The organism is Sphingomonas sp. Leaf412, assembly GCF_001425405.1.
Lineage (GTDB): Bacteria > Pseudomonadota > Alphaproteobacteria > Sphingomonadales > Sphingomonadaceae > Sphingomonas.
In genome coordinates this window covers 901,085-946,067 of record NZ_LMQP01000001.1, presented here as the reverse complement: position 1 = coordinate 946,067, position 44,983 = coordinate 901,085, and the positions used below count along the sequence as shown (strand labels likewise).

Sequence of the window (44,983 nt, the reverse complement as noted above, 5' to 3'; positions counted from 1 at the left end):
CGGTGCTGCCCGCGCGCGTACTGGCGGGGCAGGCGATGCCCGCCCCGCCCGCCCCGATAACCCGCGCGGAGCGTATGACCCGCCTCGCGCGGTTGCAGGCACAGCTCGGGCGCCGCAACCAGGCGGCGCTGCTCGTCGAGGCGGGATCGAGCCTTACCTATTTCACCGGCGTCGACTGGTGGCGCAGCGAGCGTACCACCGCCGCGGTGATCCCCGCCGACGGCCCGGTGCTGATCGTCACGCCGTTCTTCGAGGAACCCTCGATCCGCGAGATGCTCGACGTGCCCGGCGAGGTCCGCGTGTGGCAGGAGGACGACAGTCCCTTCGCGCTGATCGCGGACTGGATGAAGGCACGCCGCCTCGACACCGGCATGCTGGCGGTGGAGGAAACGGCGCGTTTCTTCATCCTCGACGGCGTCCGTCACCTGCTGCCCGAGCTTCGGGTCACGTCGGGCGCGGCGGCGGTGAACGCGCTGCGCACGATCAAGAGTCCGGCGGAGGTTGCGCTGATGCAACATGCCAATGACATCATGATCGCCGCATACCGCGCCACCCACGCGCAGGTACGGGCGGGCATGACCGGCGACGACATCAACGCGATCATGACGCGCGAGATCGCCCGCCACGGCGGCCAGCGCGGATCGAGCAGCGCCCAGATCGGGCCGGGCAGCGCGTTGCCGCACGGATCGAAGGAGCGGCTGAAGCTCACGGCGGGAACCGTGGTGCTGATGGACTGCACCTGCACCGTGAACGGCTATGTCGCCGATATCTCCCGCACCTTCGTCTGGGGCGAGCCGACCGCGGAGCAGCGCCGCGTGTTCGGCCAGATGCGCCAGGGCATGGCGGTGGCGATGGACGCGGCGAAGATCGGTGCGTCCGCCGGCAGCGTGGACGATGCGGTGCGCGGCTATTACGAAACCCTCGGCTACGGCCCGCGCTACGCGCTGCCCGGCCTGTCGCACCGTACGGGACACGGCATCGGCCTCGACGTGCACGAGCCGGTGAACCTCGTCCATGGCGAGTCGACGCTGCTCGCGCCGGGCATGTGCTTCTCGAACGAGCCGGGGCTGTACCTGCCGGGCAGGTTCGGCATCCGCATCGAGGATTGCTTCTACATGACCGAGCGTGGTCCGCGTTTCTTCACGCAGCCGCCGTCGTCGCTCGACACGCCGTTCGGATAAAAGGGGAAGATCATGTCACTGCCCAACAGCCTGCGCCACGGCGTCGCGATCGCCGCCCTGCTGGTCGGCGCGCAACCGGCGGCAGCGCAGGAGGAACGGTCGATGTCCCCCGCGCTTCCCAAGATCATGACGGTGCGCGACCAGGCGAGCCTGCGCGATGCGTGGCTGGAACGCCGTTTCCAGACGGTGCTGCCGCAACTGATGCGGGAGAATGGCATCGACATGTGGGTGCTGATCGCGCGCGAGTATCTCGAGGATCCGGTCGTCTCGACGATGCTCAACGCGACCAACCTGCGCGCGCGTCGCCGCACGATCATCATCTTCTTCGATCCGGGCGACGGCAAGCCGATCGAGCGGCTCGTCGTCAGCAAGCATGGGATGGGCACGCTCTACCAACCGGTGTGGGACATGGCGACGCAGCCCGATCAGTTCGCGCGCGTCCGCGAACTGATCGCGGCGCGAAACCCGAAGAAGATCGCGCTGAACATCTCCTCGCTCACCGCCTTCGCCGACGGACTGACGCACAGCCAGTACACCGATCTCACCGCCGCGCTGACGCCGGAGATGCGCGCGCGCATCGTGCCCGGCTATCCGCTCGCGATCGGCTGGCTGGAAACGCGCACGCCCGAGGAAATGAAGGTCTATCCCGACATCGTGCGCATCGCGCACGCCATCATCGGCGAGGGCTTTTCCGCCGCGGTGGTGAAGCCCGGCGTCACGACCAACGAGGATCTCGTCTGGTGGTATCGCCAGCGCGTCGCCGACCTCGGCCTTGCCACGTGGTTCCATCCCTCGGTCGAGGTCACGCGCAGGGGCGTGCCCGGCGTGCTGCGCGAACAGGCGAGCGTGATCGAAAAGGGGGACATGCTGCGCGTCGATTTCGGCATCCAGTATCTCGGCTTCAGCACCGATACGCAGCACGTCGCCTACGTGCTGCGCGATGGCGAGAAGGACGCGCCAGCCGGGATGAAGGCGGGCCTTCTCGACAGCAACCGCGTACAGGATGCCGTGACGAGCGAGTTCCGCGTCGGCGCGACCGGGAACGAGGTGCTGAACCGCGCGCGCGCCAAGGCGATCGCCGCCGGGCTGAAGCCGACGATCTATTCGCACCCGATCGGCTACAACGGCCATGGTGCGGGTAGCTCGATCGGACTGTCGGAAGAACAGACGTTCGTGCCCACCGGCGAGTATAAACTGCGCCCGAACATCGCCTGGTCGATCGAGCTGATGGCGACCCGCGCGGTGCCGGAATGGGGCGGCCAGATCGTCGATTTCAAGAGCGAGGAGGATGCGTTCTTCGACGGGAAGAGCGTGCGCTACATCGACGGGCGGCAGACCAAGTTCCACCTGATCGGCGCGCGATAGGGGTTACGATCGGTCGAAAGCAAGCGCCGAGTGTGTCCAAGGGCTGCCTTCCATCGTGCCGCACATTCTGCCGCACGAATGGATACAGGCCCTGACAGGCTCGGCGCGAACGTCGTTTCGGGTTATCCGCGCGGGATCAGGATGAAGCGTTCCTGCCCGCCATCGAGGAACCGGAACGTCCCGTCCGCCCCGAGAAATCCGTTTTCCTCGTGCATGAAGCGCACCTTCTGCCCGCCCCATTCGGGAACGTTGTACTGCGCGTTCAGCTCGATCGACCAGGCGGTGTTCGGATCGACGCGATACTCGCCGCGATGCGGTGCCGGGGCCTGGCTTTCCCACGCACCGATCGGTGCGCCGGCGGCGTGGCCGTGGAACCCGATCGGGTGCGAATAGATCGTGCCGTCGATCTTCTCCGCCTCCACCTGCCGGCGCGCGGCGGCGAGCACCTCGTTGCCCGTGCGCCCCGGCTTCAGCGCCGTGATCGTCGCCGCCCGCACCCGGTTCATGACCGCCATGCCGTCACGCAGGCCCTTCGGCGCATCGGTCTCACCCGGTTTGAGCACATAGGCGAGCCGCTGGATATCGGTGTTGAGGCCCAGGTACGTGATGCCGAAATCGACATGCAGCATGTCACCCGGCATGATGATCGTGTCGCCGCGGTGCCCCATCTCCTGCACGCTGAACTTGCCGCCGTCCGCGCGCTGGATCGCGACGCTCGGCTGGAACCAGGTGTCGAGCCCCAGCTGGTTGATCCGGTTGCGATACCACCAGACGACATCGTCGGACGTCGTCACCCCCGGCGTGATGACGCGTTCGGAGAAGCCCTCCTCGATGATCGCGTGCGAGATGCGCGAAATCGTCGGATACGTCGCCATCTCCTCCGGAATGCGCGTTTCCAGCCAGCCGAGCGCGAGCCGCTCGGGGCTGACGATGCGCTTGGCGAAGGCGGGGCCGATCGCGCGAACGATCGCCGCGTAATGCGTGGCGCTGAGCCCATCGGCGAGCGGGAAATCCTCCGAGCGGTTGAGCGCGATCGTCGATGGATTGCGCGCGGCGATGATCCTGGCCAGTTCGGCCCATTGATCGGGCTGCGCATCGGGGTTCCACGACGGCTGGAAATCGCCGACCGGATAGCGCGCGAGGGCCAGCTTCTCGATCGGCTTGCCCGCGCCGGGATCGAAGAACACCAGGATCGTGCGACGCCGCGCGTGCAGCCACGTCGCGGGCAGCATCGTCTCGATCACGGGATCCTCGTTATACTCGCCCGCGACGATCACCCACATCTGGACCTTGTCGCGGCGCATCAGCGTCGGCAGCACGTTCTCCAGCCGCAGCCTGAGCCAGCGGTCCTCGGTTTCCGCGCGTCGTTCGAGCGGGAGGATCGCCGGCATGGCATGCGACGCGATATCGCCGCCGCCCGCGGACGGTGATGCGCTCAGCGCCATTGCCAGACCTAACGACAGCATATCGACCCTCATGTTCACATTGCGAACTTATGTTCGGTAATTTTGCTATCGATTTTTCCGGACGTTGGAAAGGGTACGGCCTGTGATCGCGCGGCTTTGGTCCCCAGGGCATAGGCGGAGCTGATGCACGGGCCCAGGAAGCCCCATCGGCGGGCGCGGGGCCATGCTCCGTTCCCGCAAACCAGCCGCCGCAAGAACGCGTCGCCGAACTGCGTTTCGGGGGCAGGATCGACCCGACGGCGGACGATATGATGATAGACCGCGAATCGGGACGAGCCGATCGCTTCCAGCATCACGTCGCGCTGGCGCTGGCGATAGCTGAGTTCGTCCGTGTCGGCGGTCTCGAACAGTAAGCCGCGCAGGTGTAGGACCTTCAGCAGCAACCCGTCACGAGTTTCAATCGTGCGATCGTCGACGTGACGGGCGTACCGAGGTGTCGCCCCTCCTGCCGATCGCCCGAATCCCGTCGCGATCCCACCGACGATCTACGATCCATATGCGGGGGTATCGGTGCCCACCGGCTGATCTGGCAAGCTCGGCCGAGCGTTAGACAGACTTGGTCGACGCCGGTCGCGCAGCGGGAATGTCCGCGGACGGACGGGCCGCCTATATTTCGCTCGCCCGCCCGTCCGCCGGAACATTGTACCGTCCGCGTTCGCTGAGTATTTGAAAAAGGGGCGAAAAGTGGCGGTTACGGCGGTGTCGGGCAGGCGCATCGTGTTGTTCCGGCGCGGACGGGGGATGAGCAGCACCACGGTTGGAGGCTCGTGACCGGGCGTCGCGACGATATATGGCGCCGCGCGAACCACCACGACCCCAGCGATATCGGAAATACACAATGGCTGGTTTTCTCGGCGATGGCGGCCACACGGGGGCCGCCGCCCGCGCGCTCGACTGGGGCCGTACCCCGCTGGGGGCGCCGACGACATGGCCGACCCCGCTGAAGACGCTGGCGGGCATCGTGCTTGGCTCCAACCAGCCGATGTTCGTCGCCTGGGGCGAGGCGCAGACGCTGTTCTACAACGATGGCTACGCCGCCATCCTGGCGGACAAGCATCCCGATGCGCTCGGCCGGCCGCTGATGGAGGTCTGGGCGGAAATCGCGGACGACCTCACCCCGATCGTCGCACAGGCCTATGCCGGCGTCCCCGTCCACATGGACGACATCACGTTGATGATGCGGCGCCGCGGTTATGTCGAGGAGACGCATTTCGCCTTTTCCTACACCCCCGTCCGCGGGGAGGCGGGGACGGTGGAGGGGTTGTTCTGCGCCTGCACCGAGATCACCGATCAGGTGCTGGCGGAACGCCGCCGCGCCGCGGACACGCAACGCCAGCGGCGGTTGTTCGAACAGGCGCCGGGGTTCATCACCATCCTGCACGGGCCGGACCACGTGTACGAATTCGCCAACGCCACCTACCGCCGGCTGTTCGGCGATCGCGCCTTCGTCGGGCGGGCGGTGCGCGATGTCTTCCCCGAACTGGCGGGCCAGGGATTCAACGAACTTCTGGACCGCGTCTACCGGACCGGGGAACGATTCGTCGCCGATCACGTGCACGTGTGGCTGGACGGGGAGAACGGGGAACGGGTCGAGCGGATCCTGGACTTCATCTACGAACCGATCACGGACGAGGCGGGCGCCGTCACCGGCATTTTCGTCGAGGGGCAGGACGCGACCGAAGCGCATCGCGCACAGGCGGAACTGCGCGAAAGCGAGGAGCGCAGCCGTCGCATCGTGGAGGGAGTGAAGGATCATTCCATCTTCACCGTCGACGTGCACAATCGCGTCGTCGACTGGACCCCCGGCGCCGAAACCGTCTTCGGCTGGCCCGCGGCGCAGATCCGGGGCCGGAACGTCGACATCCTATTCACGCCGCAGGACCGCGCCGCCGGGGTGCCGGAACAGGAACTGGTCACCGCGCGCGAAACCGGTTGCGCCAACGACGAACGGTGGCACGTCCGCCGCGATGGCAGCCTGTTCTTCGCCAACGGATCGGTCCGGCCGCTGCACGACGCTCAGGGGGCGATCACCGGTTTCATCAAGATCGCGCGGGACGAAACGCGGCGGCGCGCGGCCGAGGCGGCGTTGCGCGAGACCGAATTGCGCTATCGACTGGCGGCGAAGGCGACCAGCGACGCGATCTGGGACTGGGACCTGATCACCGGCGGCGTGGAATGGAACGACGCGGTGTGCGTGCTGTTCGGCTACGCCCGCGACGCGATCGCCCCGACCGGCGACTGGTGGATCGGCAACATCCATCCCGACGACCGCGAGCGGGTACGCGCCGACATCCATGCGATCATCGACGGCGCGAGCGACCATTGGGCGTCCGAATATCGCTTCCGTCGTGCCGACGGCACCCATGCCGACGTGTTCGATCGCGGGCATGTTTCCCGCGACGAGGACGGCGTCGCCGTCCGGATGATCGGCGCGATGCTGGACTTGACCGAGCGCAAGCGCACCGAAAGCGCGCTGCGCGAGTTGAACGAGACGCTGGAAACCCGCGTCCTGGAACGCACCGCCGATCTGGTCGCGGCGCAGGACGCGCTGCGGCAGGCGCAGAAGATGGAGGCCGTGGGACAGCTGACCGGCGGCCTGGCGCATGATTTCAACAACCTGCTGACCGGCATTTCGGGCAGCCTGGAAATGATGCAGATCCGCATCGCGCAGGGGCGGATCGCGGACGTCGAACGCTATGTCGGCGCGGCGCAGGGGGCCGCCAACCGCGCGGCCGCGCTGACCCACCGCCTGCTCGCCTTCTCGCGGCGGCAGACGCTCGCGCCCGCGCCCACCGACGTGAACGAACTGGTCAGCGGCATGGAGGACCTGATCCGCCGCACCGTCGGTCCCGCGATCGCGCTGGAGACGGTGAATGCGGCAGGGCTGTGGCCCAGCCTGATCGATCCCAGCCAGCTGGAGAACGCCATCCTGAACCTGTGCCTGAACGCACGCGACGCGATGCCGGACGGCGGGACGATCACGATCGAAACCTGCAACCGCTGGATGGACCATCGCATCGCCACGGAACGCGGGGTCGATCCCGGCCAGTACATCTCGCTATGCGTGTCCGATCAGGGCACGGGCATGTCGCCCGACGTGGTCGCGCGTGCGTTCGACCCATTCTTCACGACCAAGCCGATCGGCGAGGGCACCGGTCTGGGCCTGTCCATGATCTACGGCTTCGCCAAACAGTCGGGCGGATCGGTCGCGATCTATTCGGAAGTGGGCGAGGGCACGATGGTCTGCGTCTACCTTCCCCGCCATCACGGCGATGCGGCACGGGCCGACCCCGCGGCGCAGGATCGCGCACCACCGCACGCGGAGGCGGGGGAGACCGTGCTGGTCGTCGATGACGAACCGACCGTACGGATGCTCGTCGCGGAGGTGCTGACCGACCTTGGCTATACCGCGATCGAGGCGGGGGACGGTGCCGCGGGCCTGACGATCATCCATTCCGACGCGCGCATCGACCTTCTGGTCACCGACGTTGGCCTGCCCGGCGGGCTGAACGGCCGGCAGGTCGCGGACGCGGCGCGCCTCGCCAGGCCCGGGCTGAAGGTATTGTTCATCACCGGATATGCGGAGAACGCGGTCCTGAGCCACGGGCACCTCGACGCCGGAATGCACGTCCTGACGAAGCCGTTCGGGATGGACGTCCTGGCGACCCGGATACGGAAGCTGATCGAGGGCTGAGGACCGGGCGGCCGTTCCGCGGACGGCCGCAACCCCGGGCCGCCCGCCCCGCGGGTTTCGTGGGCGCAGGAGGATCGACAGTCGGCACCACCGTCATCCACCGGCGTCTTATCCGACCAGCTCGATGCCGACGTAGCCCCGTGCCGCCACGTCGTCGCAGATATCGCGGTACGTCGAAACGCCGCCGATGAATGGCATGAACACGCGTGGTTTGCCGGGGACATTGGCGCCGAGGTACCAGGAATTGCCCTTCATGTACAAGGTACGGGCCGCCACGGCGTTGACGCGCGCGACCCATTCATCCTCGCTTTGCCCTGCCGCGTCGGCGACGGTTTGCCCACGGTCGCGCATGGCGGTCAGCAGATCGGCGATCCATTCCACATGCTGTTCGATCGACAGCACCATGTTGCTGAGCACCGACGGACTTCCGGGGCCGGCGATGAAGAACAGGTTGGGAAAGCCGCTGGTCAGGAGGCCGAGGTACGTGCGCGGTCCTTCCGCCCACTTCCGGCGAAGCGTCAGGCCCGCGCCGTTGTCGATATCGATGCGAAGGAAGGAGCCGGTCATCGCGTCGAACCCGGTCGCCAGCACGATCGTGTCGAGTCCGGTCAGCCCATCGGTCGTGCGGATGCCGTCCGGCTCCACCCGCTCCAGCGGCGTCTTCCGCAAGTCCTTCAGCGTGACGTTCGGTCGGTTGAAGGTCGCATAATAATCGGTATCGACCGCCAGCCGTTTCGATCCGATCGGAAAGCCCGTGGGGACCAGGCTTTCCGCCACCTGCGGATCGACGACCGTCGCGCGGATCTTCTCGCGGACGAAATCGGCGAGCGTGGCATTGGCGGCCTCGTCCACGATCGCATCCGTGACGGTGGCGGCAAGGCCCGGGCCGCCGCGCTGCCACCCGCGCTCGTAATGGTCGCGGCGTTCCTCGTCGCCGAGGTCGAGAGCGGCCTTTCCGCTCGATTCCCACAGCACGCCGGGCACGGTGCGCCGCACCGCCAGGCGGTGCGCGCGATAGCCGGCCTTGCGCGCCGCGACTTCCTCCGCCGCCAGCGGCCGGTTGCGCGCCGGGACCGTGAAGGCGGGCGTGCGCTGGAACACGGTCAGGTGCGCCGCATCCTGCGCGATCAGGGGAATCGCCTGGATCGCGGACGATCCGGTGCCGATCACGCCGACGCGCCTGCCCGACAGGTCCGCCCCCTCGACGGGCCAGTCGGCGGTGTGCAGCACCTGGCCCGCGAACGTGTCCAGCCCCGCGATATCGGGCGCCTTGGCGGCGGAAAGGCTGCCCGTGGCCAGGATCAGGAAGCGCGCGTCGACGCGCTCGCCCGCATCCGTCGTCACCCGCCACCGCGCCGCGTCCGCATCCCACACCGCGCGGTCGACGCGCGTGTCGAACCGGATCAACGGGCGCAGGTCGAACCGGTCCGCGACATGACGCAGGTAGCGCAGGATCTCGGGTTGGGTCGCGAACCGTTCGGTCCAGTCCCATTCCTGTTCAAGCGCGGGGTCGAAGCCGTAGCTGTAGTCGAGGCTTTCCACGTCGCACCGCGCGCCGGGATAGCGGTTCCAGAACCACGTGCCCCCGACGTCGGCGCCGGTTTCATACCCCTGTACCACGAACCCGTCGCCGCGCAGCCTGTGGAGCATGTAGAGCCCCGCGAAACCCGCGCCGACGACGACCGCATCGACCTGCCGCACCTGTTCGTTCACGCCCCCTCCTTCGCCGGCCGGAAGGGCCGGTCCTTGTCGCTGCGCGGTTCGGCGGGCAGGCCGAGGACGCGCTCCGCGATGACGGTCCGCAATATCTCGTCCGCGCCGCCCGCGATCCGGTATCCCGGCGCCCATGTCAGGCTGTCGTGGAAGATGCCCTCCGCGGCGTCGTCGCCGCGTTCGACCACCAGCCCCATCGGTCCGCGCGCCAGCAGCACGTCGCGCGCCAGTCCCTGCATCTCGTTCGCGGCGACGAGCTTCGTGATCGCATTCTCCGGCCCCGGCTTCTCCCCGCGCGAAATGGCGGTCAGCAGGCGGCTGCGCGTCAGGCGGATACCCTCCGCCCGGATGAACCGGTCGACGAGGGTCGCGCGGACCGTGCGGTCGTCGCTGCCGAGCAGGCGGATCGCGGTCGCCACGTCGGGCCCGCCGACATCGCCGATCGAGACGCGCTCGTTCATCAGCGTCGTCATCGCGGTACCCCAGCCCGCGTCGACCGCGCCCAGCCGCTGCGTATCCGGGATGCGCACCCCGGTCAGGAACACCTCGTTGAAATTGGCGACCCCCGACATCTGCCGGATCGGGCGCACCTCGACCCCCGGTGCCGTCAGGTCGAGCCAGAACATCGTCATGCCGCGATGCTTTGGCGCGTCGGGATCGGTGCGCGTCAGCAGGATGGCATAGTCGCTGTACTGCGCGCCCGACGTCCACACCTTCTGCCCGTCGACGATCCAGTCGTCGCCGTCGCGGACCGCGCGGGTGCGGACCGCGGCCAGGTCCGACCCGGTCGAGGGCTCGGAAAAGAGCTGGCACCATATCTGCGTCCCGCGTTTGGCGGGCGGGGCGATGCGGTCGACCGTCGCCTGATCCGCGAAGCTGGCGACGGTGGGAACGCACAGGCCGAGGCCGATCTCGAAAAAGGCGAAGTGCAGCCCCGCGGCGGCTTCCTCCTGGTCGAAGATGATCTGTTGCGCGACCGTCCCTTCGGGTGCGGGATCGGTGCCGTGCCATGCCTTGGGCCAGGCGATGCCGACGTAGCCCGCGTCGGCCTTAAGCGCCTGCCAGCGCCGCGCGATGTCGAGCCATTCGGGCGTCGCATGGCGGTGGCGGCGCGTGGCGGGGACGGGAATGCGGTTCGCCGCGATCCAGCCGCGCACCTGCGCCCGGTATGCGGCCTCGTCGGGCGTATCGTCGAAGTTCATGCCGCATTCTCGAACAGGTCGCGGCCGATGATCTGCTTCATCACCTCCGCCGCGCCGCCCGCGATCCGCGTGATCCGCGCGTCGACATAGGCGCGCGCGATCGGATATTCGGTCATGTAGCCGTAGCCGCCGAAGAATTGCAGGCACTGGTCGACGACCTTGCAATGCAGGTCGGTGACCAGCAGCTTCACCTTCGCCGCGTCGACCGCGGACAGTTCGCCGTCCAGGAAGCGTTTGATGCACCAGTCGGTGAAGACGCGCGCCGCCATGGTTTCGGTCGCCAGCGTGGCAAGCGTGAATTGCGTGTTCTGGAAATCCGCGATCGTGCCGCCGAACGCCTTGCGTTCGCGCGTGTAGGCCACGGTCCACTGGATCGCCTGTTCGCACACCACCGCGCTGCGCACCGCCTGCGCCAGTCGTTCCTGCGCCAGCTTCGTCATCATCATCGAAAAGCCGCGCCCCTCCCCGCCCAGCAGGTTGCCGGCGGGGACGCGGACGGCGGCGTAGAACAGTTCCGACGTATCCTGTGCCTTCATCCCGATCTTGTCGAGGTTGCGCCCGCGCGCGAAGCCGGGGGTGTCGGTCGGCACGACGATCAGGCTGACGCCGCGTGCGCCGCCGTCGGGATCCGTCTTGCACGCGGTCACGACGATGTCGGCCAGCTGGCCGTTGGAGATGTACACCTTCTGCCCGTCGATGACGTAGTCGTCGCCTTCCCTTACCGCGCGGGTGCGGATCGTCTTCACGTCGCTCCCCGCCCCCGGCTCGGTCATGCCGAGCGCGCCGATGATCTCGCCCGTCACCATCTTCGGCAGGTAGCGCTGCTTCACCTCCTCGCTGCCCCAGGCCAGGATATAGGGCGCGCACAGGTCGGAATGGACCATGAAGCCGGGGCCGCTGATGCCGTGGCGCCACAATTCCTCGATCACGACGACATTGTAGAGCCAGTCGCCGCCGAACCCGCCATATTCCTCCGGGATGGAGGGGCAGAGCATCCCGATCTCCCCCGCCCGGCGCCAGACGTCGCGCGGGACGATGCCCGCCTTTTCCCAGGCGTCGTGGTGGGGCACCAGCTCGGATTCCACGAAGCGGCGAACGCTGGCGCGATATTGTTCGTGCTCGGGCGAGAACAGGTCCCGCGGGATCGAGAAATCGCCTGAATTGCTGCCCCGTTCGACCATTTGCATCCTCCTGCGGCGATGGTAGTGAGGTTGCGTACTTTAATCAACCGATCGGATCGTACGCGATGGATTTCGATTACAGCGCGGATCAGCGCTACCTGCGTGACGAGGCGCGGCGCTTCCTGCGCGACGCCTGCCCGCCCGCGGCGGCGCGGCGTGTCCTGGACGATCCCGCGGCGCGATGGGACGCCGCCTTGTGGGGTCGTATCACCGCGCAGGGATGGCCGGGGATAACCATCGCGGAGGAACATGGCGGACTCGGCATGGGGCCGGTCGATCTCGGCGCGATCGCGGAGGAGATCGGCGCCGCGCTGGCGCCGCTGCCGTTCGGATCGACGCTCTATCTGCTGGCGGAGGCGGTGGCGCGGTTCGGGTCGCCCGCGCAGCGCGCCGCGATCCTCCCCGGCATCGTACGGGGCGAGGTGATCGGATGCGCGGCGCCGTTCGACGACGGCGACCCGCCGCGCGTCCGCGACGGGCGGCTATCGGGCAGTTTCCGGCCCGTGATCGACGGGGGGATCGCGACGCACGCGGTCGTGGCGGCGACCGACGAGCGCGGCCCCGCGCTGTTCCTTTGCGTCCTCGCCACGCCGACGGTCACGCGCACCGCGCTGGAGGCGATCGACGGGTCGATCGACGTCGCCGCACTCGCGTTCGCGGATGCGCCGGTCGAGCGACTGGCATCGTCGGGTGCGGACAGCCGGCAGGAGCTGCTGGCACGCGCGGCGGTATCCTATGCCTTCGAACAGGTCGGCGGCGCGGACCGCTGCCTGTCCCTGACGGTCGCATATGTGAAGGAGCGCGAGGCGTTCGGCGGGCCGATCGGGCGGTTCCAGGCGGTGAAGCACAAACTGGCCGATATCTTCACCGCGAACGAAATCGCGCGCAGCCACGCCTATCACGCGGCATGGGCGGCGGAGTGCGCGCCCGCGATGCTGGTGCAGGCCGCCGCCGCGGCGCGCATCGCGGCGAGCGAGGCGTATTGGCAGGCGGCGAAGGAGATGATCCACCTGCACGGCGCGATCGGCTTCACGTGGGAGCATGACGCGCATCTGTTCTACCGCCGCGCGCACCATCTGTCGCTCAACCTGGGCGGACCGCAGGCGTGGCGGGAGCTGTTGTACGACGCGCTGGCCGCCTGATCGTCACGCGGCGGTCAGAACGTAATGACCGACCGCGCGAGCTGCCCCGTCTTCAGTTCCGCGAACGCCTCGTTCACCTGCTCCAGCGCGATGCGGCGCGACACCAGGGCGTCCAGCTTCAGCCGACCCTGCATGTACAGGTCGACCAGCCGCGGCATGTCGATCGGGAAATGGTTCGATCCCATGAACGAGCCTTGCAACCGGCGTTCCAGCAGCAGGTCCATCGCGCCGATGTCGAAACTGGTCCCGACCGGCGCCACCCCCACGACGGTGCAGGTGCCGCCGGGGCGCAGCATCCGGAACGCCTGCTCCACCGTGGGCTTCAGGCCGATCGCCTCGAAGCTGTAGTGGACGCCGCCCTTCGTCATCTCGACGACCTCGGCCACGACATCCCCGGTCGCCTCCACCACGTCGGTGGCGCCCATGTCGCGCGCCATCGCCAGCTTGGCGGGTACGCGGTCGATCGCGATGATCCGCGCCGCGCCCGCGATCAGCGCGGCGTTGACGATCATCAACCCGACGCCGCCGCAACCGATGACGGCGACGGTCGATCCGGGTTTGATGGCCGCGGTATTCACCACCGCGCCATAGCCCGTCGTCACCGCGCAGCCGATGACGCTGGCAAGGTCGAGCGGCATGTCGGGGCGGATCGCGACGCACGATTTCTCGTGCACCAGCATCTGTTCCGCGAAGCCCGCCAGCCCGCCGACCTGATGCACCTTCTTTCCCGCGGGGGTCGTCATCCGCGGCGTGCTGCCGCGCGGGCGGTCGACGCCCTTCACCTGACAGATCGACAGGTGGCCGGTGATGCAGTCCTGGCAATGGCCGCAGAAGCCGGAGACGCAGGTGACGACATGGTCGCCCACCTTCACCGTGCGGACATGTTCGCCTACCGCCTCCACCACACCCGCGGTTTCGTGCCCCAGGACCGCGGGGACGGGGGCGGGGAAGCTGCCGTCCGCCATGTGCAGGTCCGAATGGCAGACCCCGGTGGCCGCGACGCGGATCAGCACCTCGTGCGGGCCGGGCTTGTCGACCGACAGCGTATCGATCACGAGCGGCTCGCCCGATTGGTAGAGAACGGCGGCGCGCATGGTCACTCCTGCTTTTCGAGCTCGGCCAGTGCGGCGGCGCGGACCGCGCGCCGCAATATCTTGCCGGTGGCGTTCTTGGGCAATTCATCGATGACGCGCACCGAGCGCGGCGCCTTGTACGACGCGATCCGCGCGCGGGCCCAGGCGATGACGTCCGCCTCGTCCACCTCCGCGCCGGGACGCGGCACGACCACCGCGCGGACGCTTTCGCCCCAATGGTGGTCGGGCACGCCGATCACCGCGACCTCCGCCACCGCGGGGTGGCCGAACACCGCGCTTTCGACCTCCGCCGGATAGACGTTCTCGCCCCCGGTGCAGATCATGTCCTTCACGCGGTCGCAGATGTACAAATAGCCGTCGGCGTCGCGATAGCCCGCGTCGCCCGATCGCAGCCAGCCGTCCGCGTCGATCGTTTCCGCACTGGCCTCCGGATTGCGCCAGTAACCCATCATCACGCCCGATCCGCGGACCATGATCTCGCCCGTCACGCCCTCGCCCACGTCGTTGCCGTCGGCATCGACGATGCGCAGCTGCGCGTCGAACGTCGGCTTTCCCACCGACGCCAGCCGTGCCGCCTCCCTGTCGCGATGATCCGCGGGGGACAGCATGGCGCAGACGCCGTTCGCCTCCGTCATGCCGTAGGTGCCGACGAAATCGCATCGCATCCGCTCCAGCCCCTGTTTCAGCAACGGCAGCGGGATCGGCGCGGCGCCGTACAGGAACTTGCGCAGGGTCGTGAAATCGGTCGCGTGGCTTTGCGGATGGTCCAGCATCATCTGCAACGCGGTGGGTACCAATCCGGCCATGGTCACGCGATGCCGCCCGATGTCGGACAGGATCAGCGCCAGGTCGACCTCGCGATGCAGCACCACGGTCGCGCCGGTGAACAAGGGGCGCAGCAGCAGTTCCAGCCCGCCGACATGGAACAGCGGCAGGACGACGAGGCACACCTCGTCGCGGTCGATGCCGGTCCAGCGATCGGGCGTGGTGTCCAGCCCGACGTGGCGGGCGAAGTTTCGGTGCGCGATCATCGCGCCCTTCGGATGGCCGGTGGTGCCCGAGGTGTAGACGAGCATCGCCACGTCGTCCGGCGCGACCGTCACGCCGGGCGGCGTGTCCGCGCCGGGCGCGTCGTCCCAGTGCACGCCGCCGCGATCCTCGAACCCCAGCACCGGCACGTCCACCTCGGCCGGGACCAGCGCCTCCAGCCCGTGTTCGACCACCAGCAGCGCAGGCGCGCTGTCGCGGACGATCCAGCCCAGCTCGACCGGCGACAGGCGCCAGTTGAGCGGAACCAGGATCGCGCCCGCGCGCGACACCGCCATGATCGTGTCGACGTAGCCGGGGTTGTTCTTCGACAGGATGCCGACCCGGTCGCCGGGTTTCACCCCGCGCGCGATCAGGATGTTCGCCAGCACGTCGGCGCGACGGTCGAGATCGGCATAGGTGATGCGCTGATCCTCGAACACGATCGCGATCTTCGCGCGGTCGACGCCGCCGTGCGGGGCGACGATGTCGGCGATCTGGCCGACCACGATCAGCGTCCGGTGAAGCGGGGTTTGCGCTTCTCGACGAAGGCGCTGACCCCTTCCAGATGGTCGTCGGTCGCGGCGATGCGCGACAGGGCGTGCGCCTCGCCCGCGGATTGTTCGTCCCAGCCGCTCTGCATCGAATCGCGCAACAACCGCTTCGACGCGGCGAGCGCGGCGGTGGGTCCCTGCGCCAGATCGCGCGCGATCCTCGTCGCACGGTCGAGCAGTTCGTCCGCGGGCACGACCCAGTTGGCAAGACCCCAGTCGAGCGCCTTCGCCGCATCGATCCGCTCGCCCAGCAGCGTGATCTGCAACGCGCGGCGCTCGCCGACGATGCGCGGCAGGAAATAGCTGACGCCGCCGTCGACGCTGAGCCCGATGTGGCGATAGGCGAGCATCAATTGCGCATCCTCCGCCGCGATCGCCAGATCGGCGCAGCAGACGAGGCTGACGCCCATGCCTGCGGTGACGCCCTGATAGGCGACCAGCACGGGCTTGGGCATGCGGCGCAGGCGATGGAACGACAGATGCCCCGTGACGACGCGTTTCTCCATGTTCGCGGCATGGCCGAAGCGGTCCTCGGTCAGGCCGGCATGGAAACCCTTCACATCGCCGCCCGCGGTGAAGCTCTTCCCCTCCCCGCGGATCAGGACGCAGCGCACGGCGTCGTCGCGCTCCATGCGGTCGACGATGTCCGCCAGCGCGGCCGACATGTCGGCGGTGAAGGCGTTCATCGCCTCCGGCCGGTTCAGCACGATCGAGCCGACGCCGTCGTCGACCCGGCCGATCAGATGGTCGGTCATGTTCCTCTCCCGTCGCCGCGCATAGAACAACGCCAGCGTATCGTTCGCAAGCTTTCTTTTTACCCGTCCAGCAGCCGCACCGCCAGATCGGCCCAGTCGCGCGCGCTGTTCGCCCCCTCGCGGTCCCGCGCCGCGCCGGTCTGGACGCGTTTGTGGACACCCTGCGCGATCGACGCCAGCCGGAATGCGGCGAAGCCCAGGTGGAACGCCCAGTCGTCGATCGCGTCGAGGCCGGCGGCGGCGCAATAATCCGCGACGAACTCGGCCTCGCGCGGGATGCCGGTCGCGTCGTAGTCGATCGTCGCCGCGCTGCCCCAGGTCGTGAAATGCGCGTGGTGGAACAGGCAGAAGAAGGCGAGGTCCGACAGCGGGTCGCCGATCGTCGACAATTCCCAGTCCAATACCGCCACGATATGCGGCGCGGCGGGGGCGAACATCAGGTTCTCCTGCCGGTAGTCGCCATGGACGATCGTGCTGCGCCCGGTCGCCGGGATGCGCGCGGGCAGGCGATCGATCAGCCGGTCCATCGCCGGGATCACCTCCGTCGCCGCCGCGCGATACTGGCGCGTCCAGCGCGCGACCTGCCGCGTGTAGAAACCGCCCGCGCGCCCGAAGTCCGCCAGACCGACGGCGGCCGGATCGACCGCGTGGATCCGGGCCAGCACCTGCGCGAACTGACGGTACGCCGCGCGACGGTCGGGCGGGGTCATGTCGGCGAGGTGATTGTCCTTGTAGATGCGGCCCGCGACGAACGGCATGATGTAGAAGGGCGTGCCGATCACGCCCGCCTCGCCGCACCACGCCAGCATCGCGGGCACCGGCACGTCGGTCGGTCCCAGCGCGCGCATGACGCGATATTCGCGATCGACCGCATGCGCGCTGGACAGCAAGGCGCCCGGCGGCTGCTTGCGCAGGACGTAGCGCGTGGTCGTTGCGGTGTCGGTCAGCAGGAAGGTAGGATTGGACGCGCCGCCGTGGAATTGCGCGACCGTGAGCGGCCCTGCGAAGCCGTCCAGGTGCGCGCGGCAATAGCGGTCGAGCGCGGCGACATCCACCGCATGCCCTTCCCACACGTCGCCGATTCGGTCGAGCGTATCGGTCACAGCCGCCCGAGGATCGAGATCGCGGCGATCCCCTGATACGGCACGCCGCCCAGGTTGTGCGTCAGCCCCAGGTTCACGTCGCCGCGCTGCCGTTCGCCCGCGCGGCCGAGCAACTGGTTGTACGTCTCGTACGCCATGCGCAGTCCCGACGCGCCGATCGGATGGCCGAAGCATTTCAGCCCGCCGTCGATCTGGCACGGCACCTGCCCGTCGCGATCGTAGAAGCCGTCGAGCACGTCCTTCGCCGCGCCGCCCTCCGGCGAGATGCCGAGGTCCTCCATCGTCACGAATTCGGTGATCGAGAAACAGTCGTGCACCTCGATCATCGACAGGTCGCGGCGCGGATCGGCGATACCGGCCTCGGCATAGGCGCGCTTCGCAGCGTTGCGGGTGTTGCGGACATGGCTGCCGTCCCAGTCGGACATGGTCGATTCCCGCCCCGAGCTGATCGACAGCTGGATCGCCTTGATCGTGACGATATCCTTCTTCCCCAGCGCGCGCGCGATGTCGGGCGTGGTGACGATCGCCGCCGCCGCGCCGTCGGACACGCCGCAGCAGTCGAACAGCCCCAGCGGCTCCGCGATCATCGGCGCGTTCAGGATCGTGTCCATCGACACGGGTTTGCGCAGGTGCGCCTTGGGCGAATATTGCCCGTTTTGGTGACTCTTCCACGAAACGTGGCCGATCGCCTTCTTCAGGTCCTCCTTCGAAATGCCATGTTTCGCGCGGTAACCGCCGGCGAGCTGCGCGAAGCCCGCGGGCGCGGATCCCAAGGGCAGCCACAGGTCGTTGAACGTGCCCTTGTACGGGCTGGGCAACCCGCCGTAGCCGGTATCCTTCAGCTTCTCCGCCCCGATCGCCAGCGCGATGTCGCACGCGCCCGACGCCACCGCATAGGCCGCGCCGCGCAGCGTTTCGGTGCCGGTCGCGCACATATTCTCCAGCCGCGTGACCGGGATGCCGTCGAGACGGAGCGCGACCGAGGCGGGAATGGCGGAATTGCCGACGTTGACGTTGTCGAGCGCGGAGCCGTACCACGCCGCCTCGATCTCGCTGCGGTCGATGCCGGCGTCCAGCAACGCCTCGTCGAACGCCTCCGCCAGCAGATCGTGCGTGCCCGCGTCCCAGCGTTCGCCGAATTTCGAGCAGCCCATGCCGAGGATCGCGACCTTGTCGCGGATGCCGCTAGCCATTGTCGTTCTCCGTCGCGGCGGCGACCGGCGTCGCCTTCCAGAAATAGCGGTTGAAGCCGCGCAGCCTGTCACGCTCCTTGATGCGATAGACCATGCGCAGCGGCTGCCCCTCGACGATCTGTTCGGGCGTGGCGTCGACCACCTCCATCAGCAATCGCGCGCCGATGTCGAACTGCACGAACCCCACCGCCAGCGGGGGTGCGGGGTGGTAGGACAGCCAGTCCGACGTGATCGTGAAGATGCGCGCGGACTCGTCCGCCAGCGGCGCGGGCGCGAACTGCGCCGCGGGGGCGCGGCATTCGGGGTTCACGCAATAGGCCAGGACGGGGAATTGCACCGTCCCGCACGCGCCGCATTTGCCGCCGGTAAAGGTGTCGATCTGGGCGGCGACGCGATGGTGTTCGGTCAGCGCCGCCTTCCCGCTCTTTTCCCCGCGCATGCCCCAGTCGAGCCTGATGCGATCGTAGAAGCTGAGCATGCGCAGATAATCGCGCGTCACCAACGCGTCGCGGACCGCGCCCGACAGGCCCCGGCCCCGCCTCGCCTGCGCGACGAGGGCGGTCGCCTCCAGCACCAGCACGTCGACGCCCTGGCCGAAGCCGATCATCACGATCCGCTCGCCCGGCTGCGCCGCTTCGAGCACCTCGGCCAGCAGGAGGAACCCGTGCGCGACGCCGCAATAGCCGACCGCACCCTCGAACGCGCCCGCGATCCGGCCCGCGATACCGGTCTGCCTGGCGATCGTCGCGGCGATGCCGCGGATCGGCGACGGCAGGATCAGATGCGCGACATCCGCGCCGGTGAGGCCCGCCGCCGCCAGCGCCGCGCCGACCGCTTCCGGCACGATCTTCGAATAGCCCTCGTCGCGGATCCAGCGTTCTTCCCACGCATAATCGTCGGGGGCGTCGGCGGCGCGGAAGCGGTCGACGAAATGCACCGCACGCGTCGCCGATCCGAGCAACGTGGCGACGACGCCCGCGTGGCCCAGCGTCACCGCGCCCGCACCCGCGCCGGTCGACAGTTCGGCGACGCTGGCCGGCAGGGCCGCGGGCTTCTCGCTCGCGATCACCAGTGCGGGCTCCCCGCCCTCCAGCGCCTGCAACAGCGCCGTCGTCCCGGCGCGCTGCGATCCCGCGGCGTTCGACACCGCGACGTCATGGCCCAGCCCCAGCGCGGAGGCGACGATGACCGCGTTCGACAGATCGGCGTAGGGGAAGGTGGTCGACGCCAGCCGGACGCTGCGGATCGCGTCGCGATCCTGCCCGGTCAGGCAGTCGCGCGCGGCTTCCACCGCCATCGTCACGCTGTCCTCGTCCCAGGAGCAGAAGGCGCGCGTGCCCTTGCCGCCCGCGCGCAGCGACGGGCTCATCCACGCGTGCGCGTCCGCGATCGCGGCGCGTTCCAGGCGCAGGCGCGGGACATAGGCGCCGATGCCGGTGATGCCATAGGCCATCACACCGGATCCCAGCTGAACACCTGTCCCGAGCGGGTCGGGGGCAGGAAGGCGGGGGCGAAGGCGGGGATCGCGCGATCGAGCACGCCCTGGGGGGTCCAGCCGTCGGCGGTGTGCATGATCTGCACCGGCCGCGTCTTGCTGAAGAAATAGATCTCGTTGTTGCGCACGCCGAAGATCTGGCCGTTCACCTTCGCCGCGCGCGCGGCATCGCTCATCAGCGCGACCGCGAGCGGCGCGATGCGTTCGGGGACCATCGTCTTCAGTCCTTCGACGCGTTTCCGCTGTTCCGGCGTGTCGGTGGGGATCGTGCCCACCATGCGCGTCCAGGCGAAGGGGGCGATGCAGTTGGACACGACGCCCGCGCGCTCCATGTCCAGGCTGATCGCGGTCGACAGGCCGACGACGCCCATCTTCGCCGCCATGTAATTGGCCTGCCCGAGGTTGCCGATCAGCGCCGACGACGACGTCATGTGGACGAACGCGCCCGACCCCTGCGCCTTCATCTGCGGCGCGGCGGCGCGGCTGACGTAGAACGGCCCCTTCAGGTTGACGTCGACGACGAGGTCGAAGTCGTCCGGGTCCATTTTATGGAAGATCGCGTCGCGCAGGATACCCGCATTGTTCACGACGCCGTCGACGCGGCCGAAGCTGTCCATCGCGCAGGCGACGATCTTCAGCGCGCCGTCATAGGTCGCGACGGTATCGGTACTGGCGACCGCGCGACCGCCCGCGGCGGTGATCTCGCGCGCGACTTCCTCCGCGGGCGTTTCGGACGAAGCGTCGCCGGTGGGGGAGACGCCGAGGTCGTTCACCACCACCGCGGCGCCGGCGCGCGCCGCCTCCAGCGCGATGCCGCGTCCGACGCCGCGGCCGCCGCCGGTCACGATCACCACCTTGCCTTCGAGCAGTCCCGCCATTCCCATCTCCCGGCCCGCGTCCCGTTTAGGACGGTAGCGTACCATCCGCTTATGGATCATCGCGGGTCGGGGTCAAGGGCGAACGATAATAATATTGACGATAATGAAGCTTACCGGTTTGATGCGCGCGTGGAGCATGATCGCGCATTCGAAACCGGACTGGACGCCTTCGCCCGGCGCGTGCTGGGCGGGCCGATCGCGCATCTGCGGCGGCTGACCGGCGGGGCGAGCCAGCAATTGTGGTCGTTCGACGTCGGCGACCGCGGCTACGTCCTGCGGCGCGCCCCGGGGGGAGCGATGTTCGACAAGATGGGGACGATCGCGCCGGAGACGGAGGCGGCGGTGATCGGGGCCGTCGCGGCGCAGGGCGTGCCGGTGGCGCCGGTCGCCGCCGTCCTGACGCCCGACGACGGCCTCGGCCGCGGGTTCGTTTCCGTGCGGATGCCGGGCGAGGCGCTGGGCAAGCGCATCGTCGCCGACCCGCGCTTCGCGGGGATCCGCGACGGACTGGCGCACCGGTGCGGCGCGATCCTGTCGGCGATCCACGCGACCCCGCCCGCCTCCCTCCCCCCGCTCCCGGTCAGGTCGCCCGCCCGGTCGCTCGACCAGCTGGAGGGGCAGTTGCGGTCGTTCGGCGAGCCGCGCCCCGTGTTCGAGGCCGCGCTGGCATGGCTGCGCGACCGCTGTCCCCCGGCCACCGTGCCGCAGCTGGTCCATGGCGACTTTCGCAACGGCAATTTCCTGCTCGAACCCGACCGCCTCGTCGCGGTGCTCGACTGGGAAGCCTGTCACCTCGGCGACCCGGTGGACGACCTCGGCTGGCTGTGCATGCCCAGCTGGCGTTTCGGGCGGCCGGACCTGCCCGTCGGCGGGTTCGGGACGCGGGAGCGGTTGCTCGCGGGCTATGGACGCGCGGTCGATCCGGCGCGGCTGAGATTCTGGGAGGTGCGCGGCATCCTTCGCTGGGGGCTGACGTGCATGGCGATGGCGGAGGCGTTCCTGAACGGCGACCGATCGATCGAGCGCGCCGCGGTCGGACGCCGCGCGTCGGAGGCGGAACTGGACCTGCTCCACGCCATGACGGAAGGCGCATGATGCACGATCCGCCGGACGCCGCCGCTTTGCTCGACATCGTCGGCGACCTGTTGCGTACCGCGATCGTGCCGGAGCTGGACGGCGCGCTCGCGTATCAGGCGCGGATCGCGGCCAGCCTCGTCGCGATCGCCGCGCGGGAGATCCGCGCGGCGCCGGCGGACGATGCGGCGGAGGTCGCATCGCTGCGCGCGATCCTGGGCACGGACGACGACCTGCGCGCGCTGAACGTCGACCTGGCGCGTCGCCTTGCGGACCGGTCGCTGGATATCGGATCGCCGGGAGTCGCGGATTTCCTGCGCCGCACGACGCTGGCCAAGCTGGCGGTGGACCAGCCGCGTTTCCCCCGGCTGCACGAACCCTCTTGATCGTGCGGTAGCGTACGATACACTGCCTGCGATAACGGGAGGATGCGATGGGATTGTGCGACGGGCGCGTGGCGCTGGTCACGGGGGCGGGGCGCGGGGTCGGCCGCGCCTATGCCACGATGCTGGCGCGACATGGGGCCAAGGTGGTCGTCAACGACCTGGGCTCCGCCGCCAACGGCGCGGGCAGCGACACCAGCCCGGCGCAGGACGTGGTCGACGCGATCCTCTCGACCGGCGGGGAGGCGGTGGTCGACACGTCCGACGTGTCCGACTGGACGCAGGCGCAGGCGATGGTCGATGGCGCGGTCGACCGGTTCGGGCGGCTCGACATCTTGGTGAACAACGCGGGCATCCTGCGCGACCGGATGATGGTCAACATGACCGAGGACGACTGGGACCTGGTCATCAAGGTGCATCTGAAGGGCACGTTCGCGCCCAGCCATTTCGCCGCCAACCACTGGCGGCTGAAATCGAAGGCGGGCGAGGCGGTCGACGCGCGGATCATCAACACCACGTCGCATTCCGCGATCTTCGGCAATATCGGGCAGGTGAACTACGCCGCGGCCAAGGGCGGGATCGCGGCATTCACGATCGTCGCGGCGCGCGAGTTGCAGCGCATCGGCGTGACCGTCAACGCCATCGCGCCGCGCGCCAATACGCGCATGACCGAGGGCCTGAAGGAATGGACCGACGAGGAGCGCGTGAAACGCAGCCCCGACTGGGTCGCGGCGCTCGTCACCTGGCTGGCCAGCGCGGAATCGGCGCATGTCAGCGGGCGCGTGTTCGAGGCATGGGGCTATGGCTTCGGCGTGGCGGAGGGGTGGCAGCACGGCCCCGTCACCGCGGCGTCGCAGGACCCGACCGACATCGGCCCGCGCATCGACCATATCCTGCGCCACGCCCGCGGCAATGCGGGCATGGACCGCGACACCTGGATGAACCCGTAATGGAACATCGCACGGGCACGCTGGCCCTCGACCTCGTCTGCGACGGACTGGGCTTCCCGGAAGGACCGGTGTGGATGCGCGACGGATCGATCGTGCTGGTCGAGATCCGCAGCAAGCGCATCTCGCGCATCGCGCCGGATGGCACGCGCACGACGGTGGCGGAGGTGGACGGCGGCCCCAACGGCGCGGCGATCGGCCCGGACGGCGCGCTGTACGTGTGCAACAACGGCGGGATGGCGTTCGTCGACGCGCCCGATGGCGGCTCGATCCCGGTCGGTTCCGCGGCCGATTACACCGGCGGGTCGATCCAGCGCGTGGACCTGGCCACCGGGGCGGTCGCCACGCTCTACACCCACAGCGACGGGCGCGCGCTCAGCAGCCCCAACGACATCGTCTTCGACGCGCACGGCGGGATGTGGTTCACCGACATGGGGCGCACCGCGAACCACGCGCACGACGTCGGCGCGATCCATTACGCCCTGCCGGACGGCTCCGCGATCCGCACCGTTCGGGACGGGATGCACAGTCCCAACGGCATCGGCCTGTCCCCCGACCAGCGCCGCCTGTACGTCGCGGAGACGATCACCAGCCGGCTGTGGGCCCACGACGTGGTGGCACCCGGGCAGATCGGCGCGGCCGGTACGATCTGGACCCCCGGGCAGGTGATGGGTCCCCTGCCGGGTTACCAGCTGCTCGACAGCCTGGCGGTGGACGCGCAGGGCGACATCTGCGTCGCGACGCTCATCAACGGCGGCATCACGATCTTCGCCGCGGACGGCAGCGGCACGACGCACCTGCCCGTTCCCGATCTGGCGACGACCAACATCTGCTTCGGCGGCGACACGATGTGCGACGCGTGGATCACCGCGTCCAGCACCGGACGATTGTACAAGGCGCGGTGGCCGCGCCCCGGCCTGCCGATGTCCTTCACCGCCTAGCCGCGCTTGACCGCACCGCAGCATAGTGAGAATGCTTATCGTACGTATTCGAGGGGTATCTCCATGCGCCAGGCGACGCCGCGGGCCAAGTTCAGCTTCCTGATCCACGACGTGTCGCGGATGCGACGGACGTTCTTCGACCAGGCGCTGAAGCCGCTGGGCATCACGCGCGCGCAATGGTGGGCGCTGGGCAACATCTCCCGCCACGCCGACGACGGCATGATCCAGACCGAACTGGCTCATATCCTCGAAACCGGGAAGGTGTCCGTCGGCGGCCTGATCGACCGGCTGGAGGAAGCGGGCCTCGTATATCGCGCGCCCGACAAGGTCGACCGGCGGGTGAAGCGCATCTTCATCACCGACAAGGGCTTCGACATGCTGGACCATATCGCGGTCGTCGGCGAGAAGCTGGATTCGGCCCTGTTCGAGGGGATACCGGACGAGGAACTGGCCGCCGCGGCGGACGTCATCGCGCGGGCGAAGGTCAATCTTCGCGCGGCGTTGAAGGCGCCCCCGGTCGCCGCGCCGCTGCCCGACAAGCCCGTCAGCAAGCGGACCGCGAGCAAGCGCCGCGCCGCCGCGGCGGAGATGTTCGCCGCGGAGTGACCGCGCGTCAGTAGCTTTTCGGCAGGCCCAGCACGCGTTCGGCGATGAAGCTCATGATGAGCTGTTCGGTGATCGGCGCCAGTCGCGTCACCGCGACCTCCCGATACAGCCGCTCGACATGATATTCCTTGGCATAGCCGAACCCGCCGTGCGTCGCGATCGATTGCCAGCACGCGTCGTGCCCGGCGCGCGCGCCCAGGAACTTCGCGCTGTTCGCCTCCGCCCCGCACGGTAGGTCGGCATCGTACAGCTGCGCCGCCTTCATCGCCATCAGCCACGCGGATTCCAGGTACATCCAGCGTTCCGCCAGCGGATGCTGGATCCCCTGGTTCAGCCCGATCGGTCGATCGAACACGACGCGCTCCTTCGCATATAGCGTCGCGCGGCGCAGCGCGTCCTGCCCGATCCCGATCGCCTCCGCCGCGATCAGCACGCGCTCGGGATTCAGGCTGTGGAGGAGGTAGCCGAAGCCCTTCCCCTCCTCCCCGATCCGGTCCTCGTCCGGGACGAACAGGCCGTCGATGAACAGCGCATTCGAATCGACCGCCTTGCGCCCCATCTTCGGAATGCGGTGGACGTCGATCTTCGCGCGGTCGAGGTCGGTGTAGAAGATGGTGATGCCGTCGGTGGGACGCGCGCAATCCTCGAACTTCGTCGTGCGGGTCAGCAACAGGATCTTGTTCGCGACCTGCGCGGTCGAGGTCCAGACCTTCTGCCCGGATACGAGGTAGCCGCCGTCGACCTTCTGCGCGAAGGTCTTGATCTGCGTCGTGTTCAGCCCGGTGTTGGGCTCGGTCACGCCGAAACACACCTGATCCTCGCCCGCGATCAGGCGGGGGACCCAGCGGGCCTTCTGCTCGGGCGTGCCCTTCACCACCAGCGGATGCGGCCCGAACAGGTTGATATGGACCGTCGACGCCGCGGTCATGCCGCCGCCATGGCTGGCGACCTCGTGCATCATCACCGCCGCCTCGGTCACGCCGAGGCCCGACCCGCCATATTCCTCCGGCATGGTGATGCCCAGCCACCCCGCCTCCGCCATCGCGCGGTGGAAGTCGCGCGGGAACACGCCGTCGTCGTCGCGCGCCAGCCAATATTCGTCGTCGAACCGCGTGACGACCGCGCGCACGCCCTCCCGGATCGTGTCGAGATCGTCCTGCGACGGCGCGGCGCGCGCGCCGCTCATGCGGGCTTCGCCATCATCAGCGCGGCGCGCGTGGTGCGGCAGACGATCTCGTCGCGCTGGTTCAGGCCGACATGCTCGAACGTCACGATCCCCTGCCCGGCGCGCGATTTCGACGCGCGCAGTTCCTTCACGATCGTCTCGGCACGGATCGTGTCGCCCGCGAACACGGGCTTGGGAAAGGTGGTGTCCGTCATGCCGAGGTTGGCGACCGTGGTGCCGAACGTCGTATCCTGCACGCTCAGTCCGATCACCAGCCCCAGCGTAAAGATGGAGTTCATCAGCGGACGGCCGAACTCGGTCGTCGCGGCATAGGCGTGGTCGATGTGGAGGGCGGCGGGATTGTAGGTGAGCGAGGAGAACAACATGTTGTCCATGTCGGTCACGGTCCGCCGCACCTCATGCGCGAAACGTTGCCCGACCACGAATTCCTCGAACCACAGACCTGCCACCGCATCTCTCCCCGTCGCCGCCACCGGATAGCGCATCCCGCTTTCCGTAAGCAAGCATATCATTACGCTACGCACCATTGCGCCGCTGCCGCCTTCTGCATAGGGTGGCGGCGAAGGAAGAGGAATGACCCGGATCGCGGATCTGCTGCCCCAGGGGAGCCTTGTACTGGTGGAGGGCGGTGCCGCCGCCTCCGTCGCCCTGCCCGGACTGGTGCGCGATACCGACCATCTGACCTTCACCGGGATCGTCGTTCCCGGCGTCAACCGGATGCCGTGGCTGGCGAATCCGACGGCGCGGTTCGAAACGTTCTTCATGACGCCCGAGCTTGCCGAGGCGGGGGATCGCGTCGATTTCCTGCCGCTGGCCTATTCGGACATCCGGCGCCGGCTGTCGTCGCGGGCGATCGACGCCGCCCTGTTCAGCGTTGCGCCACCCGACGCGGACGGGATGTGCAGCTTCGGCCCGACGGTCGACTTCATCGCCGACCTGTGGCGCGATATCCCGGTCCGCATCGCGCACATAAATCCGCTAATGCCGCGCACGTCGGGGCATCCCGGCATCCCGCGCGACGCCTTCCACGCCGCGGTGGAGGCGCCGCAGCCGTTGACGGAGGTCGACGACGGCGCCCCCGACCCGCGGACCGCCACGATCGCCGCCAATGTCGCGGCGTTCATCGGCGACGGCGCGACGGTGCAGGTGGGGATCGGGACGCTGCCGGGCGCGGTGCTGCGCGCGCTGCGCGACCGGCGCGACCTGTCGATCCATTCCGGCCTGATCGGCGATGGGGCGATCGACCTTCTCGACAGTGGCGCGGTTCCGGGGGGGGAGCGTATCGTCACCGGCCTCGCCATCGGCACGCGCCGATTGTACGACGCGCTGCCCGGCAGCGGCATCCGCTTCGCGCCGGTCGCGCACACGCACGACTGGGCGACGATCGCGCGGCACCGCGATTTCGTGGCGGTCAATTCCGCGATGGAAGTCGACCTGTTCGGGCAGGGGTATTCGGAACGGACGGCCGGCGGCTGGAACTCGGGCACCGGGGGCGCGACCGATTTCGCTCGCGGCGCGGCGCTGGGCGGTGGCCTGCGCATCCTCGCCCTACCCGCGAGCGCGCGCGCGGCGAGCCGGATCGTCCCCGCGGGTACCGGGCGCGGCCCGGCGACGCTGTCGCGCACGGATACCGACATCGTCGTGACCGAACACGGCGCCGCCGACCTGCGCGGGTTGAGCCACGACGCCCGCGCCGCCGCCCTGATCGCGATCGCCGCGCCCGCGCACCGCGAGGATCTCGCCCGCAGCTGGCGAACAGGCTGAAGGAGAAGGACATGCCGCAGAAAGTCATCATCACCTGCGCGGTGACGGGGTCGATCCACACTCCGTCGATGTCACCGCACCTGCCCGTCACCGCGCAGGAGATCGCGGATGCGGCGCTGGGCGCGGCGGAGGCGGGCGCGGCGATCGTCCACCTGCATGCGCGCGACCCGAAGGACGGCCGCCCCGACCAGTCGCCCGAGGCGTTCGAACCGTTCCTGAAACTCATCAAGCAGCGCAGCGACGTGGTCGTGAACCTGACCACCGGCGGATCGCCGTACATGAGCGTGGAGGAGCGTATCCGCCCCGCCGCGGTGTGGAAGCCCGAGGTCGCCAGCCTGAACATGGGTAGTATGAATTTCGGGCTGTTCCCGATGCTGAAACGCTTCACGCAGTTCGAGCATGCGTGGGAGCCGGAGATGCTGGAGGGCAGTCACGACCTGGTCTTCCGCAACAGCTTCAAGGACATCCGTTACGCGCTGGAGACGCTGAACGAGACCGGCACGCGGTACGAGTTCGAATGCTACGACACCGGGATGCTCCACAACCTCCATTACTTCTGGAGCGAGGGACTGGTGAAGGCACCGTTGTTCATCCAGACGGTGTTCGGCCTGCTGGGGGGCATCGGCCCGCATCCCGAGGAGGTCCTGCACATGAAGCGCACCGCCGACCGCCTGTTCGGCGACAATTACCGCTGGTCGGTGCTGGGCGCGGGCCGCAGCCAGATGCCGATCGTCGCGATCGGTGCGGCGATGGGCGGCAACGTGCGCGTGGGACTGGAGGATTCGCTGTGGATCGGTCCGGGCCGGTTCGCGGAAAGCAACGCCGCGCAGGTGCGGCAGGCGCGCAAGATCGTCGAAGGACTGGGGCTGGAAGTCGCCACCCCGGACGAGGCGCGCGCGATCCTGGAACTGAAGGGCGGCGACGCGGTGGGATTCTGACGGCATCCGTCCTGCCGGGACTGCCCGGCAGGACGGACCACCTCAGAACCTGAAGCTGGCGCGCAGGCCGTATTCGGCGGGCATGCCGGGGTAGCGGATGACGGTGTCGATCGCGGACGTCACGCCGGCCCAGTAATATTCGTTGAAGATGTTCTTCCCGTACGCGGTCAGTTCCCAGCCCTCGTCCGACGCGACGCCGATCGTGCCGTTCACCAGCGTCCGCGCCTTGATCCGCCACAGCGGATCGCCCGCGAAATCGGCGCTGCTCTTCCCCTGCGCATTGGCGGTCGCGGAGGCGACCAGCCGCAGCGTGTCGGTGATCGGCGCGTCATAGGCCAGCGTCGCGCTGCCCTGCCATTCGGGGGTGTAGGAGAACGGCCGCCCCTTGAAGTTCGTCGGCACGCCGAGTTCGGTGAAATCGGCGAAGTCGCTCGTGATTTTGGAATTGAGATACGCGCCGGCGGCGGAGAAGGTCAGCGCGGGGACGATCCGCCATGTCACGTCGCCCTCGACGCCGTAGACCCGCGATTTGGGCACGTTGCGGATGCGCGACAGCGTGCCGAAGATCAGATCGGTGACGCGGCCGTAGATCTGCTTGTCCTGATAATCGTAATAGAAGGCGTTGACGTTGAGCTGTATCCGCCGGTCGAACAGGCCCAGCTTCGTCCCGACCTCGTAGGACGTCAGCTCCTCCTCCCGCACCGGATCCAGCTGCGTCTCCACGCTGGCGGCGAAGATCGGGAAGACGCCCGCCTTGAAGCCGCGCGCCACGGTTCCGTAGAACAGCGTCGTGTCGGTCGGCGTGACGGTCGCGGTCACGTTCCACGAAAAGTTGCTCTGGTCCTGCTGCCGCTGCACCCCCGCATTGCCGACGAACCCGCGCAGGTCGCTCTGCAACGTGTAGCACTGGCCGGGTGCGAGATTGTAGGTGCCGCCGGTGCGCGTCAGCACGGGATAGACCGTGTTCACCAGCGCGACGTTGCCGCCCAGATAGTCGCGGACGCACCCGGCGAAGCGCTGCTTGTCCTGCGTGTAGCGGCCGCCGACGGACAGCTTGAACAGGTCGCTCAATTTGTACTCGGCGTTGGCGAAGCCGGCATAGACGTTGGAATCGATCTGGCCGCGCACATCGTAATTGCCGAAGCTGCGTCGCAATTGCGCGGGGGTGTAGCGCGTCTGCGGCAGGATTTGCGCCAGGCCGCGCAGTAGCGCGATCTGTCCGTTCTGGTCGTTGTAGCCGATATCGCGCTCGGTCGCGCGATCGTCAGCGAAATAGCCGCCGATCGACCAGTTGAAGCGGTCGCTTTCGCCGATCAGGCGCAATTCCTCGCTGACCGAGCGGATGCGCCCGGTCGTGTCCTGGAAGATGCTTTCGGTCTGCACGCCCGCGGCATCGGACACGTCGCGGTGATGCAGTTCGTTGTAGCTGGTCAGCGACGCGATCCGCACGGTATCGGACAGTTCGTAGCCGACGTTCAGCGACGTGGCGGAGAATTGCGAATCGACCAGCGGCGCGGGGTGGAAGATGCCGATGTCCGCCTGCGGCTGGTTGCCGATCGAATTCCAGTCCGCCTGCGTGTTGCTGGTGGGGTTGGCGATGATGCTGGCCGCGGTGCGCGGGTTCGCGACCGGCCGCGTACCGTAGATGTAGAAGATCGCCTGCCCGGCCAGGCTGTCGCCGTGCCGGTTCCAGTAGGTGCCGGTCAGCGACGCGGTCAGCGGGCCGCCGTTGCCGAAATCGAGCGTGCCGCGGAACGATTGCTGGTACATCTGCCCCAGCCGTTCGTCGCGGGTGACGCTGCGTTGCCAGCCCTGCCCCCTGTTCTGGCTGTCGAACGCGACGCGCGCGCGGACCGAGTCGGACAGCGGGCCCGCGACGAAGCCGGAGACGTTGACGGTCCGGTAGTTGCCGACCTCGAACGTCAGGCCCGCCTTCAGCGTGTCGGTCGGCTTGCCCGTGACGTAGTTGATGAGGCCGCCGGTGGCGTTGCGCCCGTACAGCGTGCCCTGCGGCCCCTTCAGCACCTCGACCCGTTCCAGATCGAACGACACGCCCTGCGCCATATAGGGATAGGGCAGTGCGGCCTGATCGAGATAGAGCCCGATCGGCGCGGTCGACGAGGGGTTGCGCGTGTTGAAGCCGATCCCGCGCAGGGTGTAGACGGTCGCGCCGCCATAGGTGGAGGTGGCCTGGAACCCCGGGACGAGGCCGACCAGGTCCTGCGGCTCGCCGATCCCCTGCCGCACCAGCTGCTCGCTCCCCAGCGCGGTCACCGACACGCCCACGCGCGACAGCGATTCCTCGCGACGTTGCGCGGTGACGACGATGTCGTTGATCGCGGTATCCGACGCCTGCTCCTGCGTCGCCGCGTCGGCCGGCGTCGTGCCGGCGGCGGCCAGGCCCGCCGCGTCCTGCGCCTCGGCGGGCGCCGTCCACGCGAGGGCGGCGGCAAGTGCCGCGATCGAAACGGATGCGATTGTCCTGTGCGCCATTGTCACCCTCCCATCGCGCCGGTCCCCCCGGCGACGTATCGTTGAATCGTGCGGCGCCCGTCGCGCCATGTCCCGGTCAGGCCCCGACCGCGGTCCGCGCCTGCGTGATCCCGGCGAGCCGGCGATCGATGATCGCTTCCGCCTCCGCGACGATGCGGTCGATCAGGTCGCGGACCGTCGGCACGTCGTGGATCAGTCCCTGCACCATCCCGGCGGACCAGATGCCGTGTTCGGGATCGCCCGAATCGAGCCCCTCCTTGCCGCGCGTGCCCCTGACGAGGTGCGCGATCGCCTCGAACCCGTTGCCCTCCCGCTCGATGCGCAATGCCTCGCTGGCGATCGTGTTCTTCGCCACGCGCGCGGTGTTGCGGTAGCTGCGGTACAGAAGCTCGGTCGCGCGTTCGTCGTTGGCGACGATCTGCTGCTTGATCCCGTCGTGGATCGGCGCTTCCCGCGTCGCGCAGAAGCGCGTGCCCATGTTGATGCCGTCGGCCCCCAGCGCCAAAGCGGCGACGAGGCCGCGGCCGTCGCCGAAGCCGCCCGACGCCAGCATCGGGATCGTCACCTGGTCGGCGGCGGCGGGGATCAGGATCAGACCGGGTATATCGTCCTCACCCGGGTGACCCGCGCATTCGAAGCCGTCGATGCTGATCGCGTCGACGCCCTTGCGCTCGGCCGAGAGGGCATGGCGGACGCTGGTGCATTTGTGGATGATCTTCAGCCCCGCGGCCTTGAACATCGCCCATTGTTCCGCGATCGCGGGCGTACCCGCGGTCTCCACGATCCGTACGCCACCGTCGATGATCACCTGCGCATAGGCGTTGTGATCGGGCGCGTTGATCGTCGGAAACACCGTCAGGTTCACGCCGAACGGCTTGTCCGTCATGTCGCGGCAGCGTTTGATCTCGTCGGCGAGCGCCTGTGGCGTCGGCTGCGTCAGCGCGGTCAGGAAACCCAGCGCGCCGGCATTTGCGACGGCGGACACCAGCTCGGCGGTGCCGACCCACTGCATCCCGCCCTGCGCGATCGGATGTTCCACCCCGAACATTTCGGTGAACCGCGTCCTCAACATCCCGCTCCCTCCTGCCCGTTCGCTCTTGCGCCGGATCGTCTGGTGGCGTTCTATCGCGCACATTACGGGACGGATCAATATAATTCTGTTGCGTACTATCTGGCAGGTTACTAGACCGGCGCGGAGAGAGAGGAATGATGCCCGAACAATATGTTCGCACCGCCGCGATCATGTCGGACACCGGCGCGGCGATCGACTATGCCGCGCTCGACGACCGCTCGCGCCGCCTCGCCAACGTCCTCCTCGATGCGGGACTGCGCGCGGGCGATCGCGTCGCGGTGCTGATGGAGAACAACCTGGCGTGGTTCGTCGCGCAATGGGGCGTCCGGCGTGCGGGCATGTTCTTCGTCCCCGTCAACTGGCACCTGAAACCCGCGGAAATCGCGTACGTCGTCGACAACAGCGACGCGCGCGCGGTCGTGACCAGCGTGATGCTGCTGGAGCTGGCGCGCGAGGCGACGGACGGCCTGCCCGCGGTGTCGCTGCGGCTGGCGGTCGGGGCGGCGCGCGACGGATTCCGCGATTTCGACGCCGTGCTGGACGCCGCCTCCCCCGATCGCCCGGCGGTCGAGCAGGACGGCGGCGCGATGCCCTATTCGTCGGGGACGACGGGGAAGCCCAAGGGTATCCTGCGCGGCGCGACCGGCGACACGTTCGGCACGCCCAACAGCCTGGAGACGATGCTGGCCGCGACCTATGCGATCGACGGCGACGCCGTCTATCTGTCGCCCGCGCCGCTCTATCATTCCTCCCCGATCGGGTTCACCGGCACCGTGCTGGTGCAGGGCGGGACGATCGTCCACATGCCGTCCTTCGACGCGGAGGCCGCGCTGGCCGCGATCGAGCGGTATCGCGTGACGCACGTGCAGTTCGTGCCGACGCATTTCGTCCGCCTGCTGCGGCTGCCCGCCGATGTCCGTGCGCGCTACGACCTGTCCAGCCTGCGCGTCGTCGTCCACGCCGCCGCGCCGTGCGCACCCGACGTGAAGCGCGCGATGATCGAATGGCTCGGCCCGATCGTGTTCGAATATTACGCCGGAAGCGAACGCTGCGGCCTGACCGCGATCGACAGCGAAGAATGGCTGGCGCACCCCGGTTCGGTCGGACGCAGCCTGACCGGCGCGATCCACATCCTCGACATGGAAAGCGGGGCGGAACTGCCCGTCGGCGAGATCGGGACCGTCTATTTCGAGAATCCGGTGCCGTTCGATTATCACAAGGACCCGGCGAAGACCGCCGCGACCTTCAGCCCGCAGGGATGGGGGACGCACGGCGACGTCGGCTCGGTCGATGCGGAGGGTTACCTGTACCTCGCCGACCGGCGCGCCGACCTGATCCTGTCGGGCGGGGTCAACATCTATCCGCAGGAGATAGAGAATGCGCTGGCGCTCCACCCCGCGGTGATCGACGCCGCCGTGATCGGCGTGCCCGACGACGAGTTCGGGCAGGAGGTGAAGGCGGTGGTCCAGCTCGATCCCGCCGTCCCCGCCCCCACGCCCGACGCATTGCGCGATCATTGTCGCACACATCTGGCAGGGTTCAAGGTTCCGCGCTCGATCGACCTGGTCGATGCGCTCCCCCGCCTCCCCAACGGCAAGCTCCTGCGCCGCGAGCTGGTCGATCGTTACCGTCCGAAGGAACCCGCATGACCTATACCGCCACGATCGACGGCAAGGCCGTCGACACCGCCGCGCACCTGAGCGTCCTCAATCCCGCGACGGAGGAAATCGTGGCGCTGGCGCCCGATTGCGGCGTCGCCGAGCTGGACGCCGCGGTCGATGCCGCGCGCCGCGCCTTTCCTGCCTGGCGCGCGACGCCGATCGCGCAGCGACAGGCGATGGTGAAGGCGCTGGGCGAGGCGATCAAGGCGCACAAGGACGAGCTGATGCGCCTGCTGACCAGCGAGCAGGGCAAGCCGCATGCGGATGCCACCGGCGACGTGCTGGGCGGCGCGATGTGGTGCAAGGTGTACGGCAACATGGACCTGCCGGTGCAGGTGACCGAGGATTCGGACGACCGCCGCGTCGAGGTGCGGCGCACGCCGATCGGTGTCGTCGGCGCCCTGGCGCCGTGGAACTTCCCCGTCATCCTGGCGATGCTGAAGGCCGCGCCGGCGCTGGTGGCGGGCAATACCGTCGTTCTGAAGCCGTCGCCCTTCACCCCGCTGACGACGTTGCGGATCGGCGAGCTGGCGCGCGATATCTTTCCGGCGGGGGTGCTGAACGTCCTTTCCGGCGGCGACGCGCTCGGTCCGCTGATGACCGCGCATCCCGGCATCGACAAGATCAGTTTCACCGGATCGACCGCGACCGGGCGCAAGGTGATGGAAAGCGCGTCGGCGGGATTGAAGCGGGTCACGCTGGAACTTGGCGGCAACGATGCCGCGATCGTGCTGCCCGATGTCGATGTCGACGCGGTCGCGAAGCAGGTCTTCGCCGCCGCCTTCGGCAACAGCGGGCAGATCTGCGTCGCGGTGAAGCGCCTCTACATCCACGCCGACATCTACGACCGCTTCGCCGCGGCGCTGACCGACCTGGCACGCGCGGCCAAGGTCGGCGACGGCGCCGAACAGGGCACGCGCTTCGGCCCGATGCAGAACAGCGCGCAGTTCGCGCGCGTGAAGGACATGATCGCGGATGCGAAGGCACAAGGATACGACTTCCTGATCGGCGGGGACGCGATCGACCGGCCGGGATATTTCCTGCCGCTGACGCTGATCGACAACCCGCCCGAGGACAGCCGCATCGTGCAGGAGGAGCAGTTCGGCCCCGTCCTGCCGCTGCTGAAATGGCGCGACGCGGACGACGTCGTCGCGCGCGCCAACGCCACCGAATACGGTTTGGGCGGACAGGTGTGGGGCGGCGACGTCGACGCCGCGATCGCGCTGGGCGACCGGCTGGAGACGGGCAACGTCTTCATCAACCAGCCGCAGGCGATCCTGCCGCACGCGCCGTTCGGCGGGCACAAATCGTCGGGCATCGGCAGCGAATCCGCGCTCGACGGCCTGCTGGCCTATACCAATGCGCAGACGGTGATGGTGGGGAAACGGCCGGTGGCGGCGTAGGCGGGCGCGCCTCGGTTCGTGCCGAGGAGACATCGAGCGAAGCCGAAATGCCGTCTCGAAGCCGCGTTGCGCGTGCCCTTCGAGACCAGGCTTCGACGTCGCTCAGCCTCTCCTCAGGGCGAACGGAGGTGAGGGATCACGGAAGGAGCGGCACGATGAAGCGGATCGAGGCGACCGACGCGGCGTTCCTCGACGTCGAGCGGCCCAATACGCCGCCGCTGATCGGCGCGCTGATCGTCCTCGACCCCGCCACCGCGCCGGGATCGTTCGTGCGCCACCGCGACATCCTGTCCTATCTCGACCGTCGCCTGCACCTGGCACCTAACCTGCGCAAACGGTTGATGTTCAGCCCGCTCAAACTGGACGAGCCCGTGCTGGTCGACGACGAAAACTTCGACCTGGAATTCCACGTCCGCCACATCGGCCTGCCCCGCCCGCGCGACCGGCGGCAGCTGGGCATCCTCGCCGCGCGCCTGATGTCGCGGCCGATGGACGTGCACCGGCCGTTGTGGGAATTGTACGTGATCGAGGGGCTGGAGGACGTCGACGGCGTCCCCGCCGACGCCTTCGCGATCCTCATCAAGCTGCACCATGCCGCATTCGACGGAGCCGCGGGTGCGGCCGCGATCTGGGCGCTGATGCAGGCCGCGCCCGATGCGGAGCCCGAGCCGCCGGCGCAGCCATGGGTGCCCGAACGCGCGCCCGGCGTCGCGCAATGGGCGGTCGGCGCGATGTTCGCCAATGCGCGGCAATGGGTGGAGAATGCCGCGGCGCTGACGACGCTGGGCGAGCGCGCGGTGCGCGGCGCGCTGGCGGCGCGCGACGATCCGGCCGGGCTGACCGCGCCGCGCACGCGGTTCCAGGCGGCGGTATCGTCGCACCGCGTGCTGGACTGGGTGATCTTCCCGCTTTCCGAGTTCAAGGCGATGCGCGCGCGGCTGGGCAGGCCGAAGATGAACGACCTGGTCCTGACCATCATCGCGGGGGCGCTGCGCCGCTACCTCGAACGGCACGGCGAGAACCCCGGCCGCTCGCTGGTGGCGATGTGTCCGATCAACGTGCGCGGCGCGGGCGACGCGCTGGAAGGCGGCAACAAGGTGACCGCGATGCGCGTCGCGATCGGCACCGACATCGCCGACCCGGTCGAGCGACTGGCCGCGATCCAGCGGTCGAGCATGCAGGGCAAGGAGCAGGCGGAGCAATTGGGCGGCACCTTCTTCGCCGACCTGCTGGCCCTGACCCCCTATGCGGTGCGCGGGCGCGTGATGCGGGGCGTGACCGCGGCGGCGGAGCGGACCGACCAGCGCTTCGCGATGGCCAACCTCGTCGTCACGAACGTGCCCAACCCGCCGGGCGACTGGTATTTCGCGGGATCGAAGTTCCTCGCCTATGCCGCGTTCGGGCCGATGTCGCCGGGGCTGGGCCTGTTCCACGTCGTCACGGGCATGGACTGGGAGATGTCGATCTCCGTCACCTCCACGCGCGAGATCATGCCCGACATCGCGGATTACATCGACGACCTGCGCGCATCGTACGAGGAAGTGCGCGCGATCGACCTCATGGGAGACAGCTGATGGCCATCATTGCGGAAGAACGCGGGACCGACGTACCGGGCGACGACGACGCCATCGCGGCGCTGCACACGGCGTTCGCGCGCCAGAAGGCGGCGTTCCTCGACGACCCGTACCCGTCGCCGGCGGCACGCGTCGCGACCCTGCGCGCGCTGATCGACATGATGCTGCGTCACGAGGGCGAGGTCGTCGCGGCGATGCAGGCCGATTTCGCCAGCCACCCAGCGACGGCGGCCGCGATGGTCGAGGTCCACGGCGTCGTCGCGCGTGCCGAAACCGCGATCGCGGCGCTGCCGGAGATGATGGCCCCCTCCGCGCGCGCGGTCGATCCCGCCCTCTTCGGCACCGCCAGTGCGGAGGTCCGCTATCAGCCGAAGGGCGTGATCGGAAACATCGTCCCGTGGAATTTCCCCTTCGACCTGGCGATCGGCCCGCTGATCGACATGCTGGCGGCGGGCAATCGCGCGATCATCAAGCCGTCCGAATATACCCCGGCCTGCGCCCGCCTGATGGCGCGGATGGTCGCGGAAACCTTCGATCCGACGCTGGTGACGGTGGCGGAGGGCGGGCTGGAACTGTCGCGCGCCTTCTGCGACCTGCGCTGGGATCACCTGCTGTACACCGGCAGTCCCGATGTCGGGCGACAGGTGATGATGGCGGCGGCGCGCAACCTGGTCCCCGTGACGCTGGAGCTCGGCGGCAAATGTCCCGCCTTCCTGACGCCGGGATCGGTCACCGCCGACAGCGTCGCCGACGTGATCGGGACGAAGCTCATCAAGAACGGGCAGATGTGCATCTCGGTCGACTATGCCCTGGTGCCGCGCGCCGAGGTCGACGCCTTCGTCGCGCTCGCCGGCGACCACATCCGCCGAACCGCGCCCGATTATTCGCGCAGCGACGATTGCACCGGCATCGTCTCCGACCGCCACATGGACCGGATCGAGGCGATGATCGCGGACGCGCGCGACCATGGCGCGACGGTGATCGCGCCGGAGGACGGCGGCATCACCGACCGCGCGACGCGGCGGATGCCGCTGACATTGGTGATCGATCCCGACCCGGCCACGACGGTGATGCGCGAGGAGATTTTCGGCCCCATCCTGCCGGTCGTCCCCTACGACGATGTCGACGACGGTATCGCACGGATCAACGCGGGCGAGCGGCCGCTGGGCCTGTACGTGTTCGGGGCGGACGAGGCGATGACCGCACGCGTGGTGGATCGCACGTCGTCGGGCGGCGCGGCGATCAATTGCTGCGCGATGCAGGGCGCGTTGCCCAACATGGGCTTCGGCGGGATCGGCAACAGCGGGATGGGCCGCCACCACGGCGTGGAGGGGTTCCGCGAATTCTCCAACCCGCGCGGCGTCTTCACCCGCGGCACCGGCGACGCCATCGCGGCCTTCCATCCGCCGTATCGGGCCGCGTGAGCACGCCCGTCCGGGCCACGCCGCGGGCGTGGTTGATGACCGTGCTGGTCGGCGCCTACGCCTCCAACTTCGTCGACCGCACGATCGTCAACGTCCTGCAACAGCCGATCAAGCAGGAACTGGCGTTGCAGGACTGGCAGCTGGGCCTGCTCGGCGGGACCAGCTTCGCGATCTTCTACACCCTGCTGGGCCTGTACGTCGCGCGGCTGGCGGAGCGGCGCGACCGGGTCACGATCCTGACGCTGTGCATCCTGGCGTGGTCCGCCTTCACCGCCTTGTGCGGGCTGGTCACCAGCTTCATGCAGCTTCTGCTGCTGCGCATCGGCGTCGCGATCGGGGAGGCGGGGGCGACGCCGACGGGGCATTCGCTGATCTCGGACCATTATCCGGTCGCGCGACGTGCAGGCGCGCTCGCGGTCTTCCATTCCGGCAACACGCTGGGCAGCGTGCTGGGCGCGTTGATCGGCGGATTCGTGGGGCAGGCCTATGGCTGGCGCTGGGCCTTCGTGGTCGCGGGTGTTCCCGGCCTCGCGCTCGCCGCGATCGCGTGGTTCACGCTGCGCGATCCGCGCCGGCAGGCACCGGTGGCCGCCGCGGACGTGCCGCCCCTGACGGAGGTCGCGCGGTTGCTGTTCGGCAAGGCCGCTTTCCGCCATCTGGCGTTCGGCGCGGGGCTGATGCTGTTCGGCTCCTACGGCGTCTTCGCGTTCGTCACCGCGCATTTCATGCGGACCTTCGCGTTGCCGCTGGCCCAGGCGAGCCTGATCGGCGGGGTCGGCACCGGGCTGGTGCTGGGCATCGGCACGCTGTCGGGCGGGTTCCTGGCGCAGCGGCTGGCGGTGCGCGACCGGCGCTGGCTGGTGTGGACGACCGCCGCCGCGCTGGCGCTGGCGGCGCCGTTGTGCGCGCTCGCTTTCACCGCCACGGCGGTCGTGCCCGCGACGATCCTGTTCCTGACGATGGCGACGCTGCTCGGCGTGTTTCAGGGGCCGCTGTTCGGCGCGCTCCATTCGCTGGTCGCGCCGCGGATGCGCGCGACCGCCAGTGCGATCCTGCTGCTGGGCATCACGCTGCTCGGCCTGGGATTGGGTCCGCTGGTCATCGGGCTGCTCAGCGACATGCTGGCGGCGCGTGCGGTCGCGGGGTTCGCCGACCTGTGCCGCGCGGGCACCGCGACCGATCCGCGCTGTCTTGCCGCATCGGCGCAGGGGTTGCGACAGGCGCTGGCGGGGTGTGCGGTCGCCTTCGGATGGGCCGCGCTGCACTTCGCGCTGGCGGGGCGGACGATCCGGGCGGACATGATCGACTAGGGCGCCGGGTGTAGCCCGTCGATCGTCGCGGTACCGAGCTACCGCGGCGTCAGCAGGCAGCGGCCGTTGTTGATGACGGTGACCCCGCGATCGGGCACGCAGCACCGGAACGATGCCACCCCGCCGTCGATCCACACGTCGGTCGCGATCCGGTCGCCGGGGAAGACGGGGGAGGTGAACCGTACGTCGAACCCCGCGATGCGCGCCGGATCGTAATCCGCCGCCACCGCCATCACCGCACGACAGGCGATGCCATAGGTCGCAAGGCCGTGCAGGATCGGCGCGGGGAAGCCCGCGCGCGTCGCCAGCGCCGGATCGGCATGCAACGGGTTGCGGTCCCCCGTCAGGCGGTACAGCAGCGCCTGATCCGCGCGCGTATCGGTGACATGCACGTGGTCGGGCGCCCGATTGGGCACGTCGTGCAGCGCGGTCGTCGGCCCGGCCGGGCCGCCGAAGCCGCCGTCGCCGCGCGCGACCAACGTCATGCCGATCGTGAACAACGGCGCGTCGTCCGCCGCCAGCCGCGCCGCGGTCTCGCTGTAGATCAGCGCGCCCTTCCCCTCCCCCTTGTCGAGGATCTTCGTGATCCGCGTATCGGCGAGCAGATGCGCGGCGGTCGGCAGCGGCCGGTGGATCGTCAGCGTCTGTTCGCCGTGGAGCAGCATCGCCTTGTCGATCGGCAGCGTGCGCGCCAGCATCGACCGCGCGACCACCACCGCCAGCGTCGGCATCGCGACGAAGCCGGCGCCCTCGTACACGAACTTCAACTCGCGCGGATCCAGCGGATCGCGCCCCATGCCGATGCCCAGTGCGTAGAGCAGCGTGAGCGTATCGTCGTAGGAGAACGCCTTGTCCGTTTCCCGCAATGCCATGAAGGCGTCGTAGTCGATGCCGCTCGGGCGGCGCGTGTCGGTCATGTCAGGCTTCCTTCGCGATCCTGCGCATCCGGACCTCCTGCGCCCCATCGGTGATACGATAGCGGCGACGGTGACGATCGCTGCGCCCACACGGCGTGTGCCGCCGATCGGGCAGGTCCTGCGGCAACCGGAAATCCACGCCCGTCCCCCTTCGCGGAAAGGTGTTGTTATGTATCGTTCGCTTACGTAGCATATCCGGTGTGATGCGGTCGTCAAGTATCGTGCGCGCCAGTGAGGGGAGAGCCCGCATGAACCCATTCGATACCGTGGCCATCTCCACCTTCGGCGCGCTGGTGCGCGATCACGCCGCGGCCCGGCCCGATGCCGCCGCCTTATCCTTCGCCGACCGTCGCTGGACCTATGCCGCACTCGATCTGCACGCCAACCGCATCGCGCATGCGCTGCTGCGCGACGGGATCGTGGCGGGCGACCGGATCGCCTGGCTGGGACGGAACAGCGACGTCGTGGCGCTGCTCGCCCTCGCCTGCGCGCGGGCGGGGGCGATCTTCGTCCCGATCAACTGGCGCCTCGCGCCGCTGGAGATCGCGCATATCCTTGCCGACTGCGGCGCGCGGGCATTGGTGCTGGGGGACGGCTATCGTACCCCCGCCGGCGCGCCGCCGATCGCCACGCTCGATGCGCGAACGCTGGTCGACGGCGCCTGGCTGGACGCGCGGATGATCGCTCCCGACGTGGCGGTCGATGCGCGCGATACGGTGCTGATGATGTACACCTCGGGCACGACCGGCCTGCCCAAGGGCGTCATGCTGTCGCATCGCAGCCTGTTCGGCACCAGCACGCTGCGCCGCCGCACCGCGGTGCCGTGGGACGACTGGAGCGCGGACGACGTGACGCTGGTGCCCGTGCCGCTGGCGCATATCGGCGGGTTCGGGATGCTGGCGCGCACCCTGTTCTTCGGCGGCGAGGCGGTGGTGCAGGAAGGCTTCGATCCGGGCGACGTCCTCGACGCGATCGCGCACCGCCGCATCAGCAAGGTCGGGCTGGTGCCCACCGCGATGAAGATGGTGATCGACCATCCGCGCTCGCGCGAGGTCGACTATCGTCGCATCCGCACGATGATCTACGGCGCGGCGCCGATCACGCTCGACCTGCTGCGCGAGGCGATCGAGGTGTTCGGGTGTCGTTTCGCGCAAAGCTACGGCATGAGCGAGACGAGCGGAACCTGCGTCGCGCTGCCCCCCGACGACCACGACGTCGCGGGCAATCCGCGGATGCGGTCCGCCGGGCGCGCGCTGCCCGGAACCGAGCTGAAGATCGTCGATGCGGCCGGCGTCGCGGTCCCCGACGGGACCGACGGCGAGATCGCGATCCGCTGCATCTCGGTCATGAACGGCTATTGGAACAGGCCCGACGCGACCGCGCAGGTTCTGGACGCGGACGGATGGTATCGCACCGGGGACGCCGGATGCCTCGACGCCGACGGATATCTGTTCATCAAGGATCGCCTGAAGGACATGATCGTGTCCGGGGCGGAGAACATCTATCCGGCGGAGGTCGAGAACGCGCTCGCCGACCATCCCGACGTGGCGCAGGTCGCGGTGATCGGCGTGCCCGACGCGCATTGGGGCGAGGCCGTGAAGGCGGTGGTCGTTCCCGCCCCCGGCCGCAGCATCGACGCCCCCGCCCTGATCGCCTGGGCCAGGACGCGTATCGCGGCGTTCAAGGCGCCCCGGTCGATCGATATCGTCGCCGCCCTGCCGCACAATGCGTCGGGGAAGGTACAGAAAGCGGAGCTGCGCAAACGCTATTGGGCGGGCTCCGAACGGGGCGTGAACTGATCCGCCGACGCCGGTCGCGGCGACGCCTGCGCTCATGCCGGCCGCCGCTAAACCTCCGGCAGCCCCGCCGACACCGTATCGGGGAACACCGCCGCACGCTTTTCCATGAATGCGGCCACGCCCTCGCGCGCGTCGGCCGATCTGCCGCGCGTGGGGATCATCGCGCTTTCCATCAGGTGCGCGGCCATCGGAGCAGGCTCGGCCAGCATCCGCCACATCATCCGCCGGGTCAGCGCGACGGACACCGGCGCGGTCCCCTCCACATAGGTGCGCGCAAGCGTCCGCGCGGCCTCCATCAGGTCGCCGGGGGCATGCAGCGACCGTACCAGCCCCGCCGACAGCGCCTCGTCGGCCCCGAACACGCGGCCGGAATAGCACCAGTCGAGCGCGCGGCTGATCCCCACCACGCGCGGCAGGAACCATGACGATGCGGATTCGGGCACGATCCCGCGGCGGCTGAAGACGAAGCCGAACCGCGCATCCGTCGAGGCGATGCGGACATCCATCGGCAGTTGCATCGTCGCGCCGACACCGGCGGCGACGCCGTTCACCGCCGCCACGATCGGCTTCACGCTGTCGAAGATCCGCATCGTCAGGATCCCGCCCCAGTCGCGCGCCGGGTCCGATCCGTCATCCCCCGTCCCGAAGCCGCCGCCCGACAGGTCGGCACCGGCGCAGAACGCGCGCCCCTCCCCCGTGACGATCAGCGCCCGGACCGCATCGTCCGCATCGGTCTCGTCGAACAGCCTCGCCAAGGCCACCGCGGAAGCGCGCGTCAGCGTGTTCATCTGCGCGGGCCGGTCGAACGTGATCGTCCCGATCCCGTCCGACAGCCGATAATCGAACGCCATCTCACCCTCCGTTCGGTTACATACCGTGCGTTCCCGGATTATCATGTTCCGAAAAACCGGCAAGGTGGACATCGCCGCCACCCGTCGCCGCGGCGCGCCCCGACCCGCGCGGGCGGTCAGTCGCGCCAGTCCGAAAGGATCAGGCGCGCGATCGATTTTCGCCGGCTGAGGATCGGACGCTCTATGACGTGCCAGGAGAAGGCCGCGAACGCGCACGCCAGGACGGCGCCGACCATTGCGTGCCAGAGCCAGCCTTCCCGTGCGATCCCGACGGCGTACAGGGTCTGCTGGATCGGATAGCCGTACAGGTAGATCCCGTACGAATAATCGCCGCGATCGAAAACGGGCAATCGCGGCAAGGGCGTCAGCCCGATGAAGACGGTCAGGTACACGAGCGCGGGACAAAGGACCGCGTTCAGGATCGGCGTATCCCACCGCGCCGGGAGGAACAGGCAAGCGGCCACCAGCGCGATCGCGATCAGCGCGGCCAGCCGGGCCGAATAGGGGATCGCCTCGCGCAGGATGTAGCAGACGCACCCGGCCATGAAGAACGGAACGACGCGGAATTCCCAGCTCAGCAGCACCCGGGTCATCCGGGCGACGACCCCCCCGACCAGCCCCGATGCCCGGCCGTAGCCGCCCGATCCCGCCATCGCCGAACCGCCCGGAATATACGGGAGCGCGAGATAGACGATCAGCGGCAACAGGACGGCGCCGAGGGACACGATCACCATCGCGGCGGGGCGACGGATGACGGCGGTGACGATCGCGACGGAAATGAACGCGTAGCAGGCGAGTTCCCACGGGATCGTCCACAGGGAAGCGTTGACCATCCCGGAATGCGGGTGCCCGACGAACACCCCCGGCAGGACGTACTGGATGTTCCCCGTGATGTTCAGGAGGTAGCGCCACGTCCCGGGCGAGGCGAGATATTGCGACGGCGTCAGGCTGGTCACCAAGGCGCCCAGGATGAGCGCGGAGAACAGGACCTCCACGAACAGGGCGGGAAAGATGCGGAGCCCGCGGTGGAGCAGGAAGCTGCCGAGCGACAGCCGCTGCCCGCTGCCGGTGATGAGGAAGCCGCTGAGCGCGAAGAACATCGGCAGCAGCGATTCGATCAGCAGCCACGCCGCCCCGGTGGCGGCTTCCGGCCCGCGCACCACGTCGAAGCTGTGATAGGTCAGGATCGACAGCGCCAGCGCCACGCGCAGGGCATCGAACCCCGGCCCGACGCCCTGATGGCGGGCAAGCTGGCCCGCGAAGGTCCGCGGCGTACCGGGTACCCGGCGGGCGGGACGCGTCACCCTCCCGCCCCGCGCCTCGGGCGCGCGTCATCGCCGCACGCCCCGACCGCCGTCGCGTCCCCCGCGTGCCCTTGTCGGTGACGGAACAACGGTCGATCCTCCCATTCAAGTCGTGACGATAACAGGTTTGCGGCCGTCGGAGTGATTCCGCCACGCGGGAACGACCGCGGCGGAACGATCAGCCGCGCCGCAAGAGCAGCCGGACGACGATCCCGAGGACGGCGATCAGGCACAGGATGGTGACGGGTAACGCGATCGGCTGCATCGAAAACCCTTCCGTCGACCAACGCATGG

The 44,983-nt window shown here is 68.8% G+C and carries 35 protein-coding genes and 1 pseudogene; 17 read left to right on the top strand and 19 right to left on the bottom strand.

Annotated features, from left to right (window positions below):
* Positions 1-1,181: M24 family metallopeptidase (locus ASG29_RS04325; RefSeq protein WP_156457860.1), on the top strand; the 1,181-nt coding region annotated here is incomplete at its 5' end.
* A gap of 12 nt (positions 1,182-1,193) precedes the next feature.
* Positions 1,194-2,546 carry a M24 family metallopeptidase gene (locus tag ASG29_RS04320; protein WP_055980515.1) on the top strand — a complete coding sequence of 451 codons (1,353 nt, stop codon included), beginning with the start codon at positions 1,194-1,196 and terminating at the stop codon, positions 2,544-2,546.
* Between the two features lie 122 nt (positions 2,547-2,668).
* On the opposite strand, the gene ASG29_RS04315 is transcribed toward ASG29_RS04320, so the two are convergent.
* A complete protein-coding gene (locus ASG29_RS04315) occupies positions 2,669-3,937 on the bottom strand; it encodes a M24 family metallopeptidase (RefSeq protein WP_235532759.1) in 1,269 nt (422 codons plus the stop codon).
* 236 nt (positions 3,938-4,173) lie between these two features.
* A pseudogene (locus tag ASG29_RS17390) lies at positions 4,174-4,497 on the bottom strand (hypothetical protein); the annotation flags it as partial.
* A gap of 353 nt (positions 4,498-4,850) precedes the next feature.
* On the opposite strand from ASG29_RS17390, the gene ASG29_RS04305 reads away from it, so the two are divergent.
* Positions 4,851-7,706: a PAS domain S-box protein gene (locus ASG29_RS04305; RefSeq protein ID WP_055980507.1), complete on the top strand. Its 2,856-nt coding sequence runs from the start codon at positions 4,851-4,853 to the stop codon at positions 7,704-7,706.
* Between the two features lie 108 nt (positions 7,707-7,814).
* Here the strand turns inward: ASG29_RS04305 and ASG29_RS04300 are convergent, their stop codons facing one another.
* From ASG29_RS04300 to ASG29_RS04290, 3 genes are read right to left on the bottom strand one after another with little or no spacing between them, the layout of a single operon-like run.
* The gene (locus ASG29_RS04300) at positions 7,815-9,419 is read right to left on the bottom strand and encodes a flavin-containing monooxygenase (RefSeq protein WP_235532758.1); all 1,605 of its coding nucleotides are present in this window, start codon (positions 9,417-9,419) and stop codon (positions 7,815-7,817) included.
* A complete protein-coding gene (locus tag ASG29_RS04295) occupies positions 9,416-10,621 on the bottom strand; it encodes an acyl-CoA dehydrogenase family protein (protein WP_055980504.1) in 1,206 nt (401 codons plus the stop codon). The genes ASG29_RS04300 and ASG29_RS04295 overlap by 4 nt, the downstream gene beginning before the upstream one ends.
* Entirely contained in the window at positions 10,618-11,802 is a 1,185-nt protein-coding gene (locus tag ASG29_RS04290) for an acyl-CoA dehydrogenase family protein (RefSeq protein WP_055980501.1), read from the bottom strand. Before ASG29_RS04290 ends, ASG29_RS04295 begins: the two co-directional genes overlap by 4 nt.
* A 65-nt stretch (positions 11,803-11,867) precedes the next feature.
* Between ASG29_RS04290 and ASG29_RS04285 the strand changes: the two genes are divergently transcribed.
* Positions 11,868-12,944, top strand: a complete 1,077-nt coding sequence (locus ASG29_RS04285; RefSeq protein WP_055980498.1) for an acyl-CoA dehydrogenase family protein — start codon at positions 11,868-11,870, stop codon at positions 12,942-12,944.
* 14 nt (positions 12,945-12,958) lie between these two features.
* Here the strand turns inward: ASG29_RS04285 and ASG29_RS04280 are convergent, their stop codons facing one another.
* The 7 genes from ASG29_RS04280 to ASG29_RS04250 are packed head-to-tail and all read right to left on the bottom strand — an operon-like array spanning position 12,959 to position 21,042.
* Positions 12,959-14,038, bottom strand: a complete 1,080-nt coding sequence (locus ASG29_RS04280) for a Zn-dependent alcohol dehydrogenase (protein WP_055980495.1) — start codon at positions 14,036-14,038, stop codon at positions 12,959-12,961.
* Positions 14,039-14,040: 2 nt separating this feature from the next.
* Complete coding sequence (locus ASG29_RS04275; RefSeq protein ID WP_055980491.1) at positions 14,041-15,573, bottom strand: long-chain-fatty-acid--CoA ligase; 1,533 nt, start codon at positions 15,571-15,573, stop codon at positions 14,041-14,043.
* Positions 15,574-15,575: 2 nt separating this feature from the next.
* Entirely contained in the window at positions 15,576-16,373 is a 798-nt protein-coding gene (locus ASG29_RS04270) for an enoyl-CoA hydratase/isomerase family protein (RefSeq protein WP_055980489.1), read from the bottom strand.
* 59 nt (positions 16,374-16,432) lie between these two features.
* The gene (locus tag ASG29_RS04265) at positions 16,433-17,476 is read right to left on the bottom strand and encodes a phosphotransferase family protein (RefSeq protein ID WP_055980486.1); all 1,044 of its coding nucleotides are present in this window, start codon (positions 17,474-17,476) and stop codon (positions 16,433-16,435) included.
* Entirely contained in the window at positions 17,473-18,669 is a 1,197-nt protein-coding gene (locus ASG29_RS04260) for an acetyl-CoA acetyltransferase (RefSeq protein WP_055980483.1), read from the bottom strand. Before ASG29_RS04260 ends, ASG29_RS04265 begins: the two co-directional genes overlap by 4 nt.
* Positions 18,662-20,122, bottom strand: coding sequence for a zinc ribbon domain-containing protein (locus tag ASG29_RS04255; protein ID WP_055980480.1), 1,461 nt, complete (start codon positions 20,120-20,122; stop codon positions 18,662-18,664). The genes ASG29_RS04260 and ASG29_RS04255 overlap by 8 nt, the downstream gene beginning before the upstream one ends.
* A complete protein-coding gene (locus tag ASG29_RS04250; RefSeq protein WP_055980876.1) occupies positions 20,122-21,042 on the bottom strand; it encodes an SDR family NAD(P)-dependent oxidoreductase in 921 nt (306 codons plus the stop codon). Before ASG29_RS04250 ends, ASG29_RS04255 begins: the two co-directional genes overlap by 1 nt.
* A 129-nt stretch (positions 21,043-21,171) precedes the next feature.
* Here ASG29_RS04250 and ASG29_RS04245 point away from each other — a divergent pair, with 129 nt between their 5' ends.
* The 5 genes from ASG29_RS04245 to ASG29_RS04225 all read left to right on the top strand — a co-directional run bounded on the left by ASG29_RS04245 (position 21,172) and on the right by ASG29_RS04225 (position 24,993).
* The gene (locus tag ASG29_RS04245; RefSeq protein ID WP_055980477.1) at positions 21,172-22,137 is read left to right on the top strand and encodes a phosphotransferase family protein; all 966 of its coding nucleotides are present in this window, start codon (positions 21,172-21,174) and stop codon (positions 22,135-22,137) included.
* Entirely contained in the window at positions 22,134-22,502 is a 369-nt protein-coding gene (locus ASG29_RS04240) for a DUF6285 domain-containing protein (protein ID WP_055980474.1), read from the top strand. Before ASG29_RS04245 ends, ASG29_RS04240 begins: the two co-directional genes overlap by 4 nt.
* Before the next feature lie 47 nt (positions 22,503-22,549).
* Complete coding sequence (locus ASG29_RS04235) at positions 22,550-23,449, top strand: SDR family NAD(P)-dependent oxidoreductase (RefSeq protein ID WP_055980471.1); 900 nt, start codon at positions 22,550-22,552, stop codon at positions 23,447-23,449.
* The gene (locus tag ASG29_RS04230) at positions 23,449-24,387 is read left to right on the top strand and encodes an SMP-30/gluconolactonase/LRE family protein (protein ID WP_200932350.1); all 939 of its coding nucleotides are present in this window, start codon (positions 23,449-23,451) and stop codon (positions 24,385-24,387) included. The genes ASG29_RS04235 and ASG29_RS04230 overlap by 1 nt, the downstream gene beginning before the upstream one ends.
* 63 nt (positions 24,388-24,450) lie before the next feature.
* Positions 24,451-24,993 carry a MarR family winged helix-turn-helix transcriptional regulator gene (locus ASG29_RS04225; protein ID WP_055980468.1) on the top strand — a complete coding sequence of 181 codons (543 nt, stop codon included), beginning with the start codon at positions 24,451-24,453 and terminating at the stop codon, positions 24,991-24,993.
* Positions 24,994-25,000: 7 nt separating this feature from the next.
* On the opposite strand, the gene ASG29_RS04220 is transcribed toward ASG29_RS04225, so the two are convergent.
* Both ASG29_RS04220 and ASG29_RS04215 read right to left on the bottom strand, forming a co-directional pair.
* Positions 25,001-26,179, bottom strand: coding sequence for an acyl-CoA dehydrogenase family protein (locus ASG29_RS04220; RefSeq protein WP_055980465.1), 1,179 nt, complete (start codon positions 26,177-26,179; stop codon positions 25,001-25,003).
* The gene (locus ASG29_RS04215; RefSeq protein WP_414884105.1) at positions 26,176-26,664 is read right to left on the bottom strand and encodes a MaoC family dehydratase; all 489 of its coding nucleotides are present in this window, start codon (positions 26,662-26,664) and stop codon (positions 26,176-26,178) included. Before ASG29_RS04215 ends, ASG29_RS04220 begins: the two co-directional genes overlap by 4 nt.
* Positions 26,665-26,752: 88 nt before the next feature.
* Between ASG29_RS04215 and ASG29_RS04210 the strand changes: the two genes are divergently transcribed.
* Both ASG29_RS04210 and ASG29_RS04205 read left to right on the top strand, forming a co-directional pair.
* Positions 26,753-27,943, top strand: coding sequence for an acetyl-CoA hydrolase/transferase family protein (locus tag ASG29_RS04210; protein WP_055980462.1), 1,191 nt, complete (start codon positions 26,753-26,755; stop codon positions 27,941-27,943).
* An 11-nt stretch (positions 27,944-27,954) separates the two neighbouring features.
* On the top strand, positions 27,955-28,881 hold the full coding sequence (locus ASG29_RS04205) for a 3-keto-5-aminohexanoate cleavage protein (protein ID WP_055980459.1): 927 nt from the start codon (positions 27,955-27,957) through the stop codon (positions 28,879-28,881).
* 42 nt (positions 28,882-28,923) lie between these two features.
* Here ASG29_RS04205 and ASG29_RS04200 read toward each other — a convergent pair whose 3' ends face one another.
* Together ASG29_RS04200 and ASG29_RS04195 are read right to left on the bottom strand one after the other, a co-directional pair.
* Positions 28,924-31,374, bottom strand: a complete 2,451-nt coding sequence (locus tag ASG29_RS04200) for a TonB-dependent receptor (protein ID WP_055980456.1) — start codon at positions 31,372-31,374, stop codon at positions 28,924-28,926.
* 76 nt (positions 31,375-31,450) lie between these two features.
* Complete coding sequence (locus ASG29_RS04195; RefSeq protein WP_055980452.1) at positions 31,451-32,446, bottom strand: NAD(P)H-dependent flavin oxidoreductase; 996 nt, start codon at positions 32,444-32,446, stop codon at positions 31,451-31,453.
* Between the two features lie 134 nt (positions 32,447-32,580).
* Here ASG29_RS04195 and ASG29_RS04190 point away from each other — a divergent pair, with 134 nt between their 5' ends.
* The 5 genes from ASG29_RS04190 to ASG29_RS04170 all read left to right on the top strand — a co-directional run bounded on the left by ASG29_RS04190 (position 32,581) and on the right by ASG29_RS04170 (position 39,818).
* Positions 32,581-34,095, top strand: a complete 1,515-nt coding sequence (locus tag ASG29_RS04190; RefSeq protein ID WP_055980449.1) for an acyl-CoA synthetase — start codon at positions 32,581-32,583, stop codon at positions 34,093-34,095.
* Positions 34,092-35,510 (top strand): aldehyde dehydrogenase family protein, encoded by a 1,419-nt coding sequence (locus tag ASG29_RS04185; RefSeq protein WP_055980446.1) that lies wholly within the window; start codon positions 34,092-34,094, stop codon positions 35,508-35,510. The genes ASG29_RS04190 and ASG29_RS04185 overlap by 4 nt, the downstream gene beginning before the upstream one ends.
* A gap of 155 nt (positions 35,511-35,665) precedes the next feature.
* On the top strand, positions 35,666-37,084 hold the full coding sequence (locus ASG29_RS04180; RefSeq protein ID WP_055980443.1) for a wax ester/triacylglycerol synthase family O-acyltransferase: 1,419 nt from the start codon (positions 35,666-35,668) through the stop codon (positions 37,082-37,084).
* On the top strand, positions 37,084-38,508 hold the full coding sequence (locus ASG29_RS04175; RefSeq protein ID WP_055980440.1) for an aldehyde dehydrogenase family protein: 1,425 nt from the start codon (positions 37,084-37,086) through the stop codon (positions 38,506-38,508). The genes ASG29_RS04180 and ASG29_RS04175 overlap by 1 nt, the downstream gene beginning before the upstream one ends.
* The gene (locus ASG29_RS04170; RefSeq protein WP_055980436.1) at positions 38,505-39,818 is read left to right on the top strand and encodes a spinster family MFS transporter; all 1,314 of its coding nucleotides are present in this window, start codon (positions 38,505-38,507) and stop codon (positions 39,816-39,818) included. Before ASG29_RS04175 ends, ASG29_RS04170 begins: the two co-directional genes overlap by 4 nt.
* Before the next feature lie 38 nt (positions 39,819-39,856).
* On the opposite strand, the gene ASG29_RS04165 is transcribed toward ASG29_RS04170, so the two are convergent.
* A complete protein-coding gene (locus ASG29_RS04165; protein WP_082515597.1) occupies positions 39,857-40,735 on the bottom strand; it encodes a MaoC/PaaZ C-terminal domain-containing protein in 879 nt (292 codons plus the stop codon).
* Between the two features lie 248 nt (positions 40,736-40,983).
* Between ASG29_RS04165 and ASG29_RS04160 the strand changes: the two genes are divergently transcribed.
* Positions 40,984-42,534, top strand: coding sequence for an AMP-binding protein (locus ASG29_RS04160; RefSeq protein ID WP_055980433.1), 1,551 nt, complete (start codon positions 40,984-40,986; stop codon positions 42,532-42,534).
* A gap of 47 nt (positions 42,535-42,581) precedes the next feature.
* Here the strand turns inward: ASG29_RS04160 and ASG29_RS04155 are convergent, their stop codons facing one another.
* A complete protein-coding gene (locus ASG29_RS04155; protein ID WP_055980431.1) occupies positions 42,582-43,385 on the bottom strand; it encodes an enoyl-CoA hydratase-related protein in 804 nt (267 codons plus the stop codon).
* A 116-nt stretch (positions 43,386-43,501) separates the two neighbouring features.
* Entirely contained in the window at positions 43,502-44,689 is a 1,188-nt protein-coding gene (locus ASG29_RS04150) for an acyltransferase family protein (RefSeq protein WP_055980428.1), read from the bottom strand.
* Positions 44,690-44,983 lie beyond the last annotated feature (294 nt).

Bases quoted from the DNA above. Each gene is read 5' to 3' on its own strand.
- ASG29_RS04320 (WP_055980515.1), top strand. From the start codon at position 1,194: ATGTCACTGCCCAACAGCCTGCGCCACGGCGTCGCGATCGCCGCCCTG.
- ASG29_RS04315 (WP_235532759.1), bottom strand. From the start codon at position 3,937: ATGCCGGCGATCCTCCCGCTCGAACGACGCGCGGAAACCGAGGACCGC.
- ASG29_RS04305 (WP_055980507.1), top strand. From the start codon at position 4,851: ATGGCTGGTTTTCTCGGCGATGGCGGCCACACGGGGGCCGCCGCCCGC.
- ASG29_RS04295 (WP_055980504.1), bottom strand. From the start codon at position 10,621: ATGAACTTCGACGATACGCCCGACGAGGCCGCATACCGGGCGCAGGTG.
- ASG29_RS04290 (WP_055980501.1), bottom strand. From the start codon at position 11,802: ATGGTCGAACGGGGCAGCAATTCAGGCGATTTCTCGATCCCGCGGGAC.
- ASG29_RS04285 (WP_055980498.1), top strand. From the start codon at position 11,868: ATGGATTTCGATTACAGCGCGGATCAGCGCTACCTGCGTGACGAGGCG.
- ASG29_RS04280 (WP_055980495.1), bottom strand. From the start codon at position 14,038: ATGCGCGCCGCCGTTCTCTACCAATCGGGCGAGCCGCTCGTGATCGAT.
- ASG29_RS04270 (WP_055980489.1), bottom strand. From the start codon at position 16,373: ATGACCGACCATCTGATCGGCCGGGTCGACGACGGCGTCGGCTCGATC.
- ASG29_RS04260 (WP_055980483.1), bottom strand. From the start codon at position 18,669: ATGGCTAGCGGCATCCGCGACAAGGTCGCGATCCTCGGCATGGGCTGC.
- ASG29_RS04255 (WP_055980480.1), bottom strand. From the start codon at position 20,122: ATGGCCTATGGCATCACCGGCATCGGCGCCTATGTCCCGCGCCTGCGC.
- ASG29_RS04250 (WP_055980876.1), bottom strand. From the start codon at position 21,042: ATGGCGGGACTGCTCGAAGGCAAGGTGGTGATCGTGACCGGCGGCGGC.
- ASG29_RS04240 (WP_055980474.1), top strand. From the start codon at position 22,134: ATGATGCACGATCCGCCGGACGCCGCCGCTTTGCTCGACATCGTCGGC.
- ASG29_RS04235 (WP_055980471.1), top strand. From the start codon at position 22,550: ATGGGATTGTGCGACGGGCGCGTGGCGCTGGTCACGGGGGCGGGGCGC.
- ASG29_RS04230 (WP_200932350.1), top strand. From the start codon at position 23,449: ATGGAACATCGCACGGGCACGCTGGCCCTCGACCTCGTCTGCGACGGA.
- ASG29_RS04225 (WP_055980468.1), top strand. From the start codon at position 24,451: ATGCGCCAGGCGACGCCGCGGGCCAAGTTCAGCTTCCTGATCCACGAC.
- ASG29_RS04220 (WP_055980465.1), bottom strand. From the start codon at position 26,179: ATGAGCGGCGCGCGCGCCGCGCCGTCGCAGGACGATCTCGACACGATC.
- ASG29_RS04215 (WP_414884105.1), bottom strand. From the start codon at position 26,664: ATGCGCTATCCGGTGGCGGCGACGGGGAGAGATGCGGTGGCAGGTCTG.
- ASG29_RS04210 (WP_055980462.1), top strand. From the start codon at position 26,753: ATGACCCGGATCGCGGATCTGCTGCCCCAGGGGAGCCTTGTACTGGTG.
- ASG29_RS04205 (WP_055980459.1), top strand. From the start codon at position 27,955: ATGCCGCAGAAAGTCATCATCACCTGCGCGGTGACGGGGTCGATCCAC.
- ASG29_RS04200 (WP_055980456.1), bottom strand. From the start codon at position 31,374: ATGGCGCACAGGACAATCGCATCCGTTTCGATCGCGGCACTTGCCGCC.
- ASG29_RS04195 (WP_055980452.1), bottom strand. From the start codon at position 32,446: ATGTTGAGGACGCGGTTCACCGAAATGTTCGGGGTGGAACATCCGATC.
- ASG29_RS04190 (WP_055980449.1), top strand. From the start codon at position 32,581: ATGATGCCCGAACAATATGTTCGCACCGCCGCGATCATGTCGGACACC.
- ASG29_RS04185 (WP_055980446.1), top strand. From the start codon at position 34,092: ATGACCTATACCGCCACGATCGACGGCAAGGCCGTCGACACCGCCGCG.
- ASG29_RS04180 (WP_055980443.1), top strand. From the start codon at position 35,666: ATGAAGCGGATCGAGGCGACCGACGCGGCGTTCCTCGACGTCGAGCGG.
- ASG29_RS04175 (WP_055980440.1), top strand. From the start codon at position 37,084: ATGGCCATCATTGCGGAAGAACGCGGGACCGACGTACCGGGCGACGAC.
- ASG29_RS04165 (WP_082515597.1), bottom strand. From the start codon at position 40,735: ATGACCGACACGCGCCGCCCGAGCGGCATCGACTACGACGCCTTCATG.
- ASG29_RS04160 (WP_055980433.1), top strand. From the start codon at position 40,984: ATGAACCCATTCGATACCGTGGCCATCTCCACCTTCGGCGCGCTGGTG.
- ASG29_RS04155 (WP_055980431.1), bottom strand. From the start codon at position 43,385: ATGGCGTTCGATTATCGGCTGTCGGACGGGATCGGGACGATCACGTTC.